The sequence below is a fragment of the Rhodoferax sp. XS2R6 genome (assembly GCF_056521365.1).
In genome coordinates this window covers 225,297-282,967 of sequence record NZ_JBWMAY010000002.1, presented here as the reverse complement: position 1 = coordinate 282,967, position 57,671 = coordinate 225,297, and the positions used below count along the sequence as shown (strand labels likewise).

At 63.1% G+C, this 57,671-nt stretch carries 48 protein-coding genes and 1 pseudogene (2 of these 49 cut by a window edge); 29 read left to right on the top strand and 20 right to left on the bottom strand.

The features are described from left to right. The 3 genes in view from AC097A_RS07855 to AC097A_RS07845 are tightly spaced (at most 39 nt apart) and all read right to left on the bottom strand, a layout consistent with a single transcriptional unit that may run on beyond the window. A protein-coding gene (locus tag AC097A_RS07855) for a hypothetical protein (RefSeq protein ID WP_479620410.1) crosses the window boundary here: on the bottom strand, positions 1–873 show its 5' portion. 786 nt of this gene lie to the left of the window's left edge; only the first 873 of its 1,659 coding nucleotides appear in the window; the start codon lies at positions 871–873; the stop codon falls past the left edge of the window. 39 nt (positions 874–912) lie between these two features. Continuing rightward, positions 913–1,665, bottom strand: a complete 753-nt coding sequence (locus tag AC097A_RS07850; protein WP_479620409.1) for an SDR family oxidoreductase — start codon at positions 1,663–1,665, stop codon at positions 913–915. A 26-nt stretch (positions 1,666–1,691) separates the two neighbouring features. Next, complete coding sequence (locus AC097A_RS07845; protein ID WP_479620408.1) at positions 1,692–1,820, bottom strand: hypothetical protein; 129 nt, start codon at positions 1,818–1,820, stop codon at positions 1,692–1,694. Between the two features lie 554 nt (positions 1,821–2,374). On the opposite strand from AC097A_RS07845, the pseudogene AC097A_RS07840 reads away from it, so the two are divergent. The 3 genes and pseudogenes from AC097A_RS07840 to AC097A_RS07830 form a co-directional block, all read left to right on the top strand. Next, positions 2,375–2,476, top strand: a pseudogene (locus AC097A_RS07840) (PEP-CTERM sorting domain-containing protein); the annotation flags it as partial. A 155-nt stretch (positions 2,477–2,631) separates the two neighbouring features. Next, entirely contained in the window at positions 2,632–2,883 is a 252-nt protein-coding gene (locus AC097A_RS07835; protein WP_236635318.1) for a hypothetical protein, read from the top strand. Continuing rightward, complete coding sequence (locus AC097A_RS07830; RefSeq protein ID WP_479620407.1) at positions 2,873–3,688, top strand: ATPase; 816 nt, start codon at positions 2,873–2,875, stop codon at positions 3,686–3,688. Before AC097A_RS07835 ends, AC097A_RS07830 begins: the two co-directional genes overlap by 11 nt. A gap of 31 nt (positions 3,689–3,719) precedes the next feature. Here the strand turns inward: AC097A_RS07830 and map are convergent, their stop codons facing one another. The 5 genes from map to hutU form a co-directional block, all read right to left on the bottom strand. Then, a complete protein-coding gene (gene map, locus AC097A_RS07825; protein WP_479620406.1) occupies positions 3,720–4,511 on the bottom strand; it encodes a type I methionyl aminopeptidase in 792 nt (263 codons plus the stop codon). Further along, positions 4,511–4,768: a TA system antitoxin ParD family protein gene (locus AC097A_RS07820; RefSeq protein WP_315495646.1), complete on the bottom strand. Its 258-nt coding sequence runs from the start codon at positions 4,766–4,768 to the stop codon at positions 4,511–4,513. Before AC097A_RS07820 ends, map begins: the two co-directional genes overlap by 1 nt. 68 nt (positions 4,769–4,836) lie before the next feature. After that, positions 4,837–6,252: a DHA2 family efflux MFS transporter permease subunit gene (locus AC097A_RS07815; RefSeq protein ID WP_479620405.1), complete on the bottom strand. Its 1,416-nt coding sequence runs from the start codon at positions 6,250–6,252 to the stop codon at positions 4,837–4,839. Between the two features lie 52 nt (positions 6,253–6,304). After that, positions 6,305–7,852, bottom strand: coding sequence for a histidine ammonia-lyase (gene hutH, locus AC097A_RS07810; RefSeq protein WP_479620404.1), 1,548 nt, complete (start codon positions 7,850–7,852; stop codon positions 6,305–6,307). Between the two features lie 26 nt (positions 7,853–7,878). Further along, positions 7,879–9,582, bottom strand: a complete 1,704-nt coding sequence (hutU, locus tag AC097A_RS07805) for a urocanate hydratase (protein ID WP_479620403.1) — start codon at positions 9,580–9,582, stop codon at positions 7,879–7,881. A gap of 77 nt (positions 9,583–9,659) precedes the next feature. Between hutU and hutC the strand changes: the two genes are divergently transcribed. The 14 genes from hutC (at position 9,660) to AC097A_RS07735 (ending at position 26,206) form a co-directional block, all read left to right on the top strand. Then, entirely contained in the window at positions 9,660–10,361 is a 702-nt protein-coding gene (gene hutC / locus AC097A_RS07800) for a histidine utilization repressor (protein WP_479620402.1), read from the top strand. Next, entirely contained in the window at positions 10,358–10,957 is a 600-nt protein-coding gene (locus tag AC097A_RS07795) for a HutD/Ves family protein (RefSeq protein ID WP_479620401.1), read from the top strand. Before hutC ends, AC097A_RS07795 begins: the two co-directional genes overlap by 4 nt. Next, on the top strand, positions 10,954–12,171 hold the full coding sequence (gene hutI / locus AC097A_RS07790; RefSeq protein ID WP_479620400.1) for an imidazolonepropionase: 1,218 nt from the start codon (positions 10,954–10,956) through the stop codon (positions 12,169–12,171). The genes AC097A_RS07795 and hutI overlap by 4 nt, the downstream gene beginning before the upstream one ends. Continuing rightward, complete coding sequence (gene hutG, locus AC097A_RS07785; RefSeq protein ID WP_479620399.1) at positions 12,168–12,965, top strand: N-formylglutamate deformylase; 798 nt, start codon at positions 12,168–12,170, stop codon at positions 12,963–12,965. Before hutI ends, hutG begins: the two co-directional genes overlap by 4 nt. After that, entirely contained in the window at positions 12,962–14,341 is a 1,380-nt protein-coding gene (locus AC097A_RS07780) for a formimidoylglutamate deiminase (protein ID WP_479620398.1), read from the top strand. Before hutG ends, AC097A_RS07780 begins: the two co-directional genes overlap by 4 nt. Positions 14,342–14,519: 178 nt before the next feature. Beyond that, entirely contained in the window at positions 14,520–18,824 is a 4,305-nt protein-coding gene (locus AC097A_RS07775) for an EAL domain-containing protein (RefSeq protein WP_479620397.1), read from the top strand. Further along, complete coding sequence (locus AC097A_RS07770) at positions 18,821–18,970, top strand: hypothetical protein (protein ID WP_161499907.1); 150 nt, start codon at positions 18,821–18,823, stop codon at positions 18,968–18,970. The genes AC097A_RS07775 and AC097A_RS07770 overlap by 4 nt, the downstream gene beginning before the upstream one ends. Beyond that, positions 18,967–19,809, top strand: coding sequence for an HDOD domain-containing protein (locus AC097A_RS07765; protein ID WP_479620396.1), 843 nt, complete (start codon positions 18,967–18,969; stop codon positions 19,807–19,809). The genes AC097A_RS07770 and AC097A_RS07765 overlap by 4 nt, the downstream gene beginning before the upstream one ends. 12 nt (positions 19,810–19,821) lie before the next feature. Further along, a complete protein-coding gene (locus AC097A_RS07760; protein ID WP_479620395.1) occupies positions 19,822–21,282 on the top strand; it encodes an ATP-binding protein in 1,461 nt (486 codons plus the stop codon). Next, positions 21,279–22,658 carry a response regulator c-di-GMP phosphodiesterase, NosR family gene (gene nosR, locus AC097A_RS07755; RefSeq protein WP_479620394.1) on the top strand — a complete coding sequence of 460 codons (1,380 nt, stop codon included), beginning with the start codon at positions 21,279–21,281 and terminating at the stop codon, positions 22,656–22,658. The genes AC097A_RS07760 and nosR overlap by 4 nt, the downstream gene beginning before the upstream one ends. A gap of 469 nt (positions 22,659–23,127) precedes the next feature. After that, complete coding sequence (locus tag AC097A_RS07750; RefSeq protein ID WP_479620393.1) at positions 23,128–24,042, top strand: hypothetical protein; 915 nt, start codon at positions 23,128–23,130, stop codon at positions 24,040–24,042. 8 nt (positions 24,043–24,050) lie between these two features. Beyond that, positions 24,051–24,479, top strand: a complete 429-nt coding sequence (locus AC097A_RS07745; RefSeq protein WP_479620392.1) for a hypothetical protein — start codon at positions 24,051–24,053, stop codon at positions 24,477–24,479. A 186-nt stretch (positions 24,480–24,665) separates the two neighbouring features. Next, the gene (locus AC097A_RS07740; protein WP_479620391.1) at positions 24,666–25,250 is read left to right on the top strand and encodes a DUF4019 domain-containing protein; all 585 of its coding nucleotides are present in this window, start codon (positions 24,666–24,668) and stop codon (positions 25,248–25,250) included. A gap of 488 nt (positions 25,251–25,738) precedes the next feature. Beyond that, a complete protein-coding gene (locus AC097A_RS07735) occupies positions 25,739–26,206 on the top strand; it encodes a DUF2716 domain-containing protein (protein WP_479620390.1) in 468 nt (155 codons plus the stop codon). 484 nt (positions 26,207–26,690) lie between these two features. On the opposite strand, the gene AC097A_RS07730 is transcribed toward AC097A_RS07735, so the two are convergent. From AC097A_RS07730 to AC097A_RS07720, 3 genes are all read right to left on the bottom strand, one after another. Next, positions 26,691–26,978 (bottom strand): hypothetical protein, encoded by a 288-nt coding sequence (locus AC097A_RS07730; RefSeq protein ID WP_315849779.1) that lies wholly within the window; start codon positions 26,976–26,978, stop codon positions 26,691–26,693. Between the two features lie 168 nt (positions 26,979–27,146). Then, positions 27,147–27,374 (bottom strand): hypothetical protein, encoded by a 228-nt coding sequence (locus AC097A_RS07725; RefSeq protein WP_315494665.1) that lies wholly within the window; start codon positions 27,372–27,374, stop codon positions 27,147–27,149. A 166-nt stretch (positions 27,375–27,540) separates the two neighbouring features. Further along, positions 27,541–28,497 carry a LysR family transcriptional regulator gene (locus AC097A_RS07720; protein WP_479620389.1) on the bottom strand — a complete coding sequence of 319 codons (957 nt, stop codon included), beginning with the start codon at positions 28,495–28,497 and terminating at the stop codon, positions 27,541–27,543. A gap of 66 nt (positions 28,498–28,563) precedes the next feature. On the opposite strand from AC097A_RS07720, the gene AC097A_RS07715 reads away from it, so the two are divergent. Beyond that, positions 28,564–29,568 carry an alpha/beta hydrolase family protein gene (locus AC097A_RS07715; RefSeq protein WP_479620388.1) on the top strand — a complete coding sequence of 335 codons (1,005 nt, stop codon included), beginning with the start codon at positions 28,564–28,566 and terminating at the stop codon, positions 29,566–29,568. A gap of 231 nt (positions 29,569–29,799) precedes the next feature. Continuing rightward, positions 29,800–30,732 (top strand): LysR family transcriptional regulator, encoded by a 933-nt coding sequence (locus AC097A_RS07710; protein ID WP_479620387.1) that lies wholly within the window; start codon positions 29,800–29,802, stop codon positions 30,730–30,732. Between the two features lie 82 nt (positions 30,733–30,814). Here the strand turns inward: AC097A_RS07710 and AC097A_RS07705 are convergent, their stop codons facing one another. Beyond that, positions 30,815–31,990, bottom strand: a complete 1,176-nt coding sequence (locus AC097A_RS07705; RefSeq protein WP_479620386.1) for an FAD-dependent monooxygenase — start codon at positions 31,988–31,990, stop codon at positions 30,815–30,817. An 87-nt stretch (positions 31,991–32,077) separates the two neighbouring features. Here AC097A_RS07705 and AC097A_RS07700 point away from each other — a divergent pair, with 87 nt between their 5' ends. From AC097A_RS07700 to AC097A_RS07690, 3 genes are all read left to right on the top strand, one after another. After that, entirely contained in the window at positions 32,078–33,535 is a 1,458-nt protein-coding gene (locus AC097A_RS07700) for a sensor domain-containing diguanylate cyclase (RefSeq protein WP_479620385.1), read from the top strand. Positions 33,536–33,610: 75 nt separating this feature from the next. After that, a complete protein-coding gene (locus AC097A_RS07695; RefSeq protein ID WP_479620384.1) occupies positions 33,611–34,267 on the top strand; it encodes a cation efflux transmembrane domain-containing protein in 657 nt (218 codons plus the stop codon). Positions 34,268–34,399: 132 nt separating this feature from the next. Beyond that, positions 34,400–35,032, top strand: a complete 633-nt coding sequence (locus AC097A_RS07690; protein WP_479620383.1) for a hypothetical protein — start codon at positions 34,400–34,402, stop codon at positions 35,030–35,032. Between the two features lie 49 nt (positions 35,033–35,081). Here the strand turns inward: AC097A_RS07690 and AC097A_RS07685 are convergent, their stop codons facing one another. Next, entirely contained in the window at positions 35,082–35,726 is a 645-nt protein-coding gene (locus tag AC097A_RS07685; RefSeq protein ID WP_315479989.1) for an NAD(P)H-binding protein, read from the bottom strand. Between the two features lie 126 nt (positions 35,727–35,852). On the opposite strand from AC097A_RS07685, the gene AC097A_RS07680 reads away from it, so the two are divergent. After that, positions 35,853–36,755, top strand: a complete 903-nt coding sequence (locus AC097A_RS07680) for a LysR family transcriptional regulator (protein ID WP_315479988.1) — start codon at positions 35,853–35,855, stop codon at positions 36,753–36,755. Here AC097A_RS07680 and AC097A_RS07675 read toward each other — a convergent pair. The 5 genes from AC097A_RS07675 to AC097A_RS07655 form a co-directional block, all read right to left on the bottom strand. After that, the gene (locus tag AC097A_RS07675; RefSeq protein ID WP_479620382.1) at positions 36,752–39,664 is read right to left on the bottom strand and encodes an aconitate hydratase; all 2,913 of its coding nucleotides are present in this window, start codon (positions 39,662–39,664) and stop codon (positions 36,752–36,754) included. The two genes, AC097A_RS07680 and AC097A_RS07675, sit on opposite strands and share 4 nt — an antisense overlap. Before the next feature lie 114 nt (positions 39,665–39,778). Continuing rightward, positions 39,779–41,104, bottom strand: coding sequence for an NAD(P)/FAD-dependent oxidoreductase (locus AC097A_RS07670; protein WP_479620381.1), 1,326 nt, complete (start codon positions 41,102–41,104; stop codon positions 39,779–39,781). Positions 41,105–41,126: 22 nt separating this feature from the next. Continuing rightward, positions 41,127–44,354: a tectonin domain-containing protein gene (locus tag AC097A_RS07665; RefSeq protein WP_479620380.1), complete on the bottom strand. Its 3,228-nt coding sequence runs from the start codon at positions 44,352–44,354 to the stop codon at positions 41,127–41,129. Positions 44,355–44,366: 12 nt separating this feature from the next. Then, positions 44,367–46,379: a hypothetical protein gene (locus AC097A_RS07660; protein ID WP_479620379.1), complete on the bottom strand. Its 2,013-nt coding sequence runs from the start codon at positions 46,377–46,379 to the stop codon at positions 44,367–44,369. Positions 46,380–46,399: 20 nt separating this feature from the next. After that, entirely contained in the window at positions 46,400–48,631 is a 2,232-nt protein-coding gene (locus AC097A_RS07655) for a hypothetical protein (protein WP_479620378.1), read from the bottom strand. 135 nt (positions 48,632–48,766) lie between these two features. Here AC097A_RS07655 and AC097A_RS07650 point away from each other — a divergent pair, with 135 nt between their 5' ends. From AC097A_RS07650 to AC097A_RS07635, 4 genes are all read left to right on the top strand, one after another. Further along, positions 48,767–49,462: a response regulator transcription factor gene (locus AC097A_RS07650; RefSeq protein ID WP_479620940.1), complete on the top strand. Its 696-nt coding sequence runs from the start codon at positions 48,767–48,769 to the stop codon at positions 49,460–49,462. Between the two features lie 17 nt (positions 49,463–49,479). Beyond that, on the top strand, positions 49,480–51,426 hold the full coding sequence (locus AC097A_RS07645) for a sensor histidine kinase (protein ID WP_479620377.1): 1,947 nt from the start codon (positions 49,480–49,482) through the stop codon (positions 51,424–51,426). A gap of 101 nt (positions 51,427–51,527) precedes the next feature. After that, positions 51,528–53,744, top strand: a complete 2,217-nt coding sequence (locus tag AC097A_RS07640; RefSeq protein ID WP_479620376.1) for a molybdopterin-dependent oxidoreductase — start codon at positions 51,528–51,530, stop codon at positions 53,742–53,744. Between the two features lie 314 nt (positions 53,745–54,058). Beyond that, complete coding sequence (locus tag AC097A_RS07635; RefSeq protein WP_479620375.1) at positions 54,059–54,763, top strand: hypothetical protein; 705 nt, start codon at positions 54,059–54,061, stop codon at positions 54,761–54,763. Positions 54,764–54,819: 56 nt separating this feature from the next. Here the strand turns inward: AC097A_RS07635 and AC097A_RS07630 are convergent, their stop codons facing one another. Continuing rightward, positions 54,820–55,212, bottom strand: a complete 393-nt coding sequence (locus AC097A_RS07630) for a hypothetical protein (RefSeq protein ID WP_479620374.1) — start codon at positions 55,210–55,212, stop codon at positions 54,820–54,822. Positions 55,213–55,332: 120 nt separating this feature from the next. Here AC097A_RS07630 and AC097A_RS07625 point away from each other — a divergent pair, with 120 nt between their 5' ends. Further along, complete coding sequence (locus AC097A_RS07625; RefSeq protein ID WP_479620373.1) at positions 55,333–56,157, top strand: helix-turn-helix domain-containing protein; 825 nt, start codon at positions 55,333–55,335, stop codon at positions 56,155–56,157. Between the two features lie 43 nt (positions 56,158–56,200). Here the strand turns inward: AC097A_RS07625 and AC097A_RS07620 are convergent, their stop codons facing one another. Continuing rightward, positions 56,201–56,836 (bottom strand): TetR family transcriptional regulator, encoded by a 636-nt coding sequence (locus AC097A_RS07620; RefSeq protein WP_479620372.1) that lies wholly within the window; start codon positions 56,834–56,836, stop codon positions 56,201–56,203. A gap of 188 nt (positions 56,837–57,024) precedes the next feature. Here AC097A_RS07620 and AC097A_RS07615 point away from each other — a divergent pair, with 188 nt between their 5' ends. Beyond that, positions 57,025–57,671, top strand: the 5' portion of a protein-coding gene (locus AC097A_RS07615; RefSeq protein WP_479620371.1) for an efflux RND transporter periplasmic adaptor subunit. The gene runs 616 nt beyond the window's last position; only the first 647 of its 1,263 coding nucleotides appear in the window; it begins with the start codon at positions 57,025–57,027; its stop codon lies beyond the right edge, outside the window.

The following is a 57,671-nucleotide window of genomic DNA, read 5'->3' as shown; positions in this document are numbered from 1 at the left end:
GTGGTCGTCGGCAAAGGGCAGCGCGGCCTCACCCTCCGCACTGCCAGCGCCGGTGACCAAGCCAAGCCGGACGAAATCGCTGCGGCTCAGGGTCTGGGGGTCGTCCACGGCCAAGTAGCCCAGCAAGGGCATGCGGTAGTACTCGATCTGCCGGTAGCGCAGTGCGCCCTCTTGCTCCGAATGGTCGCTCACCAGTGGCTGCAACAGCCAGTCCCAGTGGGCGGCAATGCGGGGGGCGCGGTGGCGGGCCACATGCGCCATGAACAGGTCGCGCTCGCCCGCGTTGGATTGCGCCAGCACCTGGCCTTGCGCGCCCAGCCACTCGGCCTGGTGCAGGCAGTGCTGGGCCTGACCCTGCGCATCCCAGCCCGAGGGGTAGCCACGGCCAAAGCGGTAGAGCAGTTCTTGCGCCTGCGCCAGCGGCAAGTGGTCACACGCCACCTCGACGTTGAGCAGCACCAGGTCCAGGTCCAAAAAGAAATACAGGTCGACATGCACCACATTCAGGGTGATGGCTTCCTCGAAGGCGCGCAGAACGACGCGCACCGCGCTCACATCGTGGCGGCGGAACACCCGCATGGGCGAGCCGTGCACCTGCCCGCCGCCCTTGGCATGGCCTTCGCCATACAGGAAGCGCTGCACATAGGGCAGGAAGGTGACGAACTCGTTGTAATGCCGCTCATGAAAGTGCTGGGCATCGCCGGTGTATTCGTCCACCACTTCGCGCCAGGGGGTGGCGTCGCCCATGGCGGACAAGATTTCCCACGGCTTGGCGTGCTGCGCCTCCGCCCCGCGCACCGGCATCAGCCGCAGGGGCCACAGCAGGATTTGTCCGAAATGGCGTACGCCGTGGGGAGCTTCAGGCTGGTGCATGCGGGCCAGTATCGCACTGGCCTCGCGCCCTGAAAAGGCTTAGCCGCGACCCACAAACGGCATGTTGGTTGCCATGATGGTCATGAACTGCACGTTGGTGGACAGCGGCAGCTGCGCCATGTGCAGCACGGCGTTGGCCACTTCCTGCACATCCATCATGGGCTCCACGGCAACCTCGCCATGGGCCTGCAGCACGCCGGTGGACATGCGGGCCGACAGCTCGGTCAGCGCGTTGCCAATGTCAATTTGGCCGCAGGCAATGTTGTACTTGCGACCGTCCAAAGAGATGGACTTGGTGAGGCCGGTGATAGCGTGTTTGGTGGAGGTATAGGGCGCGGAATTGGGGCGCGGTGCGTGGGCGGAGATGGAGCCGTTGTTGATGATGCGCCCGCCCTGCGGGCTCTGGCTCTTCATGAGGCGAAAGGCGCCTTGCGCGCACAAAAAGGAGCCGGTGAGGTTGGCATCCACCACCGTTTGCCATTGCGCAAAGCTGATGTCTTCGAAGTTGACTTTGGGCGCCCCCACGCCCGCGTTGTTAAACAACAGGTCTAGCCGGCCAAACTTGGCTTGGATGGTGGCAAACAGCTGGTCCACCGATGCCGGCTGGCTCACGTCCACGCACACCGGGTGTGCGCGGTCGGTGCAGCTGGCCTGGGCCACCGCGTTCAGCGGCTCGGCCCGCCGCCCGGCCAATACGACGCGGTAACCCGCGTGCAGCAGCGCCAGGGCCACGGCCCGCCCGATGCCGGTGCCAGCACCGGTGACCAGTGCGACTGGGGAGTTGGAGTTCATATGGGGTCCTTCAACAATGCAAAGAATCAGTTGGGAAAGCGCTCGACATGCGTGTCGCCCCTGCGGCCCAGGTAGACCACGTGGCGGCCCGCAATCCAGACCGTGTAGCCCACGCAACCGGCTTGCTGGGTGCGCTGCTTGAACTCAGGGTACATCACCCTGCCCTGCTGCGGGCGCTCGAAATTGAAGTCGGCGGTTTTGCCATCGGGCAGGTACTCAGGGCGGCATTAAAATTTGCCGTGCAAAGCCAAATTCAATTAGGGAGTAAACAATGAAGAAGATTTTTGCTACAGCCGTTTTTTCGTTCGCAGTGGTTGCGCAGGCAGCCACGTTCAACTACTCGTACAACCCAACGCCAGAATTCAGTATTTCTGGCTCGTTTGACGGCATCGCTACTGGCGACCTGGTCACAAACCTGTCGAATATCAGCGTCAGGGCCAGCTTCCTCAATGCGGAACTGGGTGGCGAAGGTGCCGCTCTTCCCTACCACTATGACACTCAGGCTGCAGATTGGGTGAGTGGTGATGCTGTGGTTTCGTTTAGCGGGGCGCAGAACAACTTTGCGTTCATTGCCGCCAAGACTTCCAATTATTTCAGGCCAACCGACAATGCCTACAGTTATGTAATTGGTTACAGCACGGGCGAAAGTTCGATCTATTACTTTTACAGCTATAACAAGGTCGCCGACCCCTACTGGAAATTGACCGAAGTGACAGCAGTGCCCGAGCCAGAGTCTTATGCCCTGATGTTGGCGGGGCTGGGTTTGATGGCAGGTGTTGCCCGCCGCCGCAAATTGGCGACAGCTGCATAAACTCACACTGCGCAACATACTGAATAAAAAAGCGGGAGCCAAGCTCCCGTTTTTTATGCTCATGCCAACTCTTGCTTCTAGGGCCATGAACGCTTGCCCCCCTTTGCAAGGGGCCGACTGTTAAAATGGGCCCACACAGGCTTTTTGGATCATTTATGTCTTCCCGCAACAGCTTGCCCTTGTCAGAACACGCAATGCAAATTGCCGAGCGTCGCTTCCCTGAGCTTGCGGCCAAGTCGGGGCATGCGGCCTACAAGACCACGTTGCACCGCACTGGCGCCGTCGTCGTGAAGACGAGTCAGGGCCAAATGGTGGAGCGTCGTGCGGATGGCACCTCCACCGTCATCAAGCCCCTGCCCCTGGGCAAGCGCGTGAAGCCTGGCGCCATCCTCAAGCGTGTCAAGTAAACCGGCAGGCGGCAAAACGGCGGCCAAGCCGCCCGCAAAACCTGCTCCTGCGGCCCAACCCCGGCTACGCGTACTGGCGGGCCCCAATGGATCGGGCAAGAGCACCATTCAAAGTGAACTCAAACCGCAGTGGATTGGCGTGTTCATCAACGCCGATGAAATTGAGCGTGCACTCAAAGACACCGGTGGCGAGCTGAGTTTGGCAAAACTGGGTATCACGGCCCGGCACGAGGCGGTGCTGCGCAGGCTCGAACAGCACATCCAAAACTCCAAGTTTGCCGAGAAACTGGGGCTGCACGCGTTGCTCGGGCAGATGACGATCAGCAAGTCGCTCACCTTGAAAGTGCCTGGCCCTTTTAACTCCTACCTCGCGTCGGTGCTGGCCGACACCATCCGCCGCGAGTTGCTGGAAGAAGGCAAGACATTCACCTTCGAGACGGTCATGTCCTCGCGCGACAAAGTCGATTTCATGAAGGAAGCGCGCAACCGGGGCTACCGGGTCTATCTCTACTTTGTCGCCACGGACGATCCAGAGATCAACCTGGACCGTGTGCGGCGCCGTGTCATGCAGGGCGGCCACCCGGTCCCAGCCGACAAGGTCCGCAAGCGCTACGGTGAGTCGATCGGTCTGATGACCGAGGCCTCCGAGGTAGCCCATCGGGCGTACATCTTCGACAACTCGGGTTCCAAGCACAAGTTGTTGGCTGAAGTCCAGGAGCAAGCAGGTGAAGTCAGCCTCACCCTCCACACGAGCCGCATCAACACGTGGTTTGTGAACACGGCGCTGTGGCGGTCATTTTCCTGACGCATCCAGTGCGGCTGACCTAGCGCGACTGTCACATCGCCGGATACGCTCCGGTCCCACCCGGCCACGCGGTTAACACCTCGTACCCGTCCGCAGTCACTGCCACCATGTGCTCCCACTGGGCGGACAGTGACCGGTCTTTGGTCACCACCGTCCAGCCATCGGCCAGCTGTTGCGTGTCGCGTTTGCCGGCGTTGAGCATGGGCTCAATCGTGAAGACCATGCCGGGTTCCAGCGTGAGGCCGTGGCCGCGCTGGCCGTAGTGCAGCACCTGGGGTTCGTCGTGGTAGATCTGGCCAATGCCGTGGCCGCAGTATTCGCGCACCACACTAAAGCGTTCGCGGTGGGCCACCGTCTGGATGGCGTGGCCCACATCGCCCAGCGTGGCGCCGGGCTTGACTTGCTGGATGCCGGCGCGCAAAGCTTCGTAGGTCGTCTCCACCAGACGCTTGGCCAACACGCTGGGCTCGCCCACATAGAACATGCGGCTGGTGTCGCCAAACCAGCCGTCCTTGTTGACGGCCACGTCGATGTTGACGATGTCGCCCTTCTTCAAAATCTGGTCGGCCGACGGAATGCCGTGGCACACCACCTGGTTCACAGAGGTGAGGATGGTTTTGGGGTAATCCAGATAGCCCAGGTTGGCGGGAATGGCGCCTTGCACGTTGACGATGTAGTCGTGGCAGAGGCGGTCCAGCGCCTCGGTGCTGACGCCGGGCACCACGTGGGGCTCGATCATGGCCAGCACCTGGGCAGCCAGCTGTGCAGCGCGGCGCGACAGGGCCAATTCTTCGGCCGATTTGAGGGGGACGTCGTGCAGCATCAGTGTTTCTTTTCGGCGGTGGATGCGCCGGGTTTGCCCAACTGGCCAGCAGAGGCCATGGTGATGTCTAGCCCCCCCGCCAGTTCAGCCCGAATGAGCAGTTGGCAGATTTCCCGGTAGTCCAGTTCCGGGTACATCTCGGTCAGCATGCCGACGCGCATCCAGTGTTCGGCCTGTGCGTTGATAGACCGGCTGAGTGCACTGCCCGCCACACGCAGGTTCTCGTGCATCTGGTCCGAAATTTTGACAATACCCATGGGTTAACTCCATATGAAACGTATACGTATTATATACGCTTCATACATCGCCTCATGCAACCGAACTTTCAAGAAGCAGCCGCACTCCCCTTGCTGACACTCTCCCCATCCTCTGGCCGCAGCGTCCAGAATGCGGCGGACGACACCACGGTCAGCACTGCCAGCGCGATGAAGGCGTGGTGCAGCGAGGACGTGACGGCCAGGCGGTCGGACTGCGACAGACCTTGCAAGAAGTACGCGGTGATCAACGAGCCAAAGGCCAGCCCGAAGCTCATGGACATTTGTTGCAAGGTGCTGGCCAGGGTACTGGCCATGGCGGTGTCGGCGGCGTCAATGTCGGCATAGGCCATGGAGTTCATGCTGGAGAACTGCAGCGAGTTGAACAGGCCCAGCGCCAGCCCCAGGCCCACGATGGCCCACAGCGGCGTGCCCGCATCCACCAGCGCATAACTGGCGATGGCGCAGCCCACCAGCAGCGTGTTGACGATGAGCACGCGCCGGTAACCAAAACGCCGGAGCATGGGCGCGGCCAGCGCCTTCATGGCCATGGCGGCAATGGCGGCTGGCATCATCAACAGGCCCGACTGCCAGACCGGCATGCCCAGGCCCAGCTGGTACAGCAGCGGCAGCAAAAACGGCATGCCACCCACACCCAGCCGCGTGACAAAACCGCCCAACACACCCACACGAAAGGTGCGCGTGGAAAACAGCGACAGGCGCAGCAGCGGGTGTGGCACCCGCTTGGCGTGCCAGCCATAGGCGGCCAGCAGCCCCAGCGACACGGCCACCAACATAGCCACCGTCTCGTTGGACAGGCTGATTTCGCCAAACACCTCCAGCAGCCACGACAGCAAGCCAGCACCACTGGCAAACAACAGCAAGCCGCGCACATCCAGCGGGGGCGGTGTGTCGTTTTGGTAATTAGGCATGTGTTTGCTGGCAAACCACATGGCGGCCAGGCCCACGGGCACGTTCACAAAAAAGATCTCGCGCCACGAGGCCCAGTGCACGATCAGCCCGCCCACCGTGGGCCCCAGCAGCGGCCCCAACAGCGCGGGGATGATGACGAAGTTCATGGCCTGCAGCAGCTCGCCCTTGGAGAAGGTGCGCACGATGACCATGCGGCCCACCGGCATCATCATGGCCGCCGCAATGCCCTGCGGCACGCGCGCGGCAATCAGCATGGTGGCGTTGACGGCCAGGCCGCACAACACCGACGACACCGTGAACAAGCCCACCGCAAACATGAAGACGCGCCGGCTGCCATACCGTTCGGCCAGCCAGCCGCTTATGGGAATGCTGACCGCCAGCGCCAGGATGTAGCTGCTGACCACGGCCTTCAGGCTCAGCGGCGTAACGCCCAGACTGGCCGCCATCGCCGGGATGCCGGTGTTGACGATGGTGGAGTCCAGCTGCTCCATGAACAGCGCCGTGGCGACCACCCAGGGCAGGTAACGTTTGGTCGTGGATTCGCTGGTGGCCATGGCAAATGGTAGCCCCGGGGCAACAACCTTGCACCCGTTGCGGTATCGCCCCCTAGCCCGGAATCCACAACTTGGGCAGGCCGCTCAGTGGCTTGAGCAGCTTGGCCACTGCGCCGTCACGCACCAGCTGCGTGGCGTGTGCAATGTCGGGCGCCAGGTAGCGGTCCACGTGGTGTGCGGGGATGTCTTTGCGCAGCAGCGCGTGCACGGCTTCTAGCACCGGAGAGCTTTGCAGCGGGCGCAGAAACTCTATCCCCTGTGCGGCGGCCAGCAGTTCGATGCCGAGGATGTGGGCCGTGTTGTGGATCATGCCCTGCAGGCGGCGCGCGGCGAAGGTGGCCATGGAGACATGGTCTTCCTGGTTGGCACTGGTGGGCAGGCTGTCGACGCTGGCCGGGTGCGCCATGGATTTGTTTTCCGACGCCAGTGCGGCGGCGGTGACGTGCGCGATCATGAAGCCGCTGTTGAGGCCCGCATCGGCGGTCAGGAAAGGCGGCAGGCGCGACACGCCGCTGTCGATCAGCATGGCAATGCGGCGCTCGGCAATGGCGCCCACTTCGGCAATGGCCAGGGCCATGCCGTCGGCCGCCAGGGCCACGGGCTCGGCGTGGAAGTTGCCGCCGGAGATCATCGCGCCGTCATCAGGGAAGACCAACGGGTTGTCGGTGACCGCATTGGCTTCGATCAGCAGCACGCGCGCGGCGTGGCGCAGTTGGTCCAGGCAGGCGCCCACCACCTGCGGCTGGCAGCGCAAGCAATACGGGTCTTGCACGCGGTCGTCCCCCTCTTCGTGCGACTTGCGGATCTGGCTGCCTACCAGCACCTCGCGGTAGTACTGCGCCACATCAATCTGGCCAGGCTGGCCGCGCACGGCGTGGATGCGCGGGTCAAACGGGCCGTCGCTGCCGCGCGCGGCGTCTAGCGTCAGCGCGCCGATCAGCAGCGCGGCTTCCAGCACCGGCTCAAACGCCAGCAGGCCATGCAGTGCCAGCGCGGTCGATGTCTGCGTGCCGTTGATGAGGGCCAGGCCCTCCTTGGCTTCCAGCTCCAGCGGTGTGATGCCCGCCTTTTGCAGTGCCTGCAGCGCGGGCACGCGCTGGCCATTCACCATCATGTCGCCCTCGCCCATCAGCGCAAGCGTCATGTGGGACAGCGGCGCCAGGTCGCCAGACGCACCCACCGAACCTTGTGCGGGAACAAAGGGCACCAGGCCCGCGTTGTGCACGGCCAAGAGCGTGTCCACCACCAGCTCTCGGCAGCCGGAGTAGCCGCGCGCCAGGCTGGCGGCCTTGGTGGCCATCATCAGCCGCATGATGGGCGCAGCCAGCGGCTCCCCCACACCCACGCTGTGGCTGCGGATCAGGTTGCGCTGCAGCGTAGCCAGCTGGTCTTTGCTAATGCGCTTGTTGGCCAGCTTGCCAAAGCCGGTGTTCACGCCATACACCGGCGCATCGCCATCGGCCGCAGCCTTGACGAGCGCGTGCGATGCCCGCATGGCCACGCGGGCCGATGCGGGCAGGGTCAGTTGGCACACGTCCGCATGGATCAGGCCCAGCTCGTCGAGCGTGATCTTGCCGGGGTGGAGGATGAGAGAGGTCATGGGTTTTTCTTTCTTGTTGTTGTGGATTATTTGGCCAGCATGGGCAGGTTCATACCCTGTTCTTTGGCGCACTGCACCGCAATGTCGTAGCCCGCATCCGCATGGCGCATCACGCCGGTGCCGGGGTCGTTCCACAGCACGCGTTCCAGGCGCCGGGCGGCTGCATCCGTGCCGTCGGCCACGATGACCACGCCGCTGTGCTGGCTGTAACCCATGCCCACGCCACCGCCGTGGTGCAAGCTCACCCAGGTGGCGCCACCGGCGGTGTTGAGTAGCGCGTTGAGCAGCGGCCAGTCGCTCACGGCATCGCTGCCGTCCTGCATGCTTTCAGTCTCGCGGTTAGGCGATGCCACGCTGCCGCTGTCCAAATGGTCGCGGCCGATGACGATGGGGGCTTTCAGCTCACCGTTTTTCACCATCTCGTTAAACGCCAGGCCGGCGCGGTGGCGCTCGCCCAGGCCGATCCAGCAAATGCGTGCGGGCAGGCCCTGGAAGGCGATGCGCTCACCGGCCATGTCCAGCCAGCGGTGCAGGGCCGTGTCTTCGGGGAACAGCTCTTTCATCTTCGCGTCGGTCTTGCGGATGTCCTCGGGGTCGCCACTCAGCGCCACCCAGCGGAACGGCCCCTTGCCACGGCAGAACAGCGGGCGCACGTAAGCGGGCACAAAGCCAGGGAAGTCGAAAGCGTTCTGCACGCCTTGGTCCAGCGCCACCTGGCGGATGTTGTTGCCGTAGTCCACGGTCGGAATGCCCATGGCCTGAAAGTCCAGCATGGCTTGCACATGCACGGCGCAGCCCTTGGCAGCAGCCAGGCGCAGCGCGGCGTGTTGGGTGTCGTCGGCCTGTGCAGCGCGCCACTGCTCTACCGTCCAGCCGCTGGGCAGGTAGCCGTTGACCAAGTCATGGGCGGAGGTTTGGTCAGTCACGATGTCGGGGCGCACACCGCCGGTGGCGCCGGCTTTCACGCGCTTCACCAACTCGGGCAGGATGTCGGCCGCATTGCCCAGCAAGGCAATCGACACGGCTTTCTTCTCCGCCGTGTATTTAGCCAAGCGGGCCAGCGCATCGTCCAGGTCGGCGGCCTGCTCGTCCACATAACGGGTCTTGAGGCGGAAGTCGATGCGGCTTTGCTGGCATTCGATGTTGAGGGATGAGGCCCCCGCAAAGCTGGCGGCCAGCGGCTGCGCACCGCCCATGCCGCCCAGGCCCGCGGTCAAGATCCAGCGCCCGGCCAGGCTGCCACCGTAGTGCTGCTTGCCAGCTTCCACAAAGGTCTCGTACGTGCCCTGCACGATGCCCTGGCTGCCAATGTAGATCCAGCTGCCGGCCGTCATCTGGCCGTACATCATCAGGCCCTTTTTATCCAGCTCGTGGAAGTGCTCCCAGGTGGCCCACTTGGGCACCAGGTTGGAGTTGGCAATCAGCACGCGTGGCGCATCCGCGTGGCTGCGGAACACGCCCACGGGCTTGCCGCTTTGCACCAGCAGGGTTTCGTCTTCATTCAAGTTGCGCAGGCTTTCCAGGATCGCCTCGTAGCAGTCCCAGTTGCGTGCGGCCTTGCCAATGCCGCCGTACACCACCAGGGCGTCGGGGTTCTCGGCCACTTCGGGGTCCAGGTTGTTTTGCAGCATGCGGTAGGCGGCTTCAATGAGCCAGTTCTTGCAATGCAGCTCGGTGCCGCGAGGTGCGCGCACGGGGTGGGCTTGGGCGGGTGTGATGGTGGATGCCATGGTCTTTTCTCACAAACAACAAAGAATGCGGCGAAGTCTACTTGTCTAGACATGTCTATGCAACTAGAATTTACACCATGGCTCAAGCACCCTATACCCGTGTCAAAGATTTTCTGAAACAAGGACTGGCCGAAGGCCGCTGGACACCAGGCGCGCAGATGCCGTCCGAGTCCGAGCTGGTGGGCCAGTTTCAGGTCAGTCGCATGACGGTGGGCCGCGCCATCCGCGAGTTGCAGGCCGAAGGTCTGGTCACGCGCGTGCAGGGCGTGGGCACGTTTGCGGCGCACTTGGCGCGCGTGTCGTCCACCCTCACCATCACCGATTTGCACGAAGACATCTTGGCGCGCGGCCACCAGCACCATGCGCGGGTGGTGCTGTCGCGTGAGGAGCCCACGGCCGATGGCCTGGCGCAGCAGCTGGGCCTGCCGCTGGGGGCACCGGTGTTCCACACCCTCATCGTGCATTACGAGAATGGCGTGCCACTGCAGTGCGAGGACCGCTATGTGAACCCGGCCTGCGCGCCGGACTATTTGGGCATGGACTTCACCCAAACCACACCCACGCACTACCTGCTGGAGGTAGCGCCACTGTGGGAGGCGCAGTACTCCATCGAAGCCGGCCAACCCAGCGCACACGAGGCCGAACTGCTGGGCATCACCACGGCAGACCCTTGCCTCATCGTGGTGCGCCGCACCATGAACCGCGACGTACCTATCACCCTGGCGCGGCTGGTGCACCCCGGCGCGCGTTACCAAATCCACGGGCAGTTCAAGCCATGACGCCGCAACTCATCCACGCGCAGGATTGCACGCCCCAGCCCTGGCGCAATGGCGGCGGGCAAACGCGCGAACTGCTGGCGTGGCCGCCCGCAGATCCGGCAAACCCCTGGCAGTTGCGCATCAGCCGTGCGGACATTGACACCGATGGCCCTTTCTCTGCCTTCCCCGGCGTGCAACGCTGGTTTGCGGTGCTGCAAGGTGCGGGCGTGGCCTTGCAGCTGGGCAGCGAACAGGTGCTGCGCGCTGGCGACGCGCCGCTGTACTTTGATGGCGCAGCCGCCCCCGGCTGCCGGCTGCTAGTCGGCCCCACACAAGACCTGAACCTGATGGTGCGCGGCGGCAAGGGCCTGATGCAGGCCGTGCAACCGGGCGTGGCCTGGCATGCCAGCCTGGTGGCTGGCGGCCTCTACACCTGCCATGCCGGCCGGTGGACCGATGGCACGCAGACCCTGGAGCTGGATGCCCACACCCTGCTCTGGCACCCCCAACCACGCAGCGCACGCTGGCAGTTTTTGGCGGACGATGCCACGCAGGCGCCATGCGCCTACTGGCTGGGCTTTTCTCCCCAAAGTGCCACCACCGGAGACCACGCATGACCGCCCTTACCCTCTGGCGCAATGCCAAGCTCGCCACGCTGCACGGCAGCACACCGTGGGGTTGGATTGAAGACGGCGCCCTGCTCACGCAGGGCGATCGCATCGTCTGGGTAGGCGAAGCATCTGCCCTGCCCGCCCCAAAGGCAAAACAGGTGGAGGACGAATACGACCTGGGCGGCGCGTTGTTGACACCGGGCCTCGTGGACTGCCACACACACCTGGTCTATGGCGGCCAGCGCGCGGCAGAGTTTGAGCAACGCCTGCAGGGCGCCAGCTACGAAGCCATCGCGCGCGCAGGCGGTGGCATACGCTCCACTGTAGCCGCCACGCGTGCCGCCAGCGACAAAGAACTGTTAGCCAGTGCCACCCGTCGCGCGCAGAGCTTGATGGCCGAGGGCGTGACCACCATCGAAATCAAATCGGGCTATGGCTTGAGTGAGGCCGACGAAGCACGTTGCCTGCGTGTGGCGCGCGCACTGGGCGACGCGCTGCCACTGAGTGTGCGCACCACCTACTTGGGCGCGCATGCCGTGCCGCCCGAGTTTGCGGGCCGCACCGACGACTATGTGGACGCCGTCTGCGCCTGGATGCCCGCGCTGCAGGCCGAAGGTCTGGTGGATGCGGTGGATGCGTTTTGCGAAAACATTGGCTTCACACCCGCGCAGACACGGCGCGTGTTTGAGGCCGCACGCGCACTGGGCTTGCCAGTCAAACTGCATGCCGAACAGCTGAGCGACCAGGGCGGGGCCGCGCTGGCCGCCGAGTTTGGCGCACTGTCGTGCGACCACTTGGAGCACTTGAGCGAATCTGGCATCCGCGCCATGCAAGCCGCCGGCACCGTGGCTGTGCTGCTGCCCGGCGCCTATTACTTTCTGCGCGACACCAAGCTTCCCCCTATCGACGCCCTGCGCGCCCACGGCGTGCCGCTGGCCATTGCCACCGACCATAACCCCGGCACCTCGCCCGGCCTGTCGCTGTTGCTGATGCTCAACATGGCCTGCACGTTGTTCCGCCTGACGCCCGAAGAGGCGCTGCGCGGCGCCACGGTACACGGCGCACGCGCCCTGGGCCTGCACGACCGCGGCACGCTGGCGGCTGGCCAGCGCGCTGACTTTTGTGTGTGGGACCTGGAGCACCCCAACGAACTGGCCTACTGGTTTGGCCACAACCCTTGCCGCCGCGTCATCCACGGCGGGCTGGAGCGCAGCGTATGAGTCACCCCGTCTTCACCCTCACGTCCGGCAGCACGCCGCTCTTGGTGAGTTTTCCCCACGTGGGCACCGAGATACCGGCGGACCTGCAAACTCGCATGGTGCCGCGCGCGCTAGCCACCGAAGACACCGACTGGTTTCTGGAGCCGCTCTACGCCTTTGTGCGCGCCATGGGTGCGGGCACCATCGTGCCGCGCTATGCGCGTTATGTGGTGGACCTTAACCGCCCACCCGAAAATGCGCCCATGTACCCCGGCGTGAACAACACCGAGCTGTGCCCCACCCGCTTTTTCAGTGGCGAGCCGCTGTACCGCGAGGGCATGGCACCCAGCGAGGCCGAGATTTCCGATCGGGTCGCAAGCTACTGGCGTCCCTACCACGATGCATTGCAAGCCGAGTTGCAGCGCCTGCGCGCCGTGCATGGCCACGCGGTGCTGTTTGATGCGCACAGCATCCGCTCCGTGCTGCCCTGGTTGTTTGACGGCCAGCTGCCGGATCTGAACCTGGGCACGGTGAATGGCAGCAGTACCGCACCTGCATTGCGCGAGGCGCTATCGAAAGTATTGCAAAGCCAACAGGATTTCACCCAGGTGGTGGATGGCCGTTTCAAGGGTGGCCACATCACGCGCCACTACGGCCGGCCGGCCGAGAACGTGCACGCCATCCAGTTGGAGATGTGCTGGCGGTGTTACATGGCCGAGGAGCCGCCCTACGCCATCGACCCCGCGCGTGCAGCCACTGTACTGCCTGTGCTGCGGGCGCTGGTGCAGACCCTGGTGGACTGGAGGCCCGCATGAGCGAGCAACTTCTATGGGCGCCGCAGGCTTGGCTGAATGGCCGCTGGGAACAGAACGTGTGCCTGGCTGTGGATGCGCAAGGCCACTGGGCCGACATCACGCCCAACATCACCACCCCGCCCGCCCACGCCACGGTACTACCAGGCCCGGTGCTTCCGGGCCTGGTCAACGCACATAGTCATGCGTTTCAGCGCGCATTCGCCGGCCTGGCCGAGCGACGCGAATCGGCGGCGGACGACTTCTGGTCCTGGCGCGACCGCATGTATGGCGTGGCGCTGCGCATCACGCCCGCGCAGCTGCGCGCCGTGGCGGCCCAGCTGTATGTAGAGCTGCTGCAGGGTGGCTACACGCAGGTGTGCGAATTCCACTACCTGCACCACCAGCCCGACGGCCAGCCCTATGCGGACGAAGCCACCATGGCCTGGGCGGTAGCCGATGCAGCCGCCGACGCCGGCCTGGGCCTGACCGTGCTGCCCGTGCTGTACGAGCGCGCAGGTTTTGCCCAGCCCGCGTTGCGGCCCGACCAGCGCCGCTTTGCCGGCACGCCCGATTTCATCGCGCGGCTGCAAGCCACGGTGCAGGCCAGCGGCCGGCCGCTGGTGAATGCGGGCGTGGCCATCCACTCGCTGCGCGCAGCCTCCGCCGAATCTATTGATGCACTGCTCGCCCAGGTGGGCGGTACAGACATGCCCATCCACATCCACGTGGCCGAGCAAATGCAGGAAGTGCGCGACTGCTTGGCCTCTACAGGCCAGCGCCCCATCGCCTGGCTGGGCCAGCGCTGGAAGATGGACGCCCGCTGGCAGCTGGTGCACGCCACGCACACCGAGCAGGCCGAGATCGACGCCGTGGCGCGCAGCGGCGCCGGCATCGTCATCTGCCCCAGCACCGAGGGCAACCTGGGCGATGGCTTTGCCGATCTGCCCGCCTGGCTGACCGCCGGCGTGCCCACGGCCGTGGGATCGGACAGCCATGTGTCGCGCCAGTGGGCGGAAGAACTGCGCTGGCTGGAATACGGCCAGCGCCTGCGCCTGCAGCAGCGCAATGTGGCGGCCGCGCCAGGGCAGCAGCCCGCCACGGCCGCCCGTCTGTTCGACGCCGCCCTGCACGCCGGCGGCCCCGCCGCTGGCCAGGCGCGGTGGGGCCTCACGCGGGGTGCGCGTGCCGACGCGCTGGTACTCGATACGCAAACGCCAGGCCTGCTGGGTGTGCCCGCCAGCCACCAGCTGGATGCACTGGTGTTTGCCACCAACAGCACGGCCCTGAGCCAGGTCTGGGTGGCAGGCTGCAAGCTGGTGCATGCGGGCCGCCATGTGGAGCAGGACCGCATTGCACAGGCGTTCGAGGTCACCATGCAGGCGCTCTGGGAAAATTAAGCCAAATTGGCCTCTAACCACCGTGGATATTGCGCAAGAAGCTACTATTTTTATAGCAAAACAGAACTAAATCATATAAAAGTAGTTAGTGAAAACCCGTAGACGAATCGCGCTATTACGCCCTTGGTGATTGCGGGCAATGCCCCTAGACTGTGGAACATGGTTTAACCACCGGCACATGATCCACCTCTACCCTGGCGACCCGCACCGCGCGCACCCTGAGCCATCCCAGGGACGCAGCTCCGTCAAACTCAAAATCATTTGGGTGGCGTTGGTGGCCATCCTGTTTTCGGGAATCGGCTTGCTTGTGGTGCTCTTGCACCTGCGTACCCTGGCATTGGACACAGGGGCCCGGCTGACAGAGTCTTTTGCGCTGGGCATTGAGGAGCAAACTACACGCTCCTTGCAAGCGGTAGATATGAGTTTGCAATTGGCCGCCAACAAACTGGCGCAGCTGCAAACCAGCGGCACATTGACGCAGCGCAGCGCTGGTGTCGCCCTGCGCGAAAGCCGGGACCAAATCCCTTTTGTCTCCGAGCTGGTGGTAACAGATGCCAACGGCCAGGTGCAGTACGAATCGGGCGGCAGTGCCATTGGTGTCAACCTGGCAGACCGTGCGTATTTTCAGCACTACCGCGACAGCGCAGACACGGGGTTTTACCTGGGCAGCCCGGTGCAGGGGCGGGTGTCTGGCAAGTGGCATTTGAATGCGGTGCGGCCCCTGCGCAGTGCCGATGGCACGCTCACTGGTGTGATGGTCATGGGGGTCAACCCCCAGTACCTGAACAATCTGTGGGAGCGCATCGACCTGGGGGACCAGGGCTCCATCTCCCTCTTCAGCCAAGAGGGTGTACTGATGATGCGCACGCCGTTTGATGCCACCATCATGGGTAAAAATTTTGGGGACAGGCCGCTCTTCAAGACGCTGCTGCCGGCCAACGCCCATGGCAATTTTCAGAGTGTCAGCCCTATCGACCAGGTGACGCGCATGTTTTCTTATCGGCAACTGCAGGAGTACCCCCAGCTGGTGGCGGCGGTCGGCATTTCGCACCCACTGCTGCTGGCACCGTGGGAGCGTTTGGCCTGGATTGCGGCAACGATCTGGGGAATCGCGTCGGCTGTCGTGCTGACCCTGTGTTACTTCCTCAACCAGACGTGGCAGCAAACCGTCAGCAGCGCCGCCCGGCTGCAAACCATGGCGCGGCGTTTTGAACTGTCGACCGACGCGGCCTCAGTAGGCGTGTGGGATTGGGACATCGGACACGACACCTGGTATGCGTCGCCCACCTACTACACCATGCTAGGTTATGCCCCCGAAGAAGGCCCAGGAAACCGGGCCCTGTGGCTATCCAGAGTGCACCCGGAAGACCGGGCGGGTATTGAGGAGCAGATCCGCAGCGCACTGGCCAATGGGTCGGCCGACTACCAATACGAAGGACGCCTGCAGCACGCCGATGGCAACTACCATTGGATGCAGGTGATTGGCCGGGCGCTGGAGCGGGATGACGCGGGCAAACCGTTGCGGCTCATGGGGGTACGGCTTGACATTACACAACGCAAGCTGGCCGAAGACGCCTTGCGCCACAGCGAGGCCTTCAGCCTGGCGATTCTGGATTCAGTGGTGGCCGAGATTGCGGTGCTGGACACGCGTGGGACCATTCTGGCGGTGAATGCACCCTGGCGGCGTTTTGGCGTGGACAACGGCAGCCCGGAAGGCATCAGCGCACTGCGCGCAGGGCCGGGCGACAACTACCTGGAAGCCTGCCACCTGCCGCAGACCGACGTAGCCAGCGACAGCCAGAAAGCGCTCGAAGGCATTGAAGCCGTGCTGCAGGGGCGTTTGCCCAGCTTCTTTATGGAGTACCCCTGCAACAGCCCGACCCAAGAGCGCTGGTTCAGCATGAGCGTGACGCCGCTGGGCACCGAGGGCGCAGGCGTGGTGGTAGCGCACCTGGACATTACCGAGCGCAAGGCACAACAGGCCATGCTGAAGCTGTCGGAGCAGGTCTTTGCGCAGGGGCTAGAGGGCATCATGGTCACCAACGCCAAGGGCCGCGTGGTGCTGGTGAACCAGGCGTTCACCGATATCTCCGGCTACGCGCAGGCCGATGTGATTGGGCAAAAACCGCGCCTGCTGGCCTCGGAGCGCCACGGCGACGACTTTCACCAGGCCATCACCGACGCGGTACGAACCCAGGGCACCTGGCAGGGCGAGATCTGGAGCCGGCGCAAAAACGGGGCCGAGTACCCGCAGTGGCTCAAGATCAGCGTGGTGCGCGATGCGGGTGGCAAGGTCTGCAACTTTGTGGGCACCTTCAGCGACATCTCCGAACAAAAGGCCAACCAGGAGAAGATCAACTGGCTCTCGCACTTTGACCCGCTCACCGGCCTGCCCAACCGCTTTTTGCTGCAAGACCGTGCCGCCCACGCCATCAGCATGGTGCAGCGCGCCGAGCAGCCGCTGGCCATGATGCTGGTGGGGATTGACCACTTCAAGACCATCAACGACACACTGGGTTATGCCGCGGCCGACCAGGTGCTGCAGCAGGTGGCGCAGCGGCTGCGGCAGTCGGTGCGTGACCAGGACACCCTGGCCCGCACGGGCGGCAAGGAGTTTGTGCTGGTGCTGCCCGGCACCCAGGCCGAAGGCGCAGCCCACCTGGCCACCAGCCTGCTGTGGAAGCTGGGCCAGCCCTATGAGGTGGACGGGCAAACGCTGACCCTGAGCGCCACCATTGGCATTGCCACCTACCCCGACAACGGCGCAGATTGCAATGCCCTGCTCAATGCGATTGAAATTGCCATGCACCGTGCGCAGGCCAATGGCCGGGGCAGCTTCCAGTTTTACAACGAGGGCATCTACCAGCAGGTGCTGGCGCGCGACCACCTCACCAAGGCCTTGCGCAACGCCATCGGGCTGAACCAGCTGAGCCTGGAGTACCAGCCCCTGGCCGACCTGCAATCGGGGCAAATCAGCGGCATGGAAGCCCTGCTGCGCTGGACCCACCCCGAACTGGGCCGGGTGTCGCCGGTGGAGTTCATTCCCCTGGCCGAGGAGTCGGGGCTGATCAAGGGGATTGGCGAGTGGGTGCTGCGCAGGGCCTGTGAGGACATCCAGAACTGGCAGCGCAAAGGCATCGTAGTGCCGCACGTGGCGGTCAACGTATCGCCCCTGCAGTTTCGGGACCGGGACTTGCTCGCACAGGTCCGGCGTGCGCTGGACGATTTCCAGATCGACCCCTCGCTGATTTACCTGGAGGTAACCGAGAGCGCCTTGATGGAGGATGTGGACCGCAGTGAGGCCATGCTGCGGGAGCTCAAGGCCATGGGCCTGCGCCTCTCGCTGGACGACTTTGGCACCGGCTACTCGTCGCTCAGCTACCTCAAGCGTTTTCCGTTTGACAAGGTGAAGATCGACCAGTCCTTTGTGCGCGACATCACCAACAACCGGACCGACATCGTGATTGTTCGCGTGATCGTGTCCATGGCCCATGGCCTGGGCCTGAAGGTGATTGCCGAGGGGGTGGAAACCGAAAGCCAGTGCGAAATCATGCGCACCAACGTGTGTGATGAGATACAGGGCTACTTTTTCTCCCGCTCGGTATCGGCACAGACGATTGAGACACTGTTTGCCCAGCCCTTGCAGCTGCCGGGCGAGTTGCTGCGCTTCCGCAAGCCGCAGCGTACCCTGCTGCTGGTGGACGACGAGGCCAATGTACTGGCCTCGCTCAAGCGCCTGTTCCGCCGCGACGGTCACAACATCATCACCGCCAGCAGCGGCCAGGAGGGGCTGGACATTCTGGCCAAACACAATGTGGACGTGATCATCTCCGACCAGCGCATGCCCGGCATGACGGGGGTGGAGTTTCTGCGCGCCGCCAAGGCCAGCCACCCGGACACGATCCGTATCGTGTTGTCGGGCTACACCGAGCTCCAATCGGTAACCGACGCCATCAACGAGGGCTCGATCTACCGCTTCTTGACCAAACCCTGGGAAGACGAGCAGCTGCGCGACCACATCCGCAAAGCCTTTGAATACAAGGAGCTGCAGGAAGAGAACCAGCAGCTGGACATCAAGATCCGCACCACCAACCAGGAGCTGGTGTCGGCCAATATGCAGCTCAACGCCGTGCTGGAGACCACCCGCAACCAGGTGCTGCGTGACGAGACCACGCTGGCCATCGTGCGGGAGGCGCTGGAGTGCATTCCCCTGCCGGTGATTGGAGTGGGCGACGATGGGCTGGTGGCTTTTGTGAACGAAGGGGCCGACACCTTGCTGCGCGACCACGGCCTGTTGCTGGGCGAGGCGCTGTCGCAATGCCTGCCCGCGGTACACGCTGTGATCAGCGATTTGGCAGAACACACAGCCCAGCCATTTCAACTAGGTGCGCGCAGCCTGCAGATCGCATGGAGCGGCATGGGCGTGCGTTCACAGTCCAAGGGAATGCTCATTACGTTCACCGAACTCCAGGGGGCTGCGTGACCGCTACGACCAGCCCACCCGCCGCCCCTCTGCCCTGGCCCACCCAGGAGCGGCTGGACTACCTGTTTCGGCATGTGGCGCAAGACCCGGGCGCGCAAGTGCTGAAGGCCCTGTTGCAAGACTTGTTAACACCGGCACAGCCATGACGTCCCCCGCCCTGCCCGATCTGGCGCCGGTGATCAACAGCCTGCCTTCGCTGTCTGCCGTGGTGCTGGACCTGCTGCAAAGCCTGGGACACGAGGAAGTCGGCAACACGCTGCTGGCCCAGAAGATCAGCCAAGACCAGGCCCTGTCTGCGCGCACGCTCAAGCTGGCCAACTCCTCGTTCTACGGCACCAGCTTCCGCAGCAAAACCGTGCACGAGGCAGTTACGGTGCTGGGCAGTAAAACCATACGCCGCCTGGCCACGGCCTCGGCCCTGATTGACGGGCTGCAAGGCGGTGGGCGCAGCGGGTTTGACGTGACATCGTTGTGGCGCCACTCGATTGCCACCGCCCTGTGTGCCGCCGAATTAGCCCAGGCCACCGACGGCCCTACCGACATTGCCTACGTGGCAGGTCTGCTGCACGACGTAGGGCGGCTGGCACTGGCCACCCACCTGCCCACCGAATACCAGCAGGCCATGGCCTACCGCGCGCAGCACGACTGCAGCGTGCTACAGGCAGAGCGGCAGGTGCTTGGCACGGACCACTCGGCCGTCGGCGAGGCCCTAGCCCAGCACTGGAAGTTGCCCGAGGAGCTGCAGCAAGCCGTGGCCTGCCACCACGCCGTGCGGGCCGGCAACAAGGGGCTGCTGCCCATCATCGTGCTGGCAGCGGACGCCATGGCACACGCCCTGGACCTGGCGCAGGACCCAGGCGAGGCGGTACCACCCATCCCCGCCATGGTCTGGAGCACACTGGCGCTGGACGACGCAGCCCTGCAAAGGGTGATGCGCAAGGTGTTACAACAATTCGAAGCCGCCAGCAGTGTGCTGGACTCTTGAGAAAGACCACACATGGACGCCCACAGCAACAGCTTGCCAACCGGACTGGGCTTTGGAAGCATTGACCAGACGGTGTTTTTTGAAGGCAGCCCGGTCGCCACCTTCATCATCAATGCCGACCATGTGGTCACCCATATGAACAAGGCTTGCGCCACCACGCTGGGCATTGCCGCGCAAGACTACATTGGCAAAGTCGGCCTCGGCCAGGTTTTTTATGGCTACGACCGCCCGGTCATGGCCGACCTGATCGTGGACGGCGCGATGAAAGAAATCATCGACGACCTGTACCAGAACAAGTACCGCGCTTCGCTGTTGATTGCCGACGCCTACGAGGCCGAGGGTTTCTTTCCCACCCTGGGCCAAGGCGGGCGCTGGCTGTTTTTTACGGCCGCGCCGCTGCGCAACGAACATGGCAACCTGATTGGTGCGATTGAGACGCTGCAGGACATCTCGGAACGCAAGATTGCTGAAGCCGCCCTGCTGAAAGCGCAAACCGAGATTGAGCTGGTGGTAGAGCAACGCACGGCGCAGTTGGCCGAGGTCAACCAGACCCTGCGCGAGGATGTGGACCGGCGCGAGCTGGCCGAACAAAACCTGCTGAACCGCAACAACGAACTCAACGCCCTCAATGCCAAGCTGACCGAGGCGCACGAACACCTGATTCAGTCCGAAAAACTGGCATCTATTGGGCAGCTGGCGGCGGGTGTGGCGCACGAAATCAACAACCCGATTGGCTACATTTTCTCCAACTTTGGCACGCTAGAGAAATACCTGGCGGACCTGTTTCACATGCTGGAGGTGTATGCCGAGTGGGAGCAAAAAACCAGCGACAAGGCCATGCAGGCCCATCTGAAAGAGGCACGTGACAGCATTGAGCTGGACTTTTTGCAGGAGGACATTCCGGTCCTCATGAAAGAGTCACGCGAGGGCATTGTGCGGGTGCGCGAAATCGTGCAAGACCTGAAAGACTTCTCGCACGTGGACAAGACCCTGGACTGGCAGTTTGCCAACCTGAACCAGGGCATAGAAACCACGCTGAACGTGGTGAACAACGAAGTGAAATACAAGGCCGATGTAGTGCGCGAACTGGGCAGCCTGCCCGATGTGCAGTGCATGCCCTCACAGATCAACCAGGTGGTGCTCAATCTGATTGTCAATGCCGCCCACGCTATGGGGCCGGAGCGCGGCGTCATCACCTTGCGCTCTGGCCGCCTGGAGGACAGCGTGTGGTTTGAGGTGGCCGATACGGGCAGCGGTATTCCCAAAGACGTGTTGCCCAAAATTTTTGACCCTTTCTACACCACCAAACCGATTGGCAAAGGCACCGGGCTGGGCCTGTCACTGTCGTATGGCATTGTGCAAAAACACAATGGCAACATTGAGGTGCAAACCGAGATCGGCAAGGGCACCACCTTTCGCGTCACGCTTCCTTTGCTGCAGCCCCAAACCCCTGAATCTGGCGACCGACTATGACCCTTGAAACGCCCGACCTGGGCCACAAAGAAACGATGGCCGCGTTCAGCATCCTGTGCGTGGACGATGAACCCAACATCCTCTCGGCGCTGCGGCGCCTGTTTCGCGGGCAAGGCTTCAAGGTCCACATTGCAGAGAGCGGCAAGGCCGGGCTGGAGGTGCTGGCCAGCCAGCAGATCGACCTGGTCATCTCGGACATGCGCATGCCAGAGATGGACGGCGCCCAGTTTTTGGAGCAGGTGAAACTGCGCTGGCCCGGCACGGTGCGCCTGCTGCTCACCGGCTACGCCGACATCAGCTCCACCATAGGCGCCATCAACCGCGGCGAGATTTACCGCTACATCACCAAACCCTGGGACGACACAGACATCAGCCTCATCGTGCGCCAGGCCCTGGAGCGACAGGCCCTGGCGCTGGAGAAGGCCCGGCTGGAGACCCTGACGCAGCAGCAGAACGAAGCGCTGCAAGTGTTGAACGCGTCGCTGGAAGCCAAAGTCTCGGAGCGTACGGCGGAGCTCAAGGTTGCCAACGACAGGCTCAAAGACAGCTTCATCACTTCCATCAAGGTGTTTTCCACCCTCATAGAAATGCGCGGTGGCAACCTGGCGGGCCACTCTCGCCGCGTGGCTGACCTGTGCCGCAAAATTGCACAAAAACTGGGGCAGGACAGCAAGCAGGTGCAAGAAATTTTTGTGGCGGGCCTGCTGCACGAAATTGGCAAGGTCGGCTTTGCCGACGAACTGCTCAACACGCCCGTGGCCATGATGACGCCCGAGCAGTTGGAGGCCTACCGCAAACACTCGCTGCACGCCGAGCAGTTGCTCATGCCGCTGCAGGATTTGCAGAAATCGTCCGAATACATCTGCGCCCAGTTCGAGCGTTTTGATGGCTCCGGCTTCCCAGGCCACTTGGCCGGCGAAGACATTCCTCTGGGCGCGCGCATCCTCGTTCTGGCGAGTGACTACGACAACATGCAGATCGGCACCCTGACCCAGCGGCGCCTGACCCCGGAAGAGTCCAAGATCATCATCATCCACGGCAGCGGCAAACGCTACGACCCACGCGTGGTGGAGGCCTTCAAGGAAATCCTCTGGCCCACCGTGCCCAAACCCGAGCCCGAAAAATCGCCCTATGACGAACTGGCCGCCCTGTCCCCCGCGCTCATATCCGGCATGGTGCTCGCCCGCGACCTGATCACCCCCAACGGGCTGCTCATGCTGTCCGCCAAACACGTGCTGGACCAGCGCCTGATCGACAAAATTGTGGACTACGAGCGCTCCACCGGCATGGAGCTCACCGCCTACATCCGGGTGCCCAAGGGTTACGTCCCACCCCCGGTGAAAATTCCAACCGGCGATGACGCGACGGCGATTTGAGGCCAAACGCCTCAACTGCACGCCGCCTCATTTTCAAGCAAAAAGTGGCTCTAGCACCCGTGGTTATTGCGCAAGCAGCTTCTCTTTTGATAGCATTTTTTGTAGGCAGTAACTCCGCACACAATGCGCTGATTGTTTGACACTGATGCGTCATCGGCAGAACTCGGCCCCAAGCGGAAGTCGGTGGCTTCAGATTCAACGCCGGATAACCGACGTTCAAAATGTGTGAGCTAGGCGGGTAGGATGGACAGCCGGTATGCGGCGGAAGCAGTCGTTCAGAATTTCACCCGAATGGGGGATATTCAGGTCCTGATTGAGTTGCCAAAATCGGGGTTAGCAGACTGCGGGGTTTGTCGCTATTTTTATGAGAGCAGCCTGCGCAGGCTGGATATGGGTAAATGCCAATTTTGATAGACCACACTCCCAATTTGTCCCGCAGTGCTTTGCGGTACAAATTGCGTTGGGCGTCATGAATCTTGTCCTGTGTCTCGCCGTCCTGGAATCCACTCCTGAAATCCCCATCACGGAGGAGCAGTTCCATGCGGCGCGGAAATCACGTACCGCTCTGAACGCCGCCTTTGCGCTCGAAGAGACCTACGATTTATTGCTTGCCAACTTCCTAGAACTTGAGCAGGACGCGCTATGCGCCGCAGCATCGTCTGTCGTAAGAGAAATTCATTCGTATGAAGATCTCTTTGAAGTGCGCTCCAACTCCAATCGAAGGGTCGTTAATCTCCTCAGCGCTGCGCGCCTGTATCTTGATCACGCCCCGCAGCATCTTGCCGATTGCGCTCACGATGCTGAGGTTTCACGAAAACTCTTTAAGCAGGCAACTGCCGAGCAATACGATGCTCAGTTCTCGTACAGATTCATGGAAGCCCTTCGCAATCATGTTCAGCACTCCGGCCTAGCTGTTCACGTAGTACGACACGCCTCCCGATGGACCGGAGTAGAACCCGCGACCGTTCTCGAAACACGGCTTGAACTCGTGACAGAGAAGAAGTTTCTGCAGGAAGATTCCCAGTTCCACAAGAAAACCTTGGCCGAAATGCCCAAGGACGTCGAAATCATCCAAGCCTCGCGGGAGTACCTACAAGGCTTAGGTCAAGTTCATACTCAAGTTCGGGGTCTTCTCGATCAAGTCGTACCGGAAGCACGACAAACGCTCCAGCAACTAATTGACACCTATGCCGCATTGAATAGTGGCCGCACTCTTGGGCTCTCTGTTGTGCAGATCGACGGAGAAGAGCGAAAGCCTATCTTGCCGATCTTTCTGAACTGGGACGATGTCAGGCTAAAGCTCAGAACGCGCAACAGTACCCTTATAAATTTGGGTCGTAGAGTTGCAACAGGTCGTCTAGGCTTGCCAACGAACCGGCAATGACGCCCCTCATGTCAAACGTTAAACCGCAAGGTATGCGCTTCCGCATCTCATCTATCCAGGACAGTGGCCTAGCCGAGGAATTCAACGATGCCCGCCTGTTCCTGGAGGACTGGCTGAATCACGCCATTGGGGACAGTGACTTTGGCTGGCCGAGTGGCTGCACCATGATTGTTGTCTTCTCGACTTCGAGTCTCCCAAAGGCTCCAGCGGCGAGTCGCCTAACCGACGTGAATGGAAGCAATCCTACGCTTGCCTTGCACGTGGTCATCGATCCGGATTTACTCAAGGTGGCTGCGAAGAAGCCGTCCCTCCTCTCTCAACTAAGTTCTGCCATCATTCGTGACCTTCCGGACAAGCCATTGCGGAAGCCGAAGGGGCTGGACTACGATCGTCTACGCAATTCCCTTGTCGCCTGCATCCAGCCGTATGCGATTTGAACTTACATTCAAGCGGACCTGCGCCAACCACTCTGGCTGGTCCGCTGGATTTGACTGTTTACGACTGCTTCGGAGCGCAGTGAATGTCTGTAGTCAGTCTTTAGACGACTCGGCTCTGCGGCGGAAATTGATACTCGATGTAAAGTAACCTGCGACTCAGACCATCTACTCATTCATTTGCATCGCATGCACGCTCTCCGCACCGTTCGAATCGTCATCTTTGGCTTGATCTTCCTTACAGTCTTTGCAGCATATGGACTTGAACCGCAGCGTGCTGCAGAGGATGTGAGCCAGCCTACCCAGCAGCATATTGCTTCTACGAACGCAGATCCTGCGTGGAAGCCCTCTCCTGAGCAGCAGGCTTTTGTACTGGCGGCGACAAGGGCCTACTTTGCGGCGCGCGATTCCAATAGAGTCGATGATGCTTATGCATTTCTCTCGCCGCGACAGAAGCAGTACGTTCAGCAAAGTACATTCCAAAAACTTTTGGAGGATTTCAACGCCAAGTCTGGCCCGGTTCAGTCTAGGCGCTTGCGCTCAGTCACTTGGTACAAGGACACACCGCAAGCTGGGCCAGGGCTCTACGTTGCGGTTGACTATTCCAGCGACTTCACTAATCTCGCGCTTCACTGCGGCTATGTTGTCTGGCAAGAACAGCCCGACGGGCAGTTTCTGCAAGTACGAGAGGAAGTCAATGTCGTTGACAAGGCCACAATGGCGAAACTAAAACCCGGCGACCTTGAGAAAGTTCGAGCGCACTTTCGCTGTTAGTTCCTGCTGTATAGAACCCAAATTGAAAGACCGCTTTAGAGCGCGATGTATGACTGGTTTCAGTCTGTAGACGCCTCGCCTATGCGGCGGAAGCGGACGTTCACAGAATCATACGAACGAGGGGATATGACCACAGAAAAAACACATGCTGACGGCTCCGTATGCCCAGAGGGCACGAAAAGATTACCTCGTTCATTCAAAGCATGTTGCGCTGATTTTGAACGACATACGAGCGCTTGTTACTTCGACGTCCGATATGAGTGGTGGACGAAGAGCAAAGGCTGGTTCATTCCCATTGCACCAAATGCTGGCGGTGGGGGTATCGAAATCAGATATTGTCCGCATTGCGGTGCAAACTTAGCCAAGTAGCGACCGCAATCAGTCTGGAGACGCCTTGGCACAGGAGCGGAAACGGTTTTTACGATGACAGACCCAAGTGGCGATAGTTTTGTTTCTGCACTTGTTGAAATCAAAAGGTATTCCAGAGTATGCGCAGCCTCGAAAGCACTGAATACAGAGAAGTATGGGACGCGTTTTACGAAGCGTTCAAATTTCATCCCTCTGTTAATGGCCCATTTCCTGCCATCGTGGAGCCATTGCATTCAATCACTTTTCGCCTTCGTGATCAGTACAAAGACTCCGATCTTGATGAGCTGAGAGATGTCGTCTTCCATGCATTTTCGATAGCGATTGGCCCTTTTGAGGAGATTTACTACCTTGACTGGCAGCATGAATGCTTCGGTATCAAAATCGATGCAACGTCTTTTGCGGTGAATGGCTATCCCGATGGAGATTACGCAATATTTTTAGAAAAAAGTATGCAAAGCGGAACTTTCGGTCACCCCTGGGAAGGCAGTATTTGCTTCTTTGGAGACGTGTTTGTTAATGAAATTCTGAAAAAGCGGCCATCAATCCTTGGCGATGCAATCCGCAATAGAGGTGGCTATGCACTTTGATGCGTTTTGGTGCGATGCGAAAGTCGGCTATCAGTCTGTAGGGGCCTCGGCTACGAGGTGGAAGCAGACACTAGCAATCCTTCGACCTGCAGCGATTGACTAGACTGCGGCTCGAAAACTATTTGAGACCAGTATGTTGAAACGCTTTTGGTTTTCCACCCGCCCTGGTCTAGGGTACGGTGTCACGGCAATATCGAGAGCACAGGCGGAGAGTCTTTTGAACTCGCTTGGCTACCCTCGCGCAAACGAGATGATTGTTAGCGTTACTGAAGATATTGCGGTAACAGACTTGGACCAAAATCATGTTCTTCCCAATGCAGGACCACTAGTCACATTTGGTGTTTGGTTTCCAAATCACAACTTGGGAGACACGGTTGTTGGGTATCACAGCAATGTCGGCTAACAGTCTACAGAGGCTTGGAATTCGCGGCGGAAGCGGATTTCCAAGAATGTGAATCGGTACCCAACCAATCGCGTCACACCTCTACATCACCTTCTTGACCACCCAAGCCGCCACAAGGGCCAGGCCCAGCAGCCATTGAAGCCACCAGGCAGCGTTGCAAGCTTGCGCGAAACCGGCCACCAAAGCCGCTTTGTTGCGGGCGAACAGCCCCAGAACCAGGGTGACGCAGAACGCGATTGCCCAAGCAAACCAGGCAACCCCCAAGCCCATGCACCCGAAGCTCTCGCACTGCAGGCGCCAAATGGCGACGGCAGTCGCGAACAAGGCGAGGACCGCAATCACGTAAAGACTGACAAGTGTTTTAGCCATGGCAACAGCCTAACGCAAAAAGCGTAACCGCTATCCCACGGCACCGGTACCAGCCCCTGGGCAAGGCGCCACCCAGCGCCGCTCAGCTTCGAGTTTTTAAGCCAAATCGGCCTCTAGCATCCACAGTTATTGCGCGAGCAGCTTCTCTTTTGATAGCAACCTGTGGTTTTACTCCACGTTGATTCCGGTGAAGGCTGCGGTCTTGCGGAAGACAACCTCCCCCGTCGCGACCAGCACCACCCGGATTTCCCGGCCATACGGAATGGTGACGCTTTTGGCCGCCACTACGGTCGCCAGCCCGCGGTCATGCACCAGCACGTAGTGGGAGCCCGCCGGGGGCAACAGCGGCCCGACCATGATGTCCGAACTTTCGATGCGATAACTCGATCTGTCCATTCAAACCTCCTCGCCAGCCCAAAATTTGGGGGAAATTGATGGTGCGCAGCCTGTGTGACCACGCCGTGTCAATCACCGGCCCAAGGCCACAAACAAATTGATCGAAAAACCTGTTTGATAGTGGGCAGCTACCGGATGCCCTCTCTAGTGCCTATGGCGGCAAGGGTCACAAACCTGCAGGCCCAACCGTTGGCGCGTTGTCTTGCACAAACTTGGCAAACGCCCGTGCCACCGCGCCCAGCTGCGGGCGCGGCAGGGTCAGCAGCTGCACGGCATTGCCCTGGCGGATGTTGAGGCTCCATTCGGGCAACAGCTCGACCAGCCGGCCGGCGGCCACGGCGTCTTGCACGCAGTAGCTGGGCGCCAGCACCACGCCCATGCCGCCTTCGGCCAGGCGCACCAGCACAGCCAGGTCATCACTCTGCGCCGCAGCGGGCGCACGCGCGCAGATGACGGCGTCGCTGCCGTCGCGGCGCACCCAGTGCATCTCGGGGTTGGCCGACACCGGGCCCAGCAATAGCAGCGGCGCGGGCGCCAGCTCATTCGGGTGCTGCATGGGCCCCCACTGCCCCGGCGCGCACCAGGCCCCCACATGAAACTGCAGGTAGGGCCGGGCCACCCAGTCAGGCGGCGGTTTGCTAGTCACGCGAAAAGCGATGTCCACCCCCTCGCGCAGCAGGTCCACCCGCCGGTCCGAGATGATCAGGTCGTAGTTCACCTCGGGGTGCAGCTCGCGAAACTTCAGCAGCAACGGCGGCAGCACCGTGGTGCCAAAACTGGGCAGCGAGGTAATACGCAGACTGCCGGCCAGGCCTGCGCGCACGGACGTCAAGGTGCCGCGCGCCTGCTCGGCCGCGTCCAGCACGGCCATGGCATGTGGCAGCAGGCGCCGGCCGGTGGCTGTCAACGCCAGCGAACGCGTGGTGCGCAAAAATAGCGTCTGCCCGGTGCGCTGCTCCATATACGCAATGCGCCGGCTTACGGCAGCGCGGGTCTGCCCCACCTGCTGCGCTGCCAATGAAAAACTGCCGGCGCGGGCCACGCGGGCGAACAGCTCCAGGGCGTCGGCATCCAGTGCGGGTGCCCGCTGGGCAATGCGAGGGGGTGGTTTCTTTGGTTCCATAACGTTGACAGAGTGCATGCAGTGCGCCGTCTAGTCAAGCACCGCCAAACCGGGGACGATGGCACCATGACCTCCACCAACACCCAAGACATCGTGTCGCGCTGGCTGCCCACGGCCAACATGACACCCGCCATGCAGCACCTGACGCAGGCCTTTGAAGCCCCGCCGGGCCAGCGCCATACCGAGTTGGACCTGTGCCTCACCACGCAGGACGGCACGCAGCTGTGGGCCACGGTGTTTGAGCCCCACACACCTGCGCGGGCCGTGGCGCTGATGGCGCCGGCCACCGCCGTGCCGCGCCACTACTACCGCGCCTTTGCCCGCTGGTTGTGTACCCGGGGGTACGCCGTCATCACGCTGGACTACCGCGGCATTGGCGAATCACGCCTGGCCGCGCAGCCGGCCCACAGCATCAGCATGCGCGACTGGATGCAGCAGGACCTGCAGGCCGCACTTGCCGCCGTACAGCACCGGGCGCAGGCAGGCACCGGCACTCCGCTGGCCACGCTGTGGGTGGGCCATTCGCTGGGTGGCCACGCGCTGGCGCAATGCCAGGGCTTGGAGACCATTGACGCGGCGATTGGTGTGGCGGCGCAGCTGCCGTTTTGGCGCCTGTGGCCACGCTGGCACCAGCGCCTGGGTGCCCTGTTCTTCTTCGGCTTCTGGCTGCCGCTGTGCGTGCGCCTGTTGGGCGGCCTGCCGGGCTGGGCCATAGGCGGGGGTGAAGACCTGCCAGCCGCAGCCGCACGAGACTGGAGCCGCTGGGGCCTGATGCCGGGCTACTTCACCAGCGACCCGACGGTGGAGGTGACCGCGCACCGCTGGACCGGCACCGCCCACCTGTGGGCCATCAGCGATGACAAGGTGTTTGGCCCGCGCCGTGTGGTGGAGGCACTGCAGCAGGCCTTTGCTGCTGCGCCGGGCGTGGCGGAGCTGCGGCATGTGACGCCCGTCGACCTGGGCGTGCCAAGCATTGGCCACTTCGGCCCCTTCCGCCGGCAGATTGGCGAACGCCTGTGGCCGCGGCTGCTGGACGACATCGAAGCGGCGGTACCGCAACTCAAAGGCTAAGGCGTACCGGCCTTAAACCCACCAACGACACCCCGGGTATGGAGTGCCCCTGCTGCCTGCAATCGCCCGGTCCGGCTGGCTCTCTGGCGGGTAGCCAAAGAGTGCAAGGCAGCAGAGTGGGTGAAGCGATTAGACGGTGCGCCCATCCATCTGTCCAATATGCATTTCATATGCAAGCATCTTGAATCCAGATAGATAGGCTACGATGGCGACCTACTCTACCCCCACCCTATGGAACTGCGCCAACTCCGCTACTTTCTTGCCATTGCCGACAGCGGATCGTTTTCCAAGGCGGCAGAGCGGGTGTTTATTGCCCAGTCGGCCCTGAGCCACCAGGTGGCCCAGTTGGAGGACGAGCTGGGCACGCCCCTGTTCCACCGCTCGCGCCGTGGCGTGGAGCTGACCGAGGCGGGCAGCCGGTTTTTTCCGCACGCGGTGTCCATCCTGCGCCAGGCGGATGAAGCGATTGCCAGCGCACGCAGCGACAGCGTGGCGCCCAGTGGCAAGGTGGTATTTGGCATTCCGCACAGCGTGTCTCACGCGCTGGCCTTGCCGCTGCTGCGGGCGGTGCGCCAGCAGTTGCCCCAGGTGCAGCTGGAGCTGACCGAAGAACTGACCGGCAACCTGAGCAAACAGCTGCGCACCGGCCAGATCCAGCTGGCGGTGCTGTTTGACGACGGGCAACTGTCAGAGTTTGCGAACACATCGCTGCTCCGTGAGCAGCTGTATTTGATCGAGCCCGCGCAAGACGGCAAGAAGCGCAAATCCAGCATCTCGCTCAAACAAGCGCTGGCCCTGCCGCTAACCCTGCCGGCCAGCCCCCACGGCGTGCGCCCCACGATTGACCACGCGGCCGCACGCGCCGGCCTGGCACCGCCGCAGGTGGAGGCCGACATCAGCTCCATCAGCATCCTGCGCACCACCCTGCTAGCCGGGCTGGGGCGCACGCTGCTGCCGCTGATGCCGTTTCAGCACGAGATAGAGACCGGCCTGCTGCACGCCACCAAGGTGGGTAGCCCGCCGCTCACGCGCACGCTGGCCCTGTGTGCCTCGGGCCATATTCCGGGGTCGGTGGCGTCCAAGGCGGTGGAGCGCCTTACCCATGCGCTGGTGCGCGAGCTGTGCAGCACGGGCCAATGGCAAGGCGCCAGCCTGCTGCGCTGAAATACAAGCCTTTTAGTGCCCTAGCCCCCGTAGGTATTGCGCAAGCAGCTATCAAATAAATAGCAAATAAACCAATGGTGAATCAGGCGCCATAGCCGTACAACCAGGGTAAGTCCAGTAGCCGCGCACCCAGCAGCCGCAGCGAAGCATCGCGCCCCACGCGCAGTGGGCCACGCAAATGAAATATCTGGCCGTTGCGCAGCGCACGCGCCTGCACGCGCGCATTGCGCTGCCAGCGCTGCTGCGCGTAGTGCGCCAGCGCCGCTGGCACATCGGCCGGCTGGGCCTGCAACGAGGCCACCAACTGCTGCGCATCCTCGATCGCCATGCCAGCGCCCTGCGCCAGGTAGGGCCGCATGGGGTGGGCTGCATCCCCCAGCAGGGCAATACGCCGCTGGGCATGTTCGGCAGCGCTGGCCAGGGGCGGCCGGTCGTACAGCGGCCACAGGCGCCATTCATCAATCGCGTGGATCAGGTCCAACAGCGGGGCCTGGGCATTGGCCAGGCGCGCGCGCAGCTCGGCCGCGTTGGCGCTGTGGTCCCAGGACTGCGGGTCGCCCGCGGCATGGCCTTGCACAATCGCCACCACGTTGAGCCATTCGCCACCGCGCACCGGGTACTGCACCGCGTGGAATTTGGGGCCCAGCCAGGCGGTGACCACCTGGCTGCGCAGCATGGCCGGCAAGGCGTCTTGGCGCACCAGGGCTCTGAAGGCCAGGTGGCCAGTGGCGCGCGGTGGGCTGTGCGGTAACAGGTGCTGGCGCACCTGGCTCCACAGGCCGTCGGCCCCTACCAGCAGGGGGGTGTGCAGCGTCTGCCCTGCCGCTGTCTGCAGGTGCACCGCCTCTGCATCCTGCTGCACCTGGGTCAGCGTGGTGGCCAGCTGCAGGTCCACCGGGTGCGTTTGCACCGCCTGGAGCAACAAGGTGTGCAGATCAGCCCGCGCAAGGGTGGCGTAGGCCACGCCGTAGCGGGCTACGGTCTGCGCGCCCAGCGGCAGCACGCCCAGCGTTTCGGCGCTCAACGCGTTGCGCACCTCAAGTTGGGCCGGAAACGCGGCCACACGGCGCAGCGCGTCGCCCAGGCCCCAGCCCTGCAACACACGCACCACATTGGGCCCCAACTGAATGCCCGCGCCCACCTCGCCAAAGGCGGGGGCCTGCTCCAGCAGCCGCACCGGCAGGCCCGCACGTGCGGCGGCCAGGGCGGTCGCCAAACCGCCAATCCCGCCGCCCGCTATCACCATCGATGTGTCCATGTCCGCCATTGTCCATGCCGTATGGGCGCTGCGGTTTGACCTTGCGCAGCTACACTGCTTGTGACCTCGTTTTTCTGTGCCCAGACCATGACTGCTTCCACCGACTTTGAACTGCTGTTTGACTCCGCCCCCATCTCCTTGTGGCTGGAGGACTACAGCGCCCTAAAGGACTTGTTTGACCAGTGGCGTGCCCAGGGCGTGACGGACCTGGAAGCCCATTTACGCGCCGACCCGGCGCGTGCCGCCCAGTGCTCGCAGTGCTACCAGGTACTGCGGGTGAACCAGCAAACCCTGCGTCTGTTTGCCGCCAGCAGCCAGGAGGAGCTGATTGCCCGCCTGCCAGAGGTGTTTCGCGGTGACATGTTCGAGCGCATGGTGAGCGAGCTGTGCCAGATGTGGAACGGTGCGCTGGAGTTTTCCAGCCAGAGCGTGAACTACACACTGGACGGGCGGCGCCTGGATGTGCAGATCCACGTGCGTATCTTGCAGGGCCACGAGGACCGCTGGGACCGCGTGATGGTCTCGCTGCAAGACATGACCACGCACACCCAGGCACGCCAGCTGCTGGAACGCAGCGAGCAACATGCGCGCAACCTGTTTGACCTGTCGCCCGTGTCGCTGTGGGTGGAAGATTTCAGCGGTGTGAAGCGGCTGATGGACGATGTGCGCTACTCGGGCGTGCAGGACTTTCGGGTGTTTTTGAGCGTACACCCCGAGTTTGTGGGCCGCTGCATGGAGCAGATCCGCGTGCTGGAGGTGAACCAACACACGCTGGACATGTTTGCCGCCACCAACCGCGGCGACCTGCTGAGCAAGCTGGACCTGGTGTTCAAGGGCGAGATGAGTGTGTCGTTTGCAGACCAGCTGCTGGACCTGTGGAACGGCAAAACCATGCAGACGCGCGAGGTGGTGAACTACTCGCTCAGCGGCGAGCTGATCAACATCCACATGCAGTTTGCCGTGATGCCGGGCCACGAGGCCGACTGGGACATGGTGCTGGTCTCGCTGGTGGACATCACCGCGCGCAAAAAGGCCGAGGCCTACCTGGAGTACCTGGGCAAGCACGATGCACTCACGCGCCTGCGCAACCGGGCCTTCTATGTGGAGGAGCTCAACCGCATCTCACGCAAGGGCCCCTGGCCGCTGAGCATCGTGGCCATGGACCTGAATGGCCTGAAGGCTGTGAACGACACCCAGGGCCATGCCGCTGGCGATGCCATGCTGCGCCGTGCCGGCGAGGTGCTGGCCAAGGCCGCGGGCGACCAGCAACCCCTGTGCATGGCGCGCATTGGCGGTGACGAGTTTGTGGCGCTGATGCCGGGCAGCGACGAGCGTGCAGCGCTGGGCCTGCGCGAGCGCATCGAGTCCATCCTGGAGCTCAACAACCAGTTCTACCCCGGGCAAAAACTCAGCCTGGCGATTGGCATTGCGTCTTGCCACAGCGCGGCGGAGGTGGAGTCCACCATCCACGCGGCCGACCAGGCCATGTTTGAAGCCAAGACGCGTTACTACGAACTGGCCCAGCTAGAGCGCCGCCGCAACTGAGACACCCTGCTGCAAAAAGGGGTTTGACTCTACAGTGGCTTCAGGGTTTCCAATGCAGTATCTAAAGGAACACACATGAGCCAACACTGCTGCGAACACGAAACCCCGGCCGTCGACACCCTGCAAAACCCCGCGCGTTACCGCCGCATTCTGTGGACGGCGCTGATCATCAACGTGGCCATGTTTGGCGTGGAAATGGCGGCTGGCTGGCGCTCCGGCTCCTTGTCACTGCTGGCCGATGCGATTGACTTTGCCGGCGACGCGCTGAACTACGGCGTCTCGCTGGCCGTGTTGTCGGCCGCCCTGGCCTGGCGTGCGCGTGCGGCCTTGCTCAAGTCCGTCAGCATGATGGGCTTTGGCCTGCTGGTGCTGGGCCGCGCCGCCTGGAGCCTGTGGCAAGGCACCGTGCCCGACGCCACCACCATGGGCGTTGTGGGTTTTCTGGCACTGGCCGCCAACGTGGCCGTGGCCTGGATGCTCTACGCGTTTCGGGAAGGCGACGCCAATATGCGCAGCGTGTGGCTGTGCTCCCGCAACGACGCCATCGGCAACATCGCCGTGATGCTGGCCGCCCTGGGCGTGCTCGGCACCGGCAGCGGCTGGCCCGACCTGCTGGTGGCGGTAGGTATGGCCGCGCTGGCGCTGCAAGGCGGTTGGCAGGTGTGGCGGCAGGCGCGGGGGGAACTGGCGCAGACCGGGGGTGACCATGACCACCACGGGCATTCGCACTAGCTGGACATCTATATCAAATTGGCTGCTAGCGCCCATGGATATTGCGCAAGCAGCTTCTTTTTTTATAGCGTGATAGAAACTGAATGAGGATTCAGCTATAAATCGAGCAGCTACAAAATCTAGGGAGAAGAAATGTCCGCCTGGCTCAGTTTGTCTGTCTCGTTCATCGCGTTGATAGTTTCAGCCATTACCGCTTGGCTAACCCTCTTCCGAAGAGGTCAGCTGATGATGACCCAACCCACCGTGGTGTTCTTTGGCCCTGACGGATCGGCATTTGATAGCGGCAAGAGTAAGGTCTATTTGCGGACATTGCTGTATTGCACAGCCAAGCGGGGCTTTGTCCTTGAAAGCCTTTTTCTTTCTCTGCAGCGCAATGAGTCCAAACAAAATTTCAATATTTGGGTTTACGGAGAGAAAGGAAGTCTGAAGCGAGGCAGCGGGCTATTTGTTCCTCAAGATGGCGTTACGTTTGACCATCATTTCTTGCTCCCAGAAGATGGCGCGGACTTTCCCTTTCTCGCTGGTGCGTACACACTCAAAATATTCGCAAAAGCAGTTGGTCAGCAAGCACCGTTCGAATTAATGGAGGTCAAAGTTTCCATTGGCGAAGGACACGCGAAGTCCCTCTGCGAGCCTCGCACTGGCATTTACTTTGACTGGGGGCCAGACCAGCAAACCTACCATCCGCACATTCAAACGCGCCACACTGAAACTCCAGATATGAAGAATTTCTTGAAACTCATTGAAACGCAACGCACAACTTAGTCCGTCCTATACCCAGCCCCATTGCTGAGGGTGGGTATATCGATTCGCTTCAGTTCGCCACCGTAAAGCGCTTCTGGATGTGCTTCGGTGTTTCGATTTCATCGACGATAGCCACTGCCATGTCTTCCACCGAAATGCTGCCCGGTGCGCCGCCTTCGGCCCACAGCGGGGCGTCGGCGCCCACGCGGTATTGGCCGGTGCGCACGCCGGGGTTCAGCAGCATGGCGGGGGACAGGAAGGTCCAGTCCAGCGTGGTTTCTTTCTGGATCAAGTTCAGCGCGTCACGTGCGGCACCCGCGGCCACTTTGTATTCGGCGGGGAACTCGGGGGTATCGACCAGTTGCACGCCAGGCGCCACAAACAGGCTGCCTGCGCCGCCCACCATCAACAAGCGCTTCACGCCCGATTGCTTCACGCCCGCAAAGATGGCGTGCGTGGCTTGCAAAAAGATCTCGGCAATCTTCGGTTCAGTCCAGCCAGGGTTGTAGGCGCTGATGACGGCGTCGTGGCCGGCCGCGGCCTTGGCCACTTGGGCGGCGTCTAGCGCGTCGGCGGCCACCACGGTCAGGCCGGTTTGGGCGGCCAGCTTGCCGGGGTTGCGGGCCAGCACGGTGACCTGGTGGCCACGGCTCAGCAGTTCTGCCAATACGGGGGTGCCTACAAAGCCGGTGGCGCCAATCAGAGCGATTTTCATAACAAAACTCCTGAAAAAAAGGAACGGGAAACAGAAGCCGCTAGTGTGATTACTTCACAACCATCTGAATAGGCGGTAAATTTCGCTTTCACTGTGAAGTAAAACTAACAAACCAAGCCTTAATCCATGGACCAACTCAAACGTATGGCGGTGTTTGCCGAGGTAGTGGCCAGTGGCTCGCTCAGTGCGGCGGCCCGCCAGTTGGGCATGACGCCCTCGGCCGTGAGCCAGCACCTGCGCCAGCTGGAGGCTGCGCTGGGCCTGGCGCTGCTGCACCGCTCCACCCGCAAACTCACGCTCACCGAGGCCGGGGCGCGTTATGTGGAGGGCTGCACCGCCATGGTGGCCGCAGCCCGCGCGGCCGACCAGGCGCTGGAACACCACCGGGATGAACCCGAAGGCGAGTTGCGCATTGCCGCACCGATTGGGTTTGGTGGCCTGCTGGCCACGGCCCTGGCACCGCTGCGCAACTTTCCCAAACTCAGCCTGCGGCTGCTGATGGACGATGCGCTGGTGGACGTGATTGCGGAGCGGGTGGACATTGCGGTGCGCGTGGGCGGCCTGCCGGATTCCAGCCTGGTGGCCCGCAAACTGGGCACGCTGCGCGCCCAGCTGTGCGCATCGCCCGCCTACCTGGCCGCCCGCGGCTGGCCCCAGCACCCTGCCGACCTGGCCCGGCACGACTGGCTAGGCGGGCGCCCGCAGGCCGCGGGGCAAGAACTGCTGCAGTTGCACAGCAGCGACGGGCAAGTGGCGCGCGTGCAAGTCACCTCCCGGGCGTCGGCCACGCAGGTGACGGCACTGCACTCCTTGTGCGTGGCGGGCTGGGGCATCAGCATTGTGCTCAGCGACGACGACCGCCGTGCCCTGGCCGATGGCCGCCTGGTGCCGGTGCTGCCGGACTGGAGCCCACCGGACTACGAGGCCTACGCCATCACGGCACGCCGCGGCGAACAGCCCGCCAAGGTGCGCCACGCGCTGGCGCTGCTGGTCCAGCACTTTGCCACGCTGGAGCCCAAGACCGCTTAACCCTGCAGCAACTGGCGCAGCACAAACGGCAAAATGCCGCCCGCACGGTAGTAGTCCACCTCGATCGGCGTGTCCACACGCAGCGTCAGCGTGACCTCTTGCGTAGAACCATCAGCACGTGTGATGCGCAGCGTGGCGTCACTCTGCGGCGTGAGATTCGCATCAGGGATCACGTCAATGCGCTCATTGCCCTTGAGGCCCAGCGACTGCCAGGAGTCTGTACCCTTGAACTGCAGCGGCAGCACGCCCATGCCGACCAGGTTGGAGCGATGGATGCGCTCAAAACTCTTGGCCACCACGGCCTTGATGCCCAGCAGCTGGGTGCCCTTGGCCGCCCAATCGCGGCTGGAGCCGGTGCCATATTCCTCGCCTGCAAAAATCACCGTGGGCACACCGTCGGCCATGTACTGCATGGCAGCGTCGTAGATGAACATCTTGTGACCAAGGTCCGGGCCGTCGTGCTGGTAAATCGTCACACCGCCCTCTTCGCGCGAACCGGCAGCGTCGGCGGGAATCATCAGGTTCTTGATGCGCACGTTGGCAAAGGTGCCGCGCATCATCACGTCGTGGTTGCCGCGGCGTGCGCCGTAGCTGTTGAAGTCGGCCTTTTGCACGCCATGCGCCAGCAGCCACTGCCCGGCCGGCGAGCTTTCCTTGATGGAGCCTGCGGGCGAGATGTGGTCAGTGGTGATGGAGTCACCAAACAGCGCCATGATGCGGGCACCCTGCACCGAGGATTCAGTGCCATTTAGGCCTGTAGCACCCGTACTACCTGCGCGAGCAGCTACTGAATCCATAGCAAAATCGGCGAAGAACGGTGGCTCGGCAATGTAGGTACTGGTAGGCCAGTTGTAGGCCTGACCGGCCACGCCCTTGATCTTGTCCCACAGCTTGCCGGGCTCGGTCTTCACCTTGGCGTAGTTCTCGCGGAAGGCCTTACCCTTCATCGCAAACTTCAGCAGCTTGTAGATCTCGTCGCTGGTCGGCCAGATGTCGCCCAGGTACACGTCTTTGCCGCCCTTGCCTTTTCCCACCGGCTCGGTCATCAGGTCGCGGTTGACCGTGCCAGCGATGGCGTAGGCCACCACCAGCGGTGGGCTGGCCAAAAAGTTGGCTTTCAAGTTGGGGTGAATGCGTGCCTCGAAGTTGCGGTTGCCCGAGAGCACGGCGGCGCAAATCAGGTCATTGGTGGTGATGACCTCGTTCAGCTCGGGCGTCAGGTCGCCCGCGTTGCCGATACAGGTGGTGCAGCCGTAGCCCGCCACTGCAAAGCCCAGTTTTTCGAGGTACGGCAGCAGGCCAGCCTCGGTCAGGTATTCGGTGACGATGCGCGAGCCGGGCGCCAGGCTGGTCTTGATGTGAGGCTTGACCTTGAGCCCGGCCTCCACCGCCTTCTTGGCCAACAGGCCCGCGGCCAGCAGCACGCTGGGGTTGGAGGTGTTGGTGCAGCTGGTGATGGCGGCAATCAACACGTCACCGTTGCCGATGGTGAGGTCCGAGCCGCTGCCTGCGGCCACGGCCGTGGTAGCGGTGTTGGGCGCATGGTTGGCCGCCAGCGTGGGTTTGTTGCCTTCCATCTCCACCACCTGGCGTGGCGCGCCCGGCGGTGTGGCGGGCGCCTTGGGCACTTTGACATTCAGTGGCTCGTCCCAGGTACGCGCCAGATGACGCGTGTGGAACACGGCGGCGCTCTGGTTGAAGCCGTTTTCAGCATTGGGCTTGGAGAACAACGATTCAAACTGGCTGGCCACCTTGCCCAGCTCGATGCGGTCTTGCGGGCGTTTGGGGCCGGCCAGGCTGGGCGTCACATTGCCCAGGTCCAGCTTCACCACTTGCGAGTAATCGATGTCACCTGATTTGGGTACACCAAACAGGCCCTGCGCCTTGAAGTAGGCCTCAAAGGCTTCCATCTCCGGCTTGGTACGGCCGGTGCCCGCGAAGTAGTCCATGGTCTTTTCGTCCACGGGGAAGAAACCCATGGTGGCGCCGTACTCGGGTGCCATGTTGGCAATGGTGGCGCGGTCTGGCAGTGCCAGTGTGCGGGTGCCTTCGCCATAAAACTCAACGAACTTGCCCACCACCTTGTGTTTGCGCAGGATTTCGGTCACGGTGAGCACCAGATCGGTGGCGGTCACGCCTTCGCGCAGTCGGCCAGTCAGCTCAAAGCCCACCACGTCCGGTGTCAAGAAGTACACCGGCTGGCCCAGCATGGCGGCCTCGGCTTCAATGCCGCCGCAGCCCCAGGCGACCACGCCGATGCCGTTGATCATGGTGGTGTGGCTGTCGGTGCCCACCAGGGTGTCGGGGTAGTACACGTCTGCCTTGGTCTTGTGCACGCCGCGTGCCAAATATTCCAAATTCACCTGGTGCACGATGCCAAAGCCGGGCGGCACCACGCGGAAGGTGTCAAAGGCCTGCATGCCCCATTTCATGAACTCATAGCGCTCGCGGTTGCGCTGGAATTCCAGCTTCATGTTCAGGTCCAGCGAATTCTTCTTGCCGTAGTGGTCCACCATCACCGAGTGGTCCACTACGAGGTCCACAGGCACCAGCGGCTCAATGCGTTTGGGGTTCTTCCCCAGCTTGATCGCCACGCTGCGCATGGCGGCCAGGTCAGCCAGCAACGGCACGCCGGTAAAGTCTTGCAGCACCACGCGGGACACGACAAACGGAATCTCGTTGGTGCGGTGGCCCGTGGGGCTCCAGTTGGCGACTTCGGCCACATGCTCGGCCGTCACTTTCTTGCCATCGCAGTTGCGCAACACACTTTCCAGCACGATGCGCATGGACACCGGCAAGCGGCTCACATTGGGAAATTGCTTGGCCAGCGCGGGCAGCGAATAGAACTTGCCGGCCTTGCCGGACGCGGTCTTGAAGTTCTTGAGGGTGGAGGCGAAAGCGTGGGGCATGGGACTCTCCTGTAGCGGGATGGCAAAAGGCACTGCGACCATTGTGGCGCGATTGCATTACACGTGCAGTGCGGGCCGCTTCAAGCCCGCACGATTTCAGAGAAATTGGCGCCTTCAGCTGTCCTGCTTCACCACAATGCGAGCGTGGCGCTCAAAGGTCCAGTACGACCAGGCCCAGTCAATCATCACGACCAGGCGGTTGCGAAACCCGATCAGGAAAAACACGTGGATGAACAGCCAGAACAGCCAAGCCGGAAAACCGGTGAAGCGCAGCTGGCCCAGCAGCGGCACGCCCACATCGGCCACCGCAGCCTTGCGGCCAATGGTGGCCAGGTCGCCGTAATTGACGTAGCGAAACGGCAGCCCGGCCAGCCCCTGCAGGCGCCGCACAATGTTGGCGGCTGCAGTGCGGCCCATTTGTTTGGCCCCCGGTGACACGCCGGGCACGGGAGCGGGGTCTTTGCCGGGCACATGGCTGAAGGCGGCCGCCAAGTCCCCCACCACACTGATCTCGGGGTGACCCGCCAGGCTCAGGTCGGGCAGCACTTGTACGCGGCCCGCCCGGTCCAGCGTGGCACCCGTGGTGGTGGCCACCAGCTTGCCCAGCGGCGACGCGGCCACGCCGGCCGCCCAAACCACGGTGGCAGCGGCGATGCGCTGGGTTTGCCCGCCCTCTTCCACCGTAATGCCTTGCGCATCGATGTGCGTGACACGGGCACCCAGCCGCACCTCCACGCCAATTTTCTCCAGCTGGCGTTGGGCGCTCTCACTCAGCGCCTGCGGGTAGTTGCCCAACACACGTGGGCCGCCCTCGATCAGCAACACACGCGCCTTATGGGGCTGGAAGCGGCGGAACTCCCCTTTCAGCGTGTGGCGCGCAATCTCCACCATGGTGCCCGCCATTTCCACGCCGGTGGGGCCGGCACCAATCACCACCGAAGTAAGCAAGGCACCCCGCTCGACAGTGGGTGCGTCCACGGGCAGGCTTTCGGCCTTTTCATAGGCCATCAACATCTGGCGGCGGATGACAAAGGCGTCCTCCAGGGTCTTGAGGCCGGGGGCATGGGCCGCCCAGTCGTCATGGCCAAAGTAGCTGTGGGTGGCGCCTGCGGCCACGATCAAATGGTCATACGGCAGGGTTTGGCCGTCGCCCAATTGCACCGTGCGCTCCTGCGCGTCCAGCCCCGTCACCTCAGCCATCAGCACGGTCACGTTGGGTTGGCGGCGAAAGATACGGCGTATCGGTTCGGCAATCGCCGGGGCGGTGAGACCCGCAGTGGCTACCTGGTAGAGCAGCGGCTGGAAAAGATGGTGGTTTTGCCGGTCCACTACCGTGATGTCCACGTCGGCGTGGCGCAAGGCTTTGGTCGCCTCCAGCCCGCCAAAACCACAGCCGATGATGACAATGCGCGCACGCGCTGCAGAGGTTGAGGTCGTCATGACCCCATAGTAGCAGCGGCCGTCAGCGCGACTTGAAGACCCGGAAATTGACGCCGTCGGTGCTGGCGATCATCCAGGGGCGCCCGTCGGGCGCCACGGCCAGGTAGCGGATCTGTGTCACCGCGGGCGAGGTCATCACCAAATCCCACTGCAGGCTGGCCGCATTCCAGCGCAGCAGACGCGGTGCACCACCCTGCAAACCGATGGCAAACACCGAGCCGTTGGCGCCCGAGGCCATGCAACCCGGCACCGCCCGATCCGAGGCCGGGAAGGTCGGGCACAGCGTGACGCCGGCCGGCGGCGGGCGCTCGAAGAAGGCGTTGTTGAGGTATTGGAAGGCGCGGCGCGTGAAGGGGCTGTTGGTGTCCGAACGCACCAGCCACACCGCCCCGTTGGGCTCTACGGCCATCGCGTCTTCGTTGCCAGGCAATTGGAAGGGGGCCACTACAAACTGGCTGCTGGCCGGGTTGTAGCGGTACAGCGTGCTCTCTTGCACGCCAGCACCACCGGTGTCCGGCCCCATCACGTAAATGCTGCCGTCGGCCAGCGTTGCCAGATCGAGCCAGCGCTTGGTAAAGGCGGGCAGCGGCACATCGCTGATGCCCAGCGCGGCCACGCCATTCACGGCCTGCCAGGCATTGTTCTTGTAAGTCCAGATTCCGCCGTTCACCGCGCCGTTCACCGGGTGCCGCCAGATCCACAGGCTGTCGGCCTGGCCAATGGCAATCCCGTCGAATTCACCACCGGGGGTCATGGGCAGGTTGCCGGGCACAAAGGCCTGCTGGGCTGCGTCATAGGCCACCACCGCCCCGGCCCCAGTGCCGCGGGCGGCCATCACCTTGCCACTGGCACCGATGCCGATGGCATGGATCGCCACGGCGGGCCCCATGCCTTTGTAAGTCACTTCGTCAAACAACAGCGTGCTCGAGAAAGTGAACGGTGACACCGCGGTGGTGGTGTTGACCGGCGTGCTGGGGGTAGCAGCGGCGGTGAGGTCGTCGCGGTCTTCCTTGCGGTTGAACAGCGCGCTGGCCCAGACCTCGGTGCCATTGCGCACCACCCAGGGTTTGCCGCCGGGGCCGATGGAGACAGCCACCACGCCCATCAGGCCGGTGCGGTCCCAGCGGTTGTCACGGGCGTTGAAGGACTGCAGGTTGCCGTCCAGGTCCACGGCCAAGAGCGTGCCCTCGGGACCAATGGCAATCTCTTTGGCGCGCAGCGCCTGGCGCTCGCAGGGCTGCACATCGCAGCGGTAGACCCAGTCGTCACGAATGGTCCAAGGCCGGCCAGACGGATCCAGCGCGAGCTTCTTGCCCTTGGGGGCCGGGTCGTCCAGGCGCGGCGGCATCACCTTTTCAAACGTATCCTGCGCCGGTTTGTACAGGTAGAGCGACTCGTCGCTGGCCGCAGCCATGACCGTGCCATTGCAGGCCACCGCCACGTCGCGCGCCGTGAAAATGCTGCGCACCAGCAACCACTTGCTGCCATCGTGACGCCAGACTTCGCCCTTGGCGGTCACACCCCAGGGCTTGCCATCCGGCGCGATGGCAATGCGCTGCATTTGCCCCGGAAAGCTGCGAAAGCGCTGGCTCAGGTTGCGCCACTGGGCCAGGTTGCTGTCGGTGTCCACCACCATCACATTGCCGTCTTTGCCGATGGCGATGTGGCGCGCTGCGCCTTGCAGCTGGCGGAAGTCGGCCTGCCGAAAATCGGGCGCCCGTCCACCCACGGCCGCACTGCACTCGCCGCCCGACACCGCCGCCTCTTCAAAGAGGGACGAGGCATAGACCTCGCCGCGCGGGTTCACCACCCAGGGCTTGTCACCCGGCCCTGCGGCAATGGCCACCGCCTCGGTAGTGATGGATTCCCAGCGTTTGAGGAAGTCGTCATAACGTGCCGGTGTGCGGTCCTTGCGCACCACAAACACCGTGCCTTCTGGACTGATGGACAGGTCGGTGGCCTCCACGCCTTCGTGCGGCTGCCAGGCACCGTCTTCATAACTTTGCACCTGCCCTTCACGCGTCAGCACCCAGGGCACATTGGACGAGCCCACGGCCAGGCGCACCGCATTGCTGGGCGCCAGCAGCGAGAGCCAGCCACCCTGCGGGTCCCAGTAGGCGGGGCTGCCGTTGGGCAACAAAATCCACGCAGCCCCCTGCGGCGTGATGGCAACGTCCAACGCCTGGCCGGTTGCTTCAAGCCACTGGGAGCCGCGCCAGTTGTAGATGCGGCCCTGGGCCGTGACCGCCATGGCGTTGCCCGACGGGCCCACGGCAATGCGTTCGAAGGTGCCGGGCAGGCGCTGCCAAAGGTCTTTGCCCTTCCACTGCCAGACCTCACCGTCCGGCCCCAGCGCCATGACCTGGCCCTTGGCTGCGATGCTCAGCGTCTTGGCCCGGCCCTGCACCCGCCGCCAAACGTAGCTGCGCGAGAACACGTTGGACTCCACCGCCGGTCGGTTGGCCTTGGCCGGGTTGCCGGTGTCGTTGGTAAAAATCTGGCCATCGGGGGTGGCGATCCAGGGTTTGTTGTCAGGCCCCGCGGCCACTAGCGAGGCCACGGCCAAGAGAGGCGACCAGGCGCCCACAGCGGCGTTCCAGCGCAGCGGCTGCTGCGCGGTGCTGACCATGAAAGCGCTGTTGCGCACCCCGGCTGAAATGTCCTGCGCCTGGCCCGGCAGGCGCACCCAGGCGCGGCCGTCGTAGTGCTGCAGCGTGGTGTCGCGCAGCACCACCCAGGGCAGGTCGCGGTCGTCCACATCGACCCGCGCCACACCGGCTGGTGCACCCGCTACAGCCACAAATCCCTGGCGCGCATCCCAGCGCAGCAGCGCTCCATCACGCGTAGCCAGGTAGGCCTGGCCCATGGAGCCCACGCCCACATCGGCGGCGGCGGGGCTCATCACCGCCTGCCAGAAAGTTCCGTTGTAGCGCCAGGCCAGCCCCTGCGCATCCAGTGCCCAGGCACTGCGTTCGCTGGCCGCGTCGATGCGCGCAAACACACCCGGCAGGTTGACCCAGCCACTGGCCGGCCCGGGGCGGCGCATCCACACCAGTCCCTCCGGGTCGAGTGAAAAGGCCGCACCGTCGGCGCCGACCGAAAGGTCGATGGCGTTGCCGCGCAGCGCGGTCCAGGCCAGGCGCTCGGCCACCACGGGCGCGGTGGCTTCTGGCGAAGCGGGCTTAGCCTGGGTCTGGGCGAACGCGGGCTGCCACAGGCAGCACAACAGAACAAATAAAAGGTGCTTCACACCAGGGCCGCATCAGTAGTACAGAAAGCGGACAGCGGCGCGCAACCGGTCTTCCGTGGTTTCTATGCGTTTCCACGAGGCGGCGATGTCACCGGTGCGGAACTCGCGGTACAACGTGCCACTCTCCAGCGCCTGGGTGATCTCGCCCACGTTGGGGGTGGGCTTGAACCAGGGCTTGTACTTGTCTTCAAACTCGGCCATGGCCACCTCGCTGGGCGTCATGGTGGCGCGCTCGGCGGCAATGTCGGCCTCGGCGCGGTTGGTGTACTGGGTACGCCGCGGCGTGAGCAAAATCAGCACCGACTTGTAGTAGTCACGCGTCACGTTGCGCGAGAACAGGTACTGCACGATGGGTACGTCTTGCAGCACCGGCACACCATCACGGTCCTTGGTCTGGTCGCGCTCGGACAGGCCCGAGAGAATCAGCGTTTCGCCAAATTTCATGACCACATTGGCGTTGACCATGGTCTTGTTGGTGTCCAGCCGGAAGTCGAACTTCACACTGGTGCTGGGGATGGCCAGGAAGGTACGCTCGGCCACCACATTGAGCTTGATCAGGTTGTCGGGCAAAAACTCAGGCGTGACGGAGAGCTTGACGCCCACTTCCTTCTGGATCTGCACCGAGCTGCCCTGCCCGCCCGATACCGCAGCGCCCACGATGTCCTGGCCCGAGAAAAAGTTGGACGGCAGGTTGCCCAGTGCCACCAGCGTGGGCCGGGCCAGCACTTCATTTCGCTTGGCGTTGGCGTTGGCGATGTTGAGGCTGTAGGTCAGCGCCGGCACCTGAATCAAGCGCGTGATGACGCTGCTGTTGGTACCGGTAGAGTTGCCAGCGTTGATGTTGTCCGTCGTGCTGCTGCTGGTACCGGTGCTGGAAAAAGCGGGCGTCTGGGTCAGCGGGTTGCCAAACTGGATCTTCAGGCCATCCAGCAGGTTCACGCCCATGGCCTGGGTGTTGTCTTCTTCGGTGCTGATGATGCTCACGTCCACCACCGCCATTTGTTTTTCCACAAAGCCGGTACCACCGGCCATGCCTGGCATGCCTTGCATACCGGGCATGCCCTGGACACCCGGTTGCAATGCAGCACCGTAGGGGTTGACTGCCGCGCCCGGGAAAGCAGCGTTGCCGGTGCTGCCGGGGAAGGCGCCGCCCGCCGGGGCCGCGCTGCTGCCAGAGCCAAAGGGAAAGCCGCTGCGGGTTTGCGTCTTGATCATGCCCGCGCGCTGGTAAGAGCGCAGCCAGGAGTCCACGCGCACTTCAACCTGCTTCACGTCTTCAGCCCCCACCGCCGCCTTGCGCAGGCGGGTGAGGTAGTTTTCAGCCTCCACCTTGTTGTTCAGTGAAGCCGCCACGATGGCGGAGGCGCGCAGCACGGTCGGGTCTTCGGGGCGGGTGTCCATCAGCGTGCGCAAGCCCTCCAATGCAGCGGCAGCCACTTTGGGGTCACGGTCGTAGTAGGCAGCCACGGCCAGGTCGTACAGCAGCTCGGGCTCGTTGCCCGCATAGAGCGCGGCATCGGCCAGGCGCTGCTTGGCCTTGCCAAAGTCGCGCTGCTGCATGGCCAGCAAACCGCTGTAGTAGCGGGCCAACCAATTGGACGCATCAAACTGTGTGGCCATCTCAAAACCCTGCTCAGCCAGCGCAAACAAGCTGCTTTCGCCACTCAGGCCCCGCATCTGGTAGGCCACGCCATTCAGAAAGTGCAGGTAGGAGTTGGACATGTCGGTCTTGACCGCCAGGTTGAACAGGTCCGAGGCCTTCTTAAAGTCCTTGGCATCCAGCGCCTTGATGCCCTCGGCCGCCAGCATGCGTGGTGCGGTGGTGAGTTTGTCCTTGGGGATGCTGCTGTACAGGTTGGTCCTGGGCTGTGCGTTGGTCAGCGGGCTTTCCTGCTCGCTCTTGGCCAGGCTGCCCATAGATTCGCAGCCGACCAGCCCAACCGACACCAGCACCGACAACAAGGTGGTCGCACTGCGCACCGGAAAAGCCATGCGACGGTTGGAAACAAAGGGGGTGGGGTTCATGGTCAAAGTAGGCATGGGTTTTAGTCTCTGCACTCGGGCATGGTGTCCAGTTCACCTACGAGGTTGTTGTAGGTAGATGCACTTCCCGCGATCTTATACACGGTCAGTAGCTGGTCCGCAACGATGGCCATGGTGCGGCTCTTGCCTGCAGCCGTGGCGGCCTTGGCCTCGGCGCTGAGTCCATTGGTGACCACTTTTTCGGCCACCGAGAAGGCCAGCTCGCCGATACCTTCGCAGGCGGCCTTGGAGGGGAAACCGCTTCCGGTCGAGCCCGCTGGCAAGAACCTGGTCATCACACCTTTGGCCTCTGCCGCGGTGAAACATGCGTAGGCTTTCTGCGCATCGTGAACCACCACCTTGCCCAGTGCACACACCTGCAGGCCCATGGCACCAAACGTGATGGTTGAAGCGCCCGCAATCAGGCATTCCTGGGTTTTGGCTTCGTTGAATACGCGGGTACTCAGGTTGATCATGTTGCCGGGGATCTGCGCCGACTGGCTCACGATCTTGGCCAGCTCTGCCGGGAAGGCACAGTAGAAGCCGTCTTGCGCCTGTTCGAAACACTGGTTGGCCTCGTTGATCTTCTTCTTCATGTCGGCATTGCCGTAGGTGCTCACCAGAGAAGACACCTGCTTGGTGCCTTTGAAGTAGGCATCGAGGGGAAACACGCGCCGCCCAATCACACCGCAGTTGGCATTGATCAGGTTCCAGGCGTCCACCGCCAGATCGGCCACTGCGTAGCCCACGATCTCGCCATTGCGCACAATTTCCTTACCAACGACTTTGCCGCCCTGCTCCACCGAGCGCCCCACCGTCACCGCGACCTTCTCGGTGGTGTTGGCCACCTTGTTGGCAACGTCCACCGTGCCGGTCGCCACCTGGTTGGCCACGCTGGTGGCTTCACGCGCCAGCTCGTTGGCCGCGGCCACCGTTCCCCCGGCCACCGTGTTGGCAGCAGCCGTGGTTCCCCCCGCCACCGTATTGGCCGTGTTCACCACAAAGGTGGTAACCGATTCGGCCACGGCCCGCAGGTTGAAACCTGACGACGGTTTGGTGGTGATGCGGTCCCAAATCCACCCGCGGTTGTCATTCGGCCCGTTGCCCTTGTAGACCACGAGGTTGCCGTCGTCCTGCAGCGCCAGGAAGTAGCGGCCAATCGGTCCACCGGCGCCGGATGGCGAACATCCCACAAAACCGCGGTTGTTGGCCAAGGTGCCCTGGTAGGTGCACGAGTGCCCGTCGGGCTGGATCACCATGAAGTACTGGCGCTGCGGATCGACCGGAATGCCCCCATGGCTCTGGAACCAGCGGCGGCTGTTGTTGCTGGGGTTGCCTTCGTAAATGACCAGTTGCCCATCGGGCTGCAGGTCCAGGCGGAAACGCCGGTTGGCCGACCACATGGTTTCACCCTGGCTCAACCAGTCACCCAAACGCATGACATCGCGCCCATTGGCCGAACGCGGTGGCGGGGCCATCAGTTCGTCGGTAGCGCGGTTGGGCATACGTGCCTCGCGCATGCCGTAGTTCATCCAGTGCTCGTACAGCCTGCCTGCGTCGTAGCCAAAGGCATTTTTCAGGTCGGGGTACTTGTTCGCATAAAACACCGTGTCCAGGCTGACACTGAGTGCACGCTGGCGGCCTTCGTCACTGATGCCGTTTTTGGGCGAGCGGCTCTCCTGGCGTCCATAGGTAATCCAGTGGTCCATCAGGCGCCGGGCGTCGCCACCAAAGGCGTTCTTCAAATCAGGGTACTTGGCCGAGTAATAGACCGGGTCCAGCAACGAAGTCCAGACCAGCACGGCGGCGCCTGTGTTGGCAGGGTCGCCACGGTAGACCTCCATATCCCCGGAATCTCGCAAAATCAAAAAGTAGCTGCCACCCGCACCATTGCTGTAGTTGCACCACACGCCCGAAGCGCTGGGGCCGTTGATACACAGGTTGCCGTCACCTTGCATCACCACCGTGCCGTTGGCAGCGCGTGTGTTGTTGGATTTGGAGGACCAGACTTCACGCCAGGGATTGACGTTGACCGCATGGATGATGAAATTGCCATCGGGCCACACCGTGGCGCGGTAAGTCTTGTTGGTCGACTCCAGGTACTGGTTGGTCTTGATGGACTGGTTGGTCCGCAACGTGTTGCCCAGCGACTGCGCAGACACGCCACCGCCCCAACACAAGACCAGGCCCAGTAGCACCAAGGCACGCAGCCACGCTGCAGCCCCCCCATTCAACAAGACGGACCGGATGGGCATGGGGTGTTCCTTACGAAAGGCGGTGGCAAAGGCTGACGAAATCCAGCTGCGCGATGATAGGTAGACGCCCTGCCCTTGTCTGTAGTCAAAACGCGCTACAAACACGCCTGCCGTTCATTGGACAATGTCGGTCCGATGCAATCCGAGCCGCCCGCCCCAGACGCCCACCCTATCCACGTGGCCATCGTTGAAGATGACCCCAGCTTCAGCGATGCACTGGCTCGGGTGCTGCATGCGGCGCCGGATATGCACCTGGCAGGCCAGGCCGCCACCCGGGCCGCGGGCTTGGCCCTGCTGCAGGGCCCACCGGCCGACGTGCTTTTGGTAGACCTGGGCCTGCCCGATGGCTCAGGCATTGCCGTCATCCAAGCCGCGGTCCAGCTGTGGCCCAGCTGCAGCATCATGGTTAGCACCACCTTTGGGGACGAGACGCATGTGATGCGCTCCATTGAAGCCGGGGCGGCAGGTTACCTGCTCAAGGACAGCTCGCCGGCCAAGGTGCTGGACGAAATTCGCAGCCTGGCTAGCGGGGGCAGCCCCATCAGCCCCATCATTGCGCGGCAGATACTGGCGCGCTTTCGCCAGGCCCCCGGCTCCACACCCAGCCCCAAAAGCACTGCCCCCGACATGCCGTCACCGCTGTCAGCCCGCGAAAAAGAGGTGCTGGACTACATCACCAAGGGCTTCACCACGCACGAGATCGCCAAGCTCATGGCGCTGTCCCACTTCACGGTGCGCACCTTTGTGCGGCGCATCTACAGCAAGCTCAAAGTCAACTCCAAAGCCGAAGCCATCTACGAGGCCAGGACCATGGGCCTGCTGCCCGACTAGGGCGAATGGGCACACACATGGCCGCTCGCCACCGCCTCGCTTATGTGTTGTTTGCGCTTCTGGTGGCCGCGGCCATAGCCGCCAGCGCCTGGCTGTCTGCCACCGCAGAAAGCACAACACCCAACCCTGCACATGCCGCCCTGCACCTCACCCACGCAGACTGGCAGGTACAAGAAGCGCCGGCTTTCAGCGCGCCCCCTGCCACCCAAGACAGCAGCACCTTGGCGCCCCACTGGCAGCCCGTGGCCCTGCCCCTGGCACTGCCGATTGCCCTGTTGGGCCAGGCAGGCAGCGCGGCAGCCCCACCCGCGGCACGCGTGACCTGGCTGCGCGTGACCGTGCCGCCGCAGCCCGCCCCGGAAGGGGTGCTGGCCCTGTATGGCGCGCGCATCAAGACCGACGGCACCATTGCCGTGTACCTCAATGGTCGCCTGGTGCACCGCGCCCAGGCGCGGGGCCCCTTGTGGAACAGCACGCGCACCCCTTTGTGGGGGGTGCTGGATACACACACCAGCAGCCAGCCGGTGCACGAAATCTTGCTACGCGTGGAACATGCGGCCAAAACCCAGGTCGCGGTGTCTTCGCTCTGGCTAGGCCCCGAAGCGGCACTGCGCGGGCGCCATGACCTGCGCCATTGGCTGCAGCTGGAACTGCCCGCACTGCTCAGCGCGGCATTTTTGGCAGTAGGCGTGTTTGCACTTTTTGTGTGGCTGCGGCGCCGGCACGAGAGCGGCTATCTGCTGTTTTTTGCCCTGGCCGCCACCTCCTTTTTACGCAGCCTGCACTTTTATGTGGACCGGCCCGTGAGCAACGACTGGTTTGCCTGGCTGACGGTTAACTCCCTGTTCTGGCTGGTGGTGACGGTGCACTTTTTTCTGCGCATGGTGCATGGCCGCCCGCAGCGCTGGTTGAACCGCGGGGTGCTGGGTGCCACGCTGTTAGTTGGCGTGTTAACACTGCCGGCCTTGGCGGTATTGCCCAACACTGCCAAGGTCACACCCCTGGTCTACGCACTGGCGGGCAGCATGGGCACCATCGTCGCGCTGGTCGGCGGGGTGACAGCCTGGCGCACCTCGCGCGAAGGGCGGCTGGTGGCCAGCGGTTTTGTCGCCTGCATCCTGTTTGGCCTGTCGGACTGGCTGCTGCAAAACAACTTCGTCAGCCCCGAGAGCCTGTACTTCGGTGCCTACGCCAACGCGGTCACCTTTCTCGTCTTCGGCGGGCTCATGTACCGGCGCTACACCCATGCCATCAGCGCGGTGGAAGAGCTCAACGCCCACCTGGCCGACCGGCTGCAGGCCCGTGAGGCCGAGCTGGAGCGCAGCCACCAGCGCCTGCGCGAGGTGGAGCTGCAGCAAACCCTGAGCCGGGAGCGCCAGCGCCTCATGCAGGACATGCACGACGGCTTGGGCTCGACGCTGATCAGCGCCATCCGCTCAGTGGAGCACGGCGGCCTGAGCGACGCCCGGGTCTCGCACATCCTCAAGGACTGCCTGGACGACCTCAAACTCACCATCGACTCCATGGAGCCGGTGGAGGCCGACCTGCTGCTCTTGCTGGCCACACTGCGCTTTCGACTGGAGCCGCGGCTGGAGGGTACCGGCATCCAATTGGACTGGCAGGTGCAGGAGCTACCCACGCTGACGTGGCTGGACCCGTCCAGCGCGCTGCACATTCTGCGTATCGTGCAGGAGAGCATTGCCAACATCCTGCGCCACACACGCGCCACCACCATCCGCGTGCACACGGCGCGCCAGGGCGACGCGGTGCAGGTGGTGATTGCGGACAACGGCCAGGGCTTTGACGTGGCCGCCGCCCTGGCCAAACCCGGTGGGCGCGGCCTGCACAACCAGCAGCGCCGGGCCCAGACCGTGGGTGGGCGCGTCAGCTGGGAATCGGGCCCGCAGGGCAGCACCTTCACGCTGCACCTGCCGCTGGTGCGCCCACCCGCAAGCCCCGTTTGAACTAGGGTTTGTGCGGAGGCGGCTTGTCGCCTGCGTTATCGACAGCGGGCCAGTGCCATGCGTAAATGCCGCAGCAACGCGACCAACCCCAGAGGCCCCCCATGAGCGAGACCACCCACCACCGTATTTGCCCCCTGTGCGAGGCCTGCTGCGGCCTGGAGATCAAGGTGCACGACCAGCAGGTCGTCAGCATCCGCGGGCACGAGGCCGATGTGCTGAGCCGCGGCTACATCTGCCCCAAGGCCGTGGCGCTGAAAGACCTGCACGAAGACCCGGACCGCCTGCGCACGCCGCGCATCAAGCGCAATGGCGTGTTTGTGGAAGCGACCTGGGAGGAGGCCTTTACCGAGATCGAGAAACGCCTGCCACCCCTCATCGCCGCGCACGGGCGCAACGCCACCAGCGTGGCCGTTGGCAACCCCTCGGCACACAAGATTGGCCTGCTCACCTACTTTGGCAAGCTGGCGCGCGCGCTGGGTACCAAGAATGTGTTTTCGGCCTCCACGCTGGACCAGATGCCCAAACAACTGGCCAGCGGGTTGATGTTTGGCCACTGGCTGTCCACCGCCCTGCCCGATATCAGCCGCACCGACCTGATGCTCGTCATTGGCGCCAACCCGCTGGCCAGCAATGGCAGCATGTGGACCGTGCCCGACTTCAAGGGCAAGGCCAAAGCGCTGCAGGCGCGTGGCGGCCAGCTCATCGTGATTGACCCGCGCCGTACCGAGACCGCGGCCATGGCCGACGCGCACCACTTCATCCGCCCGGGTGCCGATGTGTTTTTGCTGGCCGCCATGGTGCACACCCTGTTTGCCGAAGGACTGGTGACGTTGGGCCGCGTGGCGGAGTGGGTCAACGGCACGGACGAGGTGAAGACCGCCATTGCCCCCTTCACCCCCGAGGCCGTGGCCCCACGCTGCGGCATGGACGCCGACACCATCCGCGCACTGGCACGCCAGTTGGCCCACACGCCACGTGCCGCGGTGTACGCGCGCATTGGCACCTGCACCCAGGAGTACGGCACGCTGGCCAGCTGGCTGGTGGACGTGCTCAACACGCTGACCGGCCACCTGGACATGGAGGGCGGCATGCTGTTTGCCAAGTCGGCTGCCTTTGCCAGCAACACAGTGGGCAAACCCGGCGTGGGGAAAGGCGTGAGCACGGGCCGCCACCACGCCCGCGTGAGCGGCGCGCCCGAGGTCTATGGCGAGCTGCCCATCACCTGCCTGGCCGAAGAAATTGAAACGCCGGGCGAGGGGCAAATCCGCGCCCTCATCACCGTGGCCACCAACCCCGTGCTCTCCAGCCCCAACGGCCCGCGCCTCTCGGCCGCGCTGGAGCAACTGGACTTTATGGTGAGCCTGGACATTTACCTCAACGAAACCACGCGCCATGCCGACGTGATCCTGCCGGGCCTTTCGCCGCTGGAAGACCTGCACTACGACGTGGCCTTCCCCCAGCTGTCATGGCGCAACCATGCGCGCTACAGCCCGCCCGTGCTGCCGCGCCCCGATGGCCAGCCGGACGAATGGCAAACGCTGCTGAAGATTGCTGCCATCGCGCAGGGCCAGGGTGCACAGGCGGATGCCAACACGCTGGACGACGCCCAGTTTGAGGAAGATGCCCAACGCATGTTTGGCCCGCACGCGGCGGCCATCGTGGCAGCCACCCAGGGCTTGCGCGGCCCGCAGCGCACGCTGGACGTAGCGCTGCGCACAGGTCCCTATGGCGATGGGTTTGGCACCAAGCCCAACGGCCTGGCACTGCAAAAAGTGATGGACGCCAATGCCGCAGGTGGCATCGACCTGGGCGAGCTGCAACCCCGCATCCCCGAAATGCTGCGCACCCCCAGCGGCAAGGTGGAACTGGCACCGCCCTTGTTGCTACAAGATTTGCAGCGCGCTGCGCAGGATCTGCAAAGGCCAGCGCCCGATTTGGTCATCATTGGCCGGCGCGACGTGCGCACCAACAACAGCTGGATGCACAACCTGCCCACGCTGGCCAAGGGCCCCTTCCGCTGCACGGCACTGGTCCACCCTGATGACGCAGCCCGCCATGGTGTGACCGACGGCGCCATGGCCACGCTGCGCAACGGCCCGCGCAGTGTGCAGGCCCAGGTCCACATCAGCGACCAGATGATGCCCGGCGTGGTGAGCCTGCCGCACGGCTGGGGCCACAACCTGCCCGGCGCCCAGCTGTCGGTAGCCGCCGAGCGCCCCGGCGCCAACATCAACGCCCTGCTGGACGACCAGCTGCGCGACCCGTTGTCGGGGAACGCGGTGTTGGGCGGCGTGGCGATTTCGATGGAGGCGGCCTGAGGCCGGGCTTGCCGGACGCCCAAAATCAGGCGGGGTTTGCCTCAGCAACTGGGGCCGTCACGCACTGGAGATAGGATGAGGGCTCGCGCCAACCACAATAAGGTCGTTCTGGATGCCACCGATTTTTCCGCCTGATTTAGCCAGTGAAGCCAACGTGAACCAGCTACCCGCGCCAAAAGTATCCGTGCATTACCGGTTTTGCTCCGGCAAATGCCAGGACGAACGCCCCACAGAGGGTGGCATTGAGTTGTCCCCGGGCCGATGGCGCTGCGGTGCCTGCTGGATGGAAATGGCCCGCAAACGGAGCTGAACCCATGAAAAAGTCCATGCTCGCCCTCGCCGCCCTGTTTGTGCTGCTGGTCGCCGGTGGTGCCTTTTGGTTGGTGGGCAATCTGGATGGTTTGGTGCAGTCGGCCATCCGCAAGTACGGCAGCAGCATGACCGGTGCCACCGTTCAGGTGGCGGCGGTCAAGCTCAAGGCGGCCGACGGGCATGGCATGCTCAAAGGGCTGGTGGTGGGTAACCCCTCGGGGTTCAAAACACCCTACGCAGTGAAGGCCGACACCATTGAGCTGGAGGTGGATGTGGCCTCGCTCACCAAAGAGGTGGTGCTGGTCAAAAAAGTCGCCGTGATTGCGCCCGAGGTGATTTACGAAAAGGGCGACGCCATGACCAACTTTGACGCCATCCAGAAAAACATTGCGCAGTACCTGGGCCCGTCCACCAGCGGTGGGCCGGGCAAGAAGCTGATCGTGCAGGAGTTTGTCATCCGCGGCGCCAAGGCCCAGGTGAGCGCCAGCTTTCTCAACGGGCAAACGGTGACCGTGGCCCTGCCCGACATTGCCCTGCGCGACCTGGGCAAGGCCAAGGGTGGCCTCACGCCCGGCGAGCTGGGCCTGGAGATCACCAACGCGGTGGAGAAACGCCTGCTCAGCTCGGTGAACATGGGCGCACTGGCGAAATCCGTGGGCGGCGCGCTGGACAAAGCCGGCAACGCGATCAAGGACTTTTTCAAGTAAAAAGTGCCTCTAGCACCCGTGAATACTGCGCGAACAGCTCCTGAATTAATAGCGACCTAGCTGCGCGAGGCTTGCAACTGCAGCGCCGCCAGCACCGCCACCAGACCCGCCTGGGCCAAAACATAGGCCACCCCCAGCGCATTGAGCCCCACGCCGCCGGCCAGTGCCAGCCACACGCTGGCCAGCACCCAGGCGGCATTGCCCAAGCCCAGCAGGCGCACCCCGGCCAGCGGCAGCGGGCGCTGGGCCAGCAGCCAGGCAATAAATCCGACAAACGCCAGCACCGCCCAAGCCGAGCCCTGCACCAGCGCCACCGGTGCCCCCAGCGTCTGTGACACCAGGCCCGGCGCAGCGAGCGACAGTGCGGCCGAACCGGCACCGGTGATGGCGTCCAGCCACAACACGCGGCGGATACCTGCGGGGGAAGTGAAAGCAGCAACAGCGGACATACAAAACTCCTGGTGGTTAAAAGAAGCCCCGATGGTGCGGCGCGCGGTGCGGCAAAGCCATTACCTCAGAGGTCATGCACGCCGCGCCACAAGGGCGCGGGCCGGCGCTACCATGCCGCCATGCACACCCACACCGGCCCCTCCTCTGCCCCCACCAGCTTTGGCCAGCGCCTGCGGCACTGGCGCCAGCACCGCCGCTTGAGCCAACAAGAGCTGTCGCACCAGGCCGATATCTCCACGCGGCACATGAGTTTTCTGGAAACCGACCGCTCGGTGCCCAGCCGCGAGATGGTGATGCGCCTGGCCGAGCGGCTGGAGGTACCGCTGCGCGAGCGCAACCAGTTGCTCACCAGCGCGGGTTACGCCGCCATGTACCGCGAGCGCCCGCTGGACCACCCCGACATGGCCGAGGCACGCGCCGCGGTGGAGCTGATCCTGCGCTGCCACGAGCCCTACCCCGCGCTGGCGATGGACCGGCACTGGAACATGGTGAGCGCCAACCGGCTGGTGCCGGTGTTCCTCAACAACATTGCGCCTGCACTTCTGCAGCCCCCGGTGAATGTGCTGCGCCTGAGCCTGCACCCCGAGGGCCTGGCGCCACGCATTGCCAACCTGGGACAGTGGAAACACCACCTGTTTGAACGCCTGCGCCAGCAGATCCACAGCACCGGCGACGCCACGCTGCAGGCGCTGTTCGAAGAGCTGCAAGGTTATGGCGCCAGCCATGGCCCGGACCGGGCCCACCTGCAGGGCGAAACGCGCGGTGTGGTGATGCCGTTTCAGCTGGACACGGCACACGGCCAGCTCAACTTCATCAGCACGGTGACGATTTTTGGCTCGCCCATGGACATCACGCTGCAGGAGTTGGCACTGGAAACCTTTTTGCCGGCGGATGCGGCGACGGCAGCCGTGCTGCAGCAGTTTTATAAGGAAATAGGGCCCTAGCCCTTATGGATTCTGCGCAAGCAGCTCCTAAAACAGGAGCAACTCAGCGCGGGGCTGGCGTCGGTTTTGGAGCCAGGCCGTGCAAGTAGGCGTCCAGCGTGGCCAGGCCCACGGCCTCCAGGTCAAAGGCACCGGGCGACAGCAGCCAGTTGAACTTGAGCCCGCCAATCAGCGCAAACAGGCCCAGCGTGGCGTGGCGCAGGTCCATGTCGGTACGCACATGCCCCTTGTCGCGCGCCAGCTCCATCAGGCGGTGCATGTCGTCAATACAGTCGTTGCGCCCGGCGATGTGGCGCTCGCGCATGCTTTGCAGCTCGTCCACGTACTCCACCTTCTGCGTCGCAATCTCAAACACGCGGCGCACCTGGGGGTCGTTGGCAATCTGCTGCAGGGCCGAGGCCGTGTTGCGGCGGATCTTGTCCAGCGGCTGCTCCTCGTCGGCGGGCCCCATTTCGGTCATGCGCGCCATCATGGGCAGGGTCACCCGCTCCATCATGGCGTGGAACAGCTCACCCTTGTTCTCGAAGTGCCAGTAAATGGCGCCGCGGGTCAGCCCCGCGTCCTTGGCAATCTCTTGCAAAGACGTGCGTGACACCCCGCGCTGGTGAAACACACGTTCAGCAGCGTCCAGTATCAATTCGCGGGTGGCTAGGGCGTCTTCTTTGGTTTTGCGGGCCATGGTTTGACCTCATAGAAATGTGGGGGTATTGTAGTTTTTTTCAAACATACATTCGTGCATGTATGTATACTAAACCCCATTGCCGCGGTATGGTTCTGTTTTTATTGAGGGTTTGCCCTAGATCAAACCGCCGGCAAGCCCCTCCCCCGATTGCCTCCCCAACTACCTTTGTTACAAGGGAAATCTGTATGTCGCTGTTCCGTCAGACCCAGGGCCGTGCGCCCTTTACCTCTACCGGCCGCGTGGCCATGCTGGCCATTCCATTGGCCGTTGCCCTGGTCGCTTGCGGTGCCAAAGACGGCGCCCCCGGCGCCGGTGGTGCTGGCGGTGGCATGCCCCCGGCAGAAGTGGGCGTAGTCACCGTGGCCTCGCAGTCCGTGGCCCTGCAGTCCGAGCTGCCCGGCCGCGTGAGCGCCCAGCGCGTGGCGCAAGTGCGCGCCCGTGTGAACGGTGTGGTGCTGCAACGCCTGTTCCGCGAAGGCAGCGAGGTCAAAGCCGGCCAAGTGCTGTACCAACTGGATTCCGGCCCCTACCGCGCCACCTTTGAAAGCGCCCAAGCCACCGTCGTGAAGGCCCAGGCCACCCTGGCCCAAGCCACCGCACAGGTGGAGCGCAACAAGCCTTTGGCAGACGCCAACGCCATCAGCAAACAAGAATTCACGACCCTGCAAACCACCCAGCGCCAGGCAGAAGCTGATGTGGGCGTGGCCAAAGCGGCAGTGGAAACTGCACGCATCAACCTGGCCTACGCCACCATCACCGCCCCGATTTCCGGCCGCATCGGCCAGTCCTCCGTGACCGAAGGTGCCCTGGTCGGCGCTGCCGATACCACCGC

Bases quoted from the DNA above. Each gene is read 5' to 3' on its own strand.
- AC097A_RS07850 (WP_479620409.1), bottom strand. From the start codon at position 1,665: ATGAACTCCAACTCCCCAGTCGCACTGGTCACCGGTGCTGGCACCGGC.
- AC097A_RS07845 (WP_479620408.1), bottom strand. From the start codon at position 1,820: ATGTACCCTGAGTTCAAGCAGCGCACCCAGCAAGCCGGTTGCGTGGGC.
- AC097A_RS07835 (WP_236635318.1), top strand. From the start codon at position 2,632: ATGTCTTCCCGCAACAGCTTGCCCTTGTCAGAACACGCAATGCAAATT.
- map (WP_479620406.1), bottom strand. From the start codon at position 4,511: ATGCTGCACGACGTCCCCCTCAAATCGGCCGAAGAATTGGCCCTGTCG.
- AC097A_RS07820 (WP_315495646.1), bottom strand. From the start codon at position 4,768: ATGGGTATTGTCAAAATTTCGGACCAGATGCACGAGAACCTGCGTGTG.
- AC097A_RS07815 (WP_479620405.1), bottom strand. From the start codon at position 6,252: ATGGCCACCAGCGAATCCACGACCAAACGTTACCTGCCCTGGGTGGTC.
- hutH (WP_479620404.1), bottom strand. From the start codon at position 7,852: ATGACCTCTCTCATCCTCCACCCCGGCAAGATCACGCTCGACGAGCTG.
- hutU (WP_479620403.1), bottom strand. From the start codon at position 9,582: ATGGCATCCACCATCACACCCGCCCAAGCCCACCCCGTGCGCGCACCT.
- hutC (WP_479620402.1), top strand. From the start codon at position 9,660: ATGGCTCAAGCACCCTATACCCGTGTCAAAGATTTTCTGAAACAAGGA.
- AC097A_RS07795 (WP_479620401.1), top strand. From the start codon at position 10,358: ATGACGCCGCAACTCATCCACGCGCAGGATTGCACGCCCCAGCCCTGG.
- hutI (WP_479620400.1), top strand. From the start codon at position 10,954: ATGACCGCCCTTACCCTCTGGCGCAATGCCAAGCTCGCCACGCTGCAC.
- hutG (WP_479620399.1), top strand. From the start codon at position 12,168: ATGAGTCACCCCGTCTTCACCCTCACGTCCGGCAGCACGCCGCTCTTG.
- AC097A_RS07780 (WP_479620398.1), top strand. From the start codon at position 12,962: ATGAGCGAGCAACTTCTATGGGCGCCGCAGGCTTGGCTGAATGGCCGC.
- AC097A_RS07775 (WP_479620397.1), top strand. From the start codon at position 14,520: ATGATCCACCTCTACCCTGGCGACCCGCACCGCGCGCACCCTGAGCCA.
- AC097A_RS07765 (WP_479620396.1), top strand. From the start codon at position 18,967: ATGACGTCCCCCGCCCTGCCCGATCTGGCGCCGGTGATCAACAGCCTG.
- AC097A_RS07760 (WP_479620395.1), top strand. From the start codon at position 19,822: ATGGACGCCCACAGCAACAGCTTGCCAACCGGACTGGGCTTTGGAAGC.
- nosR (WP_479620394.1), top strand. From the start codon at position 21,279: ATGACCCTTGAAACGCCCGACCTGGGCCACAAAGAAACGATGGCCGCG.
- AC097A_RS07750 (WP_479620393.1), top strand. From the start codon at position 23,128: ATGAATCTTGTCCTGTGTCTCGCCGTCCTGGAATCCACTCCTGAAATC.
- AC097A_RS07745 (WP_479620392.1), top strand. From the start codon at position 24,051: ATGTCAAACGTTAAACCGCAAGGTATGCGCTTCCGCATCTCATCTATC.
- AC097A_RS07740 (WP_479620391.1), top strand. From the start codon at position 24,666: ATGCACGCTCTCCGCACCGTTCGAATCGTCATCTTTGGCTTGATCTTC.
- AC097A_RS07735 (WP_479620390.1), top strand. From the start codon at position 25,739: ATGCGCAGCCTCGAAAGCACTGAATACAGAGAAGTATGGGACGCGTTT.
- AC097A_RS07730 (WP_315849779.1), bottom strand. From the start codon at position 26,978: ATGGCTAAAACACTTGTCAGTCTTTACGTGATTGCGGTCCTCGCCTTG.
- AC097A_RS07725 (WP_315494665.1), bottom strand. From the start codon at position 27,374: ATGGACAGATCGAGTTATCGCATCGAAAGTTCGGACATCATGGTCGGG.
- AC097A_RS07720 (WP_479620389.1), bottom strand. From the start codon at position 28,497: ATGGAACCAAAGAAACCACCCCCTCGCATTGCCCAGCGGGCACCCGCA.
- AC097A_RS07715 (WP_479620388.1), top strand. From the start codon at position 28,564: ATGACCTCCACCAACACCCAAGACATCGTGTCGCGCTGGCTGCCCACG.
- AC097A_RS07710 (WP_479620387.1), top strand. From the start codon at position 29,800: ATGGAACTGCGCCAACTCCGCTACTTTCTTGCCATTGCCGACAGCGGA.
- AC097A_RS07705 (WP_479620386.1), bottom strand. From the start codon at position 31,990: ATGGACACATCGATGGTGATAGCGGGCGGCGGGATTGGCGGTTTGGCG.
- AC097A_RS07700 (WP_479620385.1), top strand. From the start codon at position 32,078: ATGACTGCTTCCACCGACTTTGAACTGCTGTTTGACTCCGCCCCCATC.
- AC097A_RS07695 (WP_479620384.1), top strand. From the start codon at position 33,611: ATGAGCCAACACTGCTGCGAACACGAAACCCCGGCCGTCGACACCCTG.
- AC097A_RS07690 (WP_479620383.1), top strand. From the start codon at position 34,400: ATGTCCGCCTGGCTCAGTTTGTCTGTCTCGTTCATCGCGTTGATAGTT.
- AC097A_RS07685 (WP_315479989.1), bottom strand. From the start codon at position 35,726: ATGAAAATCGCTCTGATTGGCGCCACCGGCTTTGTAGGCACCCCCGTA.
- AC097A_RS07680 (WP_315479988.1), top strand. From the start codon at position 35,853: ATGGACCAACTCAAACGTATGGCGGTGTTTGCCGAGGTAGTGGCCAGT.
- AC097A_RS07675 (WP_479620382.1), bottom strand. From the start codon at position 39,664: ATGCCCCACGCTTTCGCCTCCACCCTCAAGAACTTCAAGACCGCGTCC.
- AC097A_RS07670 (WP_479620381.1), bottom strand. From the start codon at position 41,104: ATGACGACCTCAACCTCTGCAGCGCGTGCGCGCATTGTCATCATCGGC.
- AC097A_RS07660 (WP_479620379.1), bottom strand. From the start codon at position 46,379: ATGAACCCCACCCCCTTTGTTTCCAACCGTCGCATGGCTTTTCCGGTG.
- AC097A_RS07655 (WP_479620378.1), bottom strand. From the start codon at position 48,631: ATGCCCATCCGGTCCGTCTTGTTGAATGGGGGGGCTGCAGCGTGGCTG.
- AC097A_RS07650 (WP_479620940.1), top strand. From the start codon at position 48,767: ATGCAATCCGAGCCGCCCGCCCCAGACGCCCACCCTATCCACGTGGCC.
- AC097A_RS07645 (WP_479620377.1), top strand. From the start codon at position 49,480: ATGGCCGCTCGCCACCGCCTCGCTTATGTGTTGTTTGCGCTTCTGGTG.
- AC097A_RS07640 (WP_479620376.1), top strand. From the start codon at position 51,528: ATGAGCGAGACCACCCACCACCGTATTTGCCCCCTGTGCGAGGCCTGC.
- AC097A_RS07635 (WP_479620375.1), top strand. From the start codon at position 54,059: ATGAAAAAGTCCATGCTCGCCCTCGCCGCCCTGTTTGTGCTGCTGGTC.
- AC097A_RS07630 (WP_479620374.1), bottom strand. From the start codon at position 55,212: ATGTCCGCTGTTGCTGCTTTCACTTCCCCCGCAGGTATCCGCCGCGTG.
- AC097A_RS07625 (WP_479620373.1), top strand. From the start codon at position 55,333: ATGCACACCCACACCGGCCCCTCCTCTGCCCCCACCAGCTTTGGCCAG.
- AC097A_RS07620 (WP_479620372.1), bottom strand. From the start codon at position 56,836: ATGGCCCGCAAAACCAAAGAAGACGCCCTAGCCACCCGCGAATTGATA.